At 44.8% G+C, this 57,671-nt stretch carries 53 protein-coding genes (2 of these 53 only partly in view); 22 read left to right on the forward strand and 31 right to left on the reverse strand.

Annotation, left to right across the window (positions count from 1 at the left end; all coding sequences use genetic code 11):
- A protein-coding gene (locus tag MJ612_RS06940) for an MATE family efflux transporter (protein ID WP_187032714.1) crosses the window boundary here: on the reverse strand, nucleotides 1-639 show its start. The gene continues 786 nt to the left of window position 1, outside the view; only the first 639 of its 1,425 coding nucleotides appear in the window; its start codon is at nucleotides 637-639; its stop codon lies off the left edge, out of view.
- A gap of 254 nt (nucleotides 640-893) precedes the next feature.
- On the opposite strand from MJ612_RS06940, the gene MJ612_RS06945 reads away from it, so the two are divergent.
- Complete coding sequence (locus MJ612_RS06945) at nucleotides 894-1,127, forward strand: DUF3820 family protein (protein WP_187032716.1); 234 nt, start codon at nucleotides 894-896, stop codon at nucleotides 1,125-1,127.
- Nucleotides 1,128-1,166: 39 nt separating this feature from the next.
- Here MJ612_RS06945 and MJ612_RS06950 read toward each other — a convergent pair whose 3' ends face one another.
- Entirely contained in the window at nucleotides 1,167-1,595 is a 429-nt protein-coding gene (locus tag MJ612_RS06950) for a winged helix-turn-helix transcriptional regulator (protein WP_187032718.1), read from the reverse strand.
- 115 nt (nucleotides 1,596-1,710) lie between these two features.
- Between MJ612_RS06950 and MJ612_RS06955 the strand changes: the two genes are divergently transcribed.
- Both MJ612_RS06955 and MJ612_RS06960 read left to right on the forward strand, forming a co-directional pair.
- On the forward strand, nucleotides 1,711-2,343 hold the full coding sequence (locus MJ612_RS06955) for a nitroreductase family protein (protein WP_187032720.1): 633 nt from the start codon (nucleotides 1,711-1,713) through the stop codon (nucleotides 2,341-2,343).
- Nucleotides 2,344-2,396: 53 nt separating this feature from the next.
- Nucleotides 2,397-3,098, forward strand: coding sequence for a DsbA family oxidoreductase (locus tag MJ612_RS06960; RefSeq protein ID WP_187032722.1), 702 nt, complete (start codon nucleotides 2,397-2,399; stop codon nucleotides 3,096-3,098).
- Nucleotides 3,099-3,199: 101 nt separating this feature from the next.
- Here the strand turns inward: MJ612_RS06960 and MJ612_RS06965 are convergent, their stop codons facing one another.
- From MJ612_RS06965 to MJ612_RS06985, 5 genes are all read right to left on the reverse strand, one after another.
- Nucleotides 3,200-4,216, reverse strand: a complete 1,017-nt coding sequence (locus tag MJ612_RS06965) for an NADP-dependent oxidoreductase (protein ID WP_187032725.1) — start codon at nucleotides 4,214-4,216, stop codon at nucleotides 3,200-3,202.
- A gap of 86 nt (nucleotides 4,217-4,302) precedes the next feature.
- Nucleotides 4,303-4,983: an ABC transporter ATP-binding protein gene (locus MJ612_RS06970; RefSeq protein WP_187032727.1), complete on the reverse strand. Its 681-nt coding sequence runs from the start codon at nucleotides 4,981-4,983 to the stop codon at nucleotides 4,303-4,305.
- Nucleotide 4,984: 1 nt separating this feature from the next.
- The gene (locus MJ612_RS06975; RefSeq protein WP_187032728.1) at nucleotides 4,985-6,244 is read right to left on the reverse strand and encodes an ABC transporter permease; all 1,260 of its coding nucleotides are present in this window, start codon (nucleotides 6,242-6,244) and stop codon (nucleotides 4,985-4,987) included.
- Nucleotides 6,241-7,323, reverse strand: coding sequence for an efflux RND transporter periplasmic adaptor subunit (locus tag MJ612_RS06980; protein WP_187032731.1), 1,083 nt, complete (start codon nucleotides 7,321-7,323; stop codon nucleotides 6,241-6,243). Before MJ612_RS06980 ends, MJ612_RS06975 begins: the two co-directional genes overlap by 4 nt.
- 78 nt (nucleotides 7,324-7,401) lie before the next feature.
- Nucleotides 7,402-7,962 carry a DUF1543 domain-containing protein gene (locus MJ612_RS06985; protein WP_187032733.1) on the reverse strand — a complete coding sequence of 187 codons (561 nt, stop codon included), beginning with the start codon at nucleotides 7,960-7,962 and terminating at the stop codon, nucleotides 7,402-7,404.
- Nucleotides 7,963-8,493: 531 nt separating this feature from the next.
- Here MJ612_RS06985 and MJ612_RS18400 point away from each other — a divergent pair.
- Both MJ612_RS18400 and MJ612_RS06995 read left to right on the forward strand, forming a co-directional pair.
- Complete coding sequence (locus MJ612_RS18400) at nucleotides 8,494-10,416, forward strand: PA14 domain-containing protein (protein ID WP_187032735.1); 1,923 nt, start codon at nucleotides 8,494-8,496, stop codon at nucleotides 10,414-10,416.
- A gap of 130 nt (nucleotides 10,417-10,546) precedes the next feature.
- Nucleotides 10,547-11,038 (forward strand): VOC family protein, encoded by a 492-nt coding sequence (locus MJ612_RS06995; protein WP_187032737.1) that lies wholly within the window; start codon nucleotides 10,547-10,549, stop codon nucleotides 11,036-11,038.
- A 104-nt stretch (nucleotides 11,039-11,142) separates the two neighbouring features.
- Here the strand turns inward: MJ612_RS06995 and MJ612_RS07000 are convergent, their stop codons facing one another.
- Complete coding sequence (locus MJ612_RS07000) at nucleotides 11,143-12,414, reverse strand: M48 family metalloprotease (protein WP_187032739.1); 1,272 nt, start codon at nucleotides 12,412-12,414, stop codon at nucleotides 11,143-11,145.
- A 247-nt stretch (nucleotides 12,415-12,661) separates the two neighbouring features.
- Here MJ612_RS07000 and MJ612_RS07005 point away from each other — a divergent pair, with 247 nt between their 5' ends.
- Together MJ612_RS07005 and MJ612_RS07010 are read left to right on the forward strand one after the other, a co-directional pair.
- Complete coding sequence (locus tag MJ612_RS07005; RefSeq protein WP_187032741.1) at nucleotides 12,662-14,143, forward strand: N-acyl-D-amino-acid deacylase family protein; 1,482 nt, start codon at nucleotides 12,662-12,664, stop codon at nucleotides 14,141-14,143.
- Between the two features lie 33 nt (nucleotides 14,144-14,176).
- Entirely contained in the window at nucleotides 14,177-14,779 is a 603-nt protein-coding gene (locus tag MJ612_RS07010; RefSeq protein WP_187032743.1) for a pseudouridine synthase, read from the forward strand.
- A gap of 385 nt (nucleotides 14,780-15,164) precedes the next feature.
- On the opposite strand, the gene MJ612_RS07015 is transcribed toward MJ612_RS07010, so the two are convergent.
- The gene (locus tag MJ612_RS07015; protein WP_187032745.1) at nucleotides 15,165-16,067 is read right to left on the reverse strand and encodes a magnesium transporter CorA family protein; all 903 of its coding nucleotides are present in this window, start codon (nucleotides 16,065-16,067) and stop codon (nucleotides 15,165-15,167) included.
- Between the two features lie 180 nt (nucleotides 16,068-16,247).
- Entirely contained in the window at nucleotides 16,248-17,900 is a 1,653-nt protein-coding gene (locus MJ612_RS07020) for a peptide MFS transporter (protein WP_187032747.1), read from the reverse strand.
- A 501-nt stretch (nucleotides 17,901-18,401) separates the two neighbouring features.
- Here MJ612_RS07020 and MJ612_RS07025 point away from each other — a divergent pair.
- The 6 genes from MJ612_RS07025 (at nucleotide 18,402) to hrpB (ending at nucleotide 27,991) form a co-directional block, all read left to right on the forward strand.
- A complete protein-coding gene (locus MJ612_RS07025; RefSeq protein ID WP_187032749.1) occupies nucleotides 18,402-20,339 on the forward strand; it encodes a KUP/HAK/KT family potassium transporter in 1,938 nt (645 codons plus the stop codon).
- Nucleotides 20,340-20,348: 9 nt separating this feature from the next.
- Complete coding sequence (locus MJ612_RS07030) at nucleotides 20,349-21,443, forward strand: lysylphosphatidylglycerol synthase transmembrane domain-containing protein (protein WP_187032751.1); 1,095 nt, start codon at nucleotides 20,349-20,351, stop codon at nucleotides 21,441-21,443.
- Nucleotides 21,444-21,458: 15 nt separating this feature from the next.
- Nucleotides 21,459-23,195, forward strand: a complete 1,737-nt coding sequence (locus tag MJ612_RS07035; RefSeq protein WP_187032753.1) for an amino acid permease — start codon at nucleotides 21,459-21,461, stop codon at nucleotides 23,193-23,195.
- Between the two features lie 22 nt (nucleotides 23,196-23,217).
- Entirely contained in the window at nucleotides 23,218-23,577 is a 360-nt protein-coding gene (locus tag MJ612_RS07040) for a hypothetical protein (RefSeq protein ID WP_187032755.1), read from the forward strand.
- Between the two features lie 116 nt (nucleotides 23,578-23,693).
- Nucleotides 23,694-25,187 (forward strand): amino acid permease, encoded by a 1,494-nt coding sequence (locus tag MJ612_RS07045; RefSeq protein ID WP_187032757.1) that lies wholly within the window; start codon nucleotides 23,694-23,696, stop codon nucleotides 25,185-25,187.
- 257 nt (nucleotides 25,188-25,444) lie between these two features.
- Nucleotides 25,445-27,991 carry an ATP-dependent helicase HrpB gene (gene hrpB, locus MJ612_RS07050; RefSeq protein ID WP_187033508.1) on the forward strand — a complete coding sequence of 849 codons (2,547 nt, stop codon included), beginning with the start codon at nucleotides 25,445-25,447 and terminating at the stop codon, nucleotides 27,989-27,991.
- A 112-nt stretch (nucleotides 27,992-28,103) separates the two neighbouring features.
- Here hrpB and rnk read toward each other — a convergent pair whose 3' ends face one another.
- From rnk to ric, 10 genes are all read right to left on the reverse strand, one after another.
- Nucleotides 28,104-28,478: a nucleoside diphosphate kinase regulator gene (gene rnk / locus MJ612_RS07055; protein ID WP_187032759.1), complete on the reverse strand. Its 375-nt coding sequence runs from the start codon at nucleotides 28,476-28,478 to the stop codon at nucleotides 28,104-28,106.
- A gap of 6 nt (nucleotides 28,479-28,484) precedes the next feature.
- On the reverse strand, nucleotides 28,485-30,047 hold the full coding sequence (locus MJ612_RS07060) for an FMN-binding glutamate synthase family protein (RefSeq protein WP_187032760.1): 1,563 nt from the start codon (nucleotides 30,045-30,047) through the stop codon (nucleotides 28,485-28,487).
- 367 nt (nucleotides 30,048-30,414) lie between these two features.
- Nucleotides 30,415-31,968 (reverse strand): L-aspartate oxidase, encoded by a 1,554-nt coding sequence (gene nadB, locus MJ612_RS07065; protein ID WP_187032762.1) that lies wholly within the window; start codon nucleotides 31,966-31,968, stop codon nucleotides 30,415-30,417.
- The gene (gene nadA / locus MJ612_RS07070) at nucleotides 31,969-33,015 is read right to left on the reverse strand and encodes a quinolinate synthase NadA (protein ID WP_187032764.1); all 1,047 of its coding nucleotides are present in this window, start codon (nucleotides 33,013-33,015) and stop codon (nucleotides 31,969-31,971) included.
- 58 nt (nucleotides 33,016-33,073) lie between these two features.
- Entirely contained in the window at nucleotides 33,074-33,556 is a 483-nt protein-coding gene (locus MJ612_RS07075) for an RrF2 family transcriptional regulator (RefSeq protein WP_187032766.1), read from the reverse strand.
- 44 nt (nucleotides 33,557-33,600) lie between these two features.
- Nucleotides 33,601-33,918: a metal-sulfur cluster assembly factor gene (locus MJ612_RS07080; RefSeq protein ID WP_187032768.1), complete on the reverse strand. Its 318-nt coding sequence runs from the start codon at nucleotides 33,916-33,918 to the stop codon at nucleotides 33,601-33,603.
- Nucleotides 33,899-35,206: a hypothetical protein gene (locus MJ612_RS07085; protein WP_187032770.1), complete on the reverse strand. Its 1,308-nt coding sequence runs from the start codon at nucleotides 35,204-35,206 to the stop codon at nucleotides 33,899-33,901. The genes MJ612_RS07080 and MJ612_RS07085 overlap by 20 nt, the downstream gene beginning before the upstream one ends.
- An 8-nt stretch (nucleotides 35,207-35,214) precedes the next feature.
- Nucleotides 35,215-36,051, reverse strand: a complete 837-nt coding sequence (locus tag MJ612_RS07090) for a DUF2249 domain-containing protein (protein WP_187032772.1) — start codon at nucleotides 36,049-36,051, stop codon at nucleotides 35,215-35,217.
- A gap of 2 nt (nucleotides 36,052-36,053) precedes the next feature.
- Nucleotides 36,054-36,557 (reverse strand): hemerythrin domain-containing protein, encoded by a 504-nt coding sequence (locus tag MJ612_RS07095; RefSeq protein ID WP_187032774.1) that lies wholly within the window; start codon nucleotides 36,555-36,557, stop codon nucleotides 36,054-36,056.
- A 135-nt stretch (nucleotides 36,558-36,692) separates the two neighbouring features.
- Nucleotides 36,693-37,655 (reverse strand): iron-sulfur cluster repair di-iron protein, encoded by a 963-nt coding sequence (gene ric / locus MJ612_RS07100; RefSeq protein WP_187032776.1) that lies wholly within the window; start codon nucleotides 37,653-37,655, stop codon nucleotides 36,693-36,695.
- 489 nt (nucleotides 37,656-38,144) lie between these two features.
- On the opposite strand from ric, the gene MJ612_RS07105 reads away from it, so the two are divergent.
- The gene (locus MJ612_RS07105) at nucleotides 38,145-41,438 is read left to right on the forward strand and encodes a vitamin B12-dependent ribonucleotide reductase (protein ID WP_187032778.1); all 3,294 of its coding nucleotides are present in this window, start codon (nucleotides 38,145-38,147) and stop codon (nucleotides 41,436-41,438) included.
- A 98-nt stretch (nucleotides 41,439-41,536) separates the two neighbouring features.
- Entirely contained in the window at nucleotides 41,537-41,932 is a 396-nt protein-coding gene (locus tag MJ612_RS07110; RefSeq protein WP_187032780.1) for a group III truncated hemoglobin, read from the forward strand.
- 48 nt (nucleotides 41,933-41,980) lie between these two features.
- Here the strand turns inward: MJ612_RS07110 and MJ612_RS07115 are convergent, their stop codons facing one another.
- Nucleotides 41,981-43,273 (reverse strand): hypothetical protein, encoded by a 1,293-nt coding sequence (locus MJ612_RS07115; RefSeq protein WP_187032782.1) that lies wholly within the window; start codon nucleotides 43,271-43,273, stop codon nucleotides 41,981-41,983.
- A gap of 33 nt (nucleotides 43,274-43,306) precedes the next feature.
- A complete protein-coding gene (locus MJ612_RS07120; RefSeq protein ID WP_187032784.1) occupies nucleotides 43,307-43,936 on the reverse strand; it encodes a thioredoxin family protein in 630 nt (209 codons plus the stop codon).
- Nucleotides 43,937-44,151: 215 nt separating this feature from the next.
- Between MJ612_RS07120 and MJ612_RS07125 the strand changes: the two genes are divergently transcribed.
- The 4 genes from MJ612_RS07125 to MJ612_RS07140 all read left to right on the forward strand — a co-directional run bounded on the left by MJ612_RS07125 (nucleotide 44,152) and on the right by MJ612_RS07140 (nucleotide 47,537).
- Nucleotides 44,152-44,604, forward strand: coding sequence for a c-type cytochrome (locus tag MJ612_RS07125; RefSeq protein ID WP_187032786.1), 453 nt, complete (start codon nucleotides 44,152-44,154; stop codon nucleotides 44,602-44,604).
- Between the two features lie 8 nt (nucleotides 44,605-44,612).
- Complete coding sequence (locus MJ612_RS07130) at nucleotides 44,613-45,980, forward strand: cbb3-type cytochrome c oxidase subunit I (protein WP_187032788.1); 1,368 nt, start codon at nucleotides 44,613-44,615, stop codon at nucleotides 45,978-45,980.
- A 2-nt stretch (nucleotides 45,981-45,982) separates the two neighbouring features.
- On the forward strand, nucleotides 45,983-47,179 hold the full coding sequence (locus MJ612_RS07135) for a proline dehydrogenase family protein (protein ID WP_187032791.1): 1,197 nt from the start codon (nucleotides 45,983-45,985) through the stop codon (nucleotides 47,177-47,179).
- A 145-nt stretch (nucleotides 47,180-47,324) separates the two neighbouring features.
- Nucleotides 47,325-47,537: a hypothetical protein gene (locus MJ612_RS07140; RefSeq protein ID WP_187032793.1), complete on the forward strand. Its 213-nt coding sequence runs from the start codon at nucleotides 47,325-47,327 to the stop codon at nucleotides 47,535-47,537.
- A 107-nt stretch (nucleotides 47,538-47,644) separates the two neighbouring features.
- On the opposite strand, the gene MJ612_RS07145 is transcribed toward MJ612_RS07140, so the two are convergent.
- The 7 genes from MJ612_RS07145 to MJ612_RS07175 form a co-directional block, all read right to left on the reverse strand.
- Nucleotides 47,645-48,412: an ABC transporter permease subunit gene (locus tag MJ612_RS07145; protein WP_187032795.1), complete on the reverse strand. Its 768-nt coding sequence runs from the start codon at nucleotides 48,410-48,412 to the stop codon at nucleotides 47,645-47,647.
- 3 nt (nucleotides 48,413-48,415) lie between these two features.
- Nucleotides 48,416-49,123: an ABC transporter ATP-binding protein gene (locus MJ612_RS07150; RefSeq protein WP_187032797.1), complete on the reverse strand. Its 708-nt coding sequence runs from the start codon at nucleotides 49,121-49,123 to the stop codon at nucleotides 48,416-48,418.
- Complete coding sequence (locus MJ612_RS07155; protein WP_187032799.1) at nucleotides 49,086-50,384, reverse strand: nitrous oxide reductase family maturation protein NosD; 1,299 nt, start codon at nucleotides 50,382-50,384, stop codon at nucleotides 49,086-49,088. The genes MJ612_RS07150 and MJ612_RS07155 overlap by 38 nt, the downstream gene beginning before the upstream one ends.
- On the reverse strand, nucleotides 50,368-50,829 hold the full coding sequence (locus MJ612_RS07160) for a nitrous oxide reductase accessory protein NosL (RefSeq protein WP_187032801.1): 462 nt from the start codon (nucleotides 50,827-50,829) through the stop codon (nucleotides 50,368-50,370). Before MJ612_RS07160 ends, MJ612_RS07155 begins: the two co-directional genes overlap by 17 nt.
- Entirely contained in the window at nucleotides 50,826-51,437 is a 612-nt protein-coding gene (locus MJ612_RS07165) for a hypothetical protein (protein WP_187032803.1), read from the reverse strand. Before MJ612_RS07165 ends, MJ612_RS07160 begins: the two co-directional genes overlap by 4 nt.
- A gap of 83 nt (nucleotides 51,438-51,520) precedes the next feature.
- Entirely contained in the window at nucleotides 51,521-53,563 is a 2,043-nt protein-coding gene (gene nosZ / locus MJ612_RS07170) for a Sec-dependent nitrous-oxide reductase (RefSeq protein ID WP_187032805.1), read from the reverse strand.
- A 40-nt stretch (nucleotides 53,564-53,603) separates the two neighbouring features.
- Nucleotides 53,604-54,152: a c-type cytochrome gene (locus MJ612_RS07175; RefSeq protein WP_250419085.1), complete on the reverse strand. Its 549-nt coding sequence runs from the start codon at nucleotides 54,150-54,152 to the stop codon at nucleotides 53,604-53,606.
- 298 nt (nucleotides 54,153-54,450) lie between these two features.
- Between MJ612_RS07175 and MJ612_RS07180 the strand changes: the two genes are divergently transcribed.
- Nucleotides 54,451-54,738: a hypothetical protein gene (locus MJ612_RS07180; protein WP_187032807.1), complete on the forward strand. Its 288-nt coding sequence runs from the start codon at nucleotides 54,451-54,453 to the stop codon at nucleotides 54,736-54,738.
- A 90-nt stretch (nucleotides 54,739-54,828) separates the two neighbouring features.
- Here the strand turns inward: MJ612_RS07180 and MJ612_RS07185 are convergent, their stop codons facing one another.
- Entirely contained in the window at nucleotides 54,829-55,533 is a 705-nt protein-coding gene (locus MJ612_RS07185; protein WP_187032809.1) for a hypothetical protein, read from the reverse strand.
- 333 nt (nucleotides 55,534-55,866) lie between these two features.
- Nucleotides 55,867-56,331, reverse strand: a complete 465-nt coding sequence (locus tag MJ612_RS07190) for an Hsp20/alpha crystallin family protein (RefSeq protein WP_187032811.1) — start codon at nucleotides 56,329-56,331, stop codon at nucleotides 55,867-55,869.
- Nucleotides 56,332-56,716: 385 nt separating this feature from the next.
- On the opposite strand from MJ612_RS07190, the gene MJ612_RS07195 reads away from it, so the two are divergent.
- Nucleotides 56,717-57,175: a YbhB/YbcL family Raf kinase inhibitor-like protein gene (locus tag MJ612_RS07195; RefSeq protein WP_187032813.1), complete on the forward strand. Its 459-nt coding sequence runs from the start codon at nucleotides 56,717-56,719 to the stop codon at nucleotides 57,173-57,175.
- A 170-nt stretch (nucleotides 57,176-57,345) separates the two neighbouring features.
- On the forward strand, nucleotides 57,346-57,671 hold the 5' portion of the coding sequence (locus MJ612_RS07200) for a hypothetical protein (protein WP_187032815.1). Its footprint extends 109 nt past the window's final position; the window shows 326 of its 435 coding nt (coding positions 1-326); the start codon lies at nucleotides 57,346-57,348; its stop codon lies off the right edge, out of view.

Below are 57,671 nucleotides of genomic sequence, written 5' to 3' on the forward strand. Positions count from 1 at the left end.
AGGTCCGAAACCATTTATAAACACCGGGCAAAGTATAATATTAATGATGTTAGCTACCCACAGGCTCTTCATGGCAATGGCTGCGTTTCCAGCTCCCCGGAAAATACCGTTCAGCAGAAACAGCAGCATGATAAACACACTGCTTCCCATCATGATCTGCATAAACGGTGTACCCTGCGTGGCTACTTCCTGCGATGCTCCCATCCATAACAGTATATCACTGGCTAAAATAAAACCGGCTATACTTAGTAAGGTGTTGATGAAAACTGCAATAAGCACGGCCTGCACACCGGCTTTTGACGCAGCAGCAGGATCTTTTTCGCCGATGCGCCTTGCTACTACAGCTGTTGCCGCCATACTTATACCTATAGCCAGCGAATAAACGATTGCCAGTACCGATTCTGTGAGTCCTACTGTTTGTATGGCGTAGCTGCTGTTATGCAGATGACCTACAAAGTATAGATCGACCAAAGCAAACACCGACTCCATGATCATCTCCAGCATCATCGGGATGGCCAGTAGGATAACCGAGCTCCTGATACTGCCTACAGTAAAATCGATTTCTTCGCCGCGCAAAGACCTTTTCAGGATTGCGTAGAAATCAGAAAGCCTGCTAAAGAATAACCCTGACCGAAGCATACATTGTAGAAATTGAAACTAAGTTAGGCAAACAACAAGGTATAAACCTGAGCAAAAGTGAACACCATAGCCCTGATGACGCACATACCAGCTACTAATTTATACTTTTAACGCTTCAGTTTATACTTTACTTAAAAGCTACCTGGTAAATGTTATCTCCTGGAGCTATTCTCTTACCTTTGGTTATCGGGTTACCTGTATCAGATTCGGAGCAGGTATACCCTTAAACCCTGAAAGTATAAGCGCAGAAATTTATGGAGAATTTTGGGTCTGACCCACAGATACTAGTTGACCTTGTAAAGATGAGAATGCCTTTTGGCAAGTATAAAGGCACTTTTATCAGTGATTTGCCGGTATCTTATCTGGAATGGTTTCAGCGGGAAGGTTTTCCTCCGGCCAAGCTGGGTATGCTGCTGGCTACTATGTATGAGATTAAGCTAAACGGGCTGGAATACCTGTTAACTCCCATCAAAAAACTGAGGAAATAAGCTTTTGCTTATACTTCAGTGGCAAGTATAAACTACAGATCAATGGCTTTTTTTGCCGGCATATACTTCCCGTGCTTCTATAATCTGGTGGATATTCAGTTTTGCCCAGTCAGCCAGTTCCAGTAGCTTTAACAGCAGGCTGTGGCCCAGTGCTGTAAGTTCATACTCCACGCGCGGTGGAATCTCCGGGTATATAGTTCGTTTTACCAGTCCGTCTTCTTCCAGCGAGCGCAGGGTTACCGTTAGCATCCGTTGTGAAATGCCGGATATCAACGTCTTTAGCTCGTTAAAACGTAACGTTTCTTTCCGCCCCAGCATCAGGATGGTATAAATAGACCACTTGTCCCCAAACCGGCCCAGAATATCTTTCACCGGACAGCAATTCTCATTACTGGCTTTGTCCAGCAATATTTTATCTATTTTTTCCCGGACCTTAAGCTGCTGATTATCAGTTTTAGTTACGCCCATGATACTTAGTATTACGATGATGCCTACTTGACTTACCCAAATATACGCAATAATTTTGAGTTACTAAAAGTAACCTAGTATTGAATTTATACTTACACGTTATTGTTGTACCTACATGAACAATATATTAGAATCACTGGAATGGCGCTATGCGTCTAAGCGAATGAACGGCGAGAAAGTGCCGGCTGAAAAAGTAAATAATATTCTGGAAGCTATACGTCTTGCCCCATCTTCTATGGGTTTGCAACCTTACACTGTCCTGGTAATAAAAGACGAAGAATTGAAGAAGCAGATAAGACCTATTGCGTATAACCAGCCACAAATAGAAGAGAGTTCTCACCTGCTGGTGTTTGCTGCCTGGGATGACATTACCCCAGCACATATTGATGAGTTTATCAGCCATACCGCAGCGGTGCGCAACATGCCGGAAGAAGCACTGACCGACTTTAAAAACACCTTGTTAGGCATCGCTGAAAAGAACACAAAAGAAGAAAACTTTGTATGGGCTGCCAAGCAGGCTTATATTGCTTTCGGAACAGCTCTGGTTGCAGCTGCCACTGAGAAAGTAGATGCAACGCCAATGGAAGGATTTGACAGTGCTGCACTGGATAAGCTTTTAAACCTGGAAGAGAAAGGCCTGAAAAGTGTTACCTTGCTGCCTTTAGGTTACCGCGATGCAGAAAACGACTGGCTGGCAAAACTGCCAAAAGTTAGACGCCAGAAAGAAAAGCTGTTTATACTTCAGTAAGCATCAGCGCTTATAGTTAAAGTATAACTTACAACTAATTTAAAACTTTGAAAATGAACAAACAGAAGATTAAAATAGATATAGTATCTGATATTAACTGCCCCTGGTGTTATGTTGGGGAGCAGCGCCTGAATAAAGCTCTTACCGAAACAGGTGGAAAGTATGAGTTTGAAGTAAGCTTTAAGCCTTTTGAACTGAATGCAGCCATTGCCCCGGAAGGTATGGAGAAGCAGGAGTACTTTAAAAACAACTATGGTCCTCAGATCCTGTCTCAGTTGGATGCCATGAACCAGCGTTTAGCAGCTGTAGGTAAAGAAGCCGGTATCACTTTTAACTTCGACAGGTCTACAAAAGTGAACAATACCTTTAATGGTCACCGACTTATCTGGCTGGCTGGCGAATGTGGTGTACAGGAGAAAGTAGCAGAAGCGCTTTTTTATAGTTACTTCACGGAAGGCAATGACATGAACGATACAGCTTTGCTAACGCAAATAGGTATTGCCAATGGTATTCCAGCCGAAAAGCTGGAAGGTTTCTTTGAAAGCGAAGCAGGTAAAAACGAGGTTCGTGAGATGGAACAGTGGGCGCAGGCTTCCGGAATTACCGGTGTTCCAGCCTTCATCATCAACGACCAGTATTTAATAAGCGGCGCACAACCCAAAGAGGTTTTTCACCAGGTGTTTGCACAGGTAGCGCCTACACTACAGGAAATTAAAACTGAAGGTGAAAGCTGTGGTATAGATGGCTGCTGCTAATTAAACTGTAAAGCATAAACAAAAAGCACCTGATATCGGGTGCTTTTTATTTTATTAACCTATCTCTAAAATTCGGGTATAAAATTGATTAAATCTATACTTTAACTACCACTATATTCTGCTACCTTCACGAGCTGCTTGCCTATGTTTTCGCCTTTAAACAAGCCCAAAAATGCATGCGGCAACTGGTCAAAACCTTCCACAATAGTTTCTTCATACTGTAATTTACCTTCCTGTAACCAGCCTGCCAGTTCTGCGGCGGCTTCTCCGAATCGGTCAGCATAATCACTTACTATAAAGCCCTTCATCAGCGACTTCGTTTTAAGTAAAATCGGTTCTACGCGAGGCCCCATAGGCGGTGACGTGGCATTGTATAAAGAGATCTGCCCACACACGGCGATCCGGGCAAAATTGTTGAGCAAACTATAAACGGCGTCTGATATCTCCCCACCTACATTGTCAAAGTATACATCCACCCCATTCGGGCAGGCAGCAGCAAGCGCGTTTTGTATATTGGGTGTTGATTTATAGTTGATGGCTTCATCAAAACCCAGCTCCTCTTTCAGGTAATTTATCTTGTCATCAGATCCTGCAATCCCAATCACACGACATCCTTTCAGCTTTGCTATCTGACCCACAACCGTACCCACTGCACCTGCCGCTCCGGATACCACTACTGTCTCGCCCGGCTTAGGAACGCAGATAATAAGCAGCCCACAATAAGCCGTAAGGCCGGGCATACCAAGTATACCCAAATGATAGCTCAGCGGTGCCAGATCCGGGTTAATTGACATCAGGCCCTTGCCATCAGAAATGCTATAGGTTTGCCAGGGCAGGTTACCCAAAACCACAGTACCTTGCGGCAGTTGTGCATTATGGCTTTCAATTACTTCGGCTACCACACCACCCATTATCGGTTCGTGCAGCTTGTATGGCGGCACATACGATTTCGCATCGCTCATGCGCCCCCGCATATAGGGGTCAACAGAAATGTAAAGCGATTTCAGAAGCACCTGGCCTTCCTGCAGTCCGGGTAACTCCTCTTCTTTAAATTTAAAGGTATTGTCGGTGGGCAAGCCCTGCGGGCGCTCGTTCAGTAATATACTTCTTGTTTTCATAGTTTATCGGAATCAGGTATAAACTAATAACACGCAGAAGCTTATAATGGAGTTATACTTTGAGATTTAGGAAAGTAGCTTTTAGATTAATGCCTGATAATCCGGCCATCTTCCATCTCAATGATCCTCCCGCTGCTTTCGGCAAAGCTCTGGTCGTGGGTAACTATAAGCAGGGTTTGATTATGTACTGCGGCAAGCTCTTTAAAGATCTCAAATACATGCTCGCTGTTTTTTGTATCGAGGTTGCCAGTTGGCTCATCGCCCATAATAATATGCGGGTCGTTTATAAGCGCTCGGGCAATGGCAACACGCTGCTTTTCACCACCTGAAATTCTGTAGGCTTCTTTTGTAGCCAGATGTCCGATGCCCAGCATGTTAAGCCGCTCCATAGCCCTGTGCTCTATTTCCTGTTCACTAAACCTGTTCAGTTTCAAGCCGGGCAGCATCACGTTTCGCAGCACCGAAAACTCGTTGAGCAGGTAATGAAACTGGAACACAAACCCGATCTTCTCATTCCGGATCCTGGCAAGTTCTTTATCGCTCCGGCCTGTCATCAGTTCTTTGTCTATCAGCAGTTCACCTTCATAGTCGGTATCCATGGTAGAGAGTATGTACAGCAGCGTAGATTTACCGCAACCAGATTTCCCGATCACAGATACAAACTCTCCTTTGTTTACAGAAAAGGTAATATCATGTAGCACCTGCACCGTTACCGGGTCATGAAACTCTTTATTGATGTGCCTTGCCTCAAGTATAATATCCTGCATATTATTTACCCCTTATTATTTCTACAGGGTCTACTTTGCTGGCTTTACGCGCCGGAAAGAAACCTGCAAAGTAGGTGGTGATAAGGGAAAAAGAACCGCCAATAAAATAAAAGATCGGGCTATAGTTAACCGGGTAAGTTTTTACAGTTGGCAACGCAGCCGTAACAAAAGGAATATTATCGATGATAACGGAAAATATGAAACCAAAGACAAGACCAACCATGCCACCAAAGAACCCAATGCTGAGCGCGATCAGGAGAAAGATCCGGTTAACGTCGCCCCCTGAAAAACCTGTAGCTTTAAGTATAGCAATGGAATCCATTTTTTCGTAGATCATCATGTTAAGGATATTGAAAATGCCAAAGCCTGCCACGATCAACAGTACTACGCCAACTGAATAAGATATAAGCGACCGGATGTTACTGCCTGTTTCGAATTGGGCATTTGCGGTCTGAATATCTTCGGCATCAATGTCAAACAACTGAGCATACTCTTTGGCTACGGCAGGTGCCATTTCCAGGTCGTGTAGTTTCACCTGAATATCTGTAATGTAATTGGCTGGTTTGCCCATCAGCTTTTGTGTGGTGCCAATGGAAGCATAACTCTGTACCTTATCTATCTCCTGTATCCCGGACTGGAAGTATCCGACTACTTTCAGAGAGAAGCGCTCGCCCTGCGCAGTAGTAACCTGCACCACATCCCCGATATCAGCTACCAGAATGTCTGCGAGGCCTTTACCAAGTATAATACTGTTGGCTATGTTTTTGGCATCTATGGCATTACCAGAAGTTACGTAATCCTGGAAATTGAACAGCCTGCTCTCCTCTTCCACATCAATACCATTGATAACACCAGTGATTTCGATGGTGCCTTCGTTGTAAAAGACCTGGGTTGTAAGTTTTGGAGCAGCACCCTGCACGCGTGCATCCCGTTTTACGGCCTGCATAATGGGGCCACTGTTATAGATTTCCTGCCGCGTTATACCTGATTTTACTGATTGGATGAAGTTATAGGAGTTCTTAAATTCAGGAGAAACATTAACCGGCTGGTTATCGCTTGGCTTGATCTGGTTATAAAGCCGCACGTGCGGTGTACGGTTCAGGATAAGCCCATCCAGCAGGTCGTTCAGGCCGTTCATAAAACTGAGCAGCGTAATAAACATAGCAATACTAAACGTTACACCAATGGCAGCAACCAGCGTTTGTCGCCAGCGGGCCAGCAGCAACGATTTTGCTATGCCAAATATTAGCTTGCTGTTCATTGTACCGGTTTCAGTAGCACATCATCTTTCGTCAAGCCATCGAGTATTTCCACCTTCTGGTAATCTTTCAGACCAGTTGTAACAGGCACTTTTTCTTTATGCTCTGTCAGCACATAACTTCCATCCAGCAGGTATTCACGGGGTATGGTAAGCGCATTTTTTTTAGCCTGTATAATAATATTGGCCTCAGTGGTAAGGTTTGGGTATAGAGCCGGCGGTGCCGATACAAAGCTTGCCTCAACAGTAAAAGAACGTGTTCGCTCATTCATGGCTGGGTTTATTTTATACACTTTGCCTTCAAATACCTGCCCTTTATAGCTATCGAGGTTCAGAAGCACCCGCTGGCCTGGCTTTACGCGCGCTATATCATACTCATCTACCTGCAGTTCCAGTATAAATTCATTGGCATCCCCTATAACTGCCACCGGCACCTGTGGGCTTACCATCTCCCCCTGCTCCTTCAGTACGCTGTATACTTTGCCATTGGTCTCACTTTTCACAGTGTAATCACCTGTCATCGTCTGGCTTATCTGCAGGTTCTTCTGCGACTGCCTGGCTGCAAAATTCAGTTGCTTTTTCAGATCGCTATACCGGAGAACGGCTGAGCGATAGGCGGTAACCGAATTTTTATAGTTTAATTCCCTTTGCTCCAACTCTACCTGCGTACCTATTTGCTTCGCCCACAGGTTTCTTTGCCTCACCAGCAATAGCGAGTCGTTCTGTTTTCTGCTTCGCGCCAGGTCTATAGTTTCCAGTAATTCGTTGAGTTTTTCCCTGTTGGCACTCACACTGGAATATTCGGCAGCGATCCGTGCATTTTCGGTGCTAAGACGGGCAGCTTCGTTATCCACTTTTATTAGCGGGTCACCTTTCTTCACTACATCCCCTTCCGTTACCAATATCTGCTGTATAATGCCACTTACTGTAGGAAATACTTGGTATTGGTTCTTACTTTTTACGACACCTGATGCATATACAGATTCAGAGATATCTTCTACTGTTGGCTGTGTTTTCTCCTGCTTGCCTTGGCAGGAAAAAAGCAGCAACATCAGCATAAAAAGCAGGTAGAATAGTTTCATAAGGGTTATTCTTTGTTAGATAACGCAGCAACTATAAATTCCGCGATCCTTGCATCAAAAGCGGTACAAAGCATTGTTCTATAGTTTATTAAACGGAAAATATCCCAGGTGCAGTTTGTCTTCCGTTATAGTTCCGCCCTGCTCTATCTGAATACTGAACCTAGCTTTAAGCTCCTCAGAAAGTATGTCCTTCACCTCATGCAGATCATCTACATCTACTCCGAATTTATCATCTATATGCGATGGAGCTCCTTTAAAACCGGTATGCTTGTAAAATGTTGTTGTCTTAGCCTGTTGTATGGCTTCATTTTTAGTTTTTGCTACTACCAGCAGTTTATAATGAAACTCATCAAACTCCCCGGCTCTATAGCCACCCAGGTTCAGAAAGTATAATGTATAAGCTTCTTCTCCTGCCTTTTTTTCTTGCCTAGGCACCACCTGTATCTGATAACCACCTACATTGGTAACTTCACGCCACGCATCAACATGAATAGCGCCGGCTCCCGGCCAGAATTTCCTGATCTGCGGGACAAGTTCCTTCACTGATTCAGCGATTCCGAAAAATACGTCGTGCTGCTCTGTGTTCCTGCCGGGTGGCCTGCACCCAAGCAATGTCATAAAAAGTTTAGGTTCTGCCATGATCTAAAAACGCTACAATAATTTTATAGTTATTGATCATCCACACCGGATATACCTTATCTATATAATATCCTATTTATTTAATATTAAAAAATTTTTGAATCTTTTTCATAGGCAAAACAGTGCAATTTATACTTCATTCAACCTACTTCAGAAATTATACTTTAAAAGACTTAAAGCATGATTATATCCTCATTTCACAGTATATCAATACATTATAGTTATTTATTATCATATGTTATGAAGTCCAATATCTGTAGCCTGCAGAATTGGACTTTTACAAACTTTTTGCTCTAAAATTTGGATTTAAGTTATTTTAAATGATAGATTTGCCGCAGTTAAACATATCTATAGCCATTAAAAACATTAGTATAATTATATATTTTTCAACTTTACACTTCCATTATGGTGATAAGAAATGTATACTCCAAGAAAGTTTTAAATTTCATTTTTCACATCCTACCGGTTACAATACTGGTCTTAATTCTTACTCCACTTTATTCAATTGCCCAGACTTACAGTGGTCCTTTTGTGATCACCAAAGGGGGTACTTATACCGGTAACTGGGAGTCGAGAGACTCTGAAGTACCAGCGGTAGAAATCAAAACCTCAGAGCCAGTCACTATTGTCAACTCCAACATCCGTTCTGCCGGTTACCTGATCAAAAGCTGGGGCTACTCTGTCAATGTAACTGTCAAACACACCAACGGCTATGGCCTGGAACCTACAGTTTTCTACCATTACAAGAAGCCGCGCCGCTTTTTAACAGCTGATGTGTTCAAGAATGTGGTAGTAGAACATTGCTACCTCGAAAATACTGCTGGTATAGCCATCGCTACAACCTATGAGGGGAACAATACTACATCAGAGACCATTAAAATTCGTTACAACAAAGTAAAAAATATTGATGGGCGAATTTATAATGGCAAAGAGTTAGTAAACTTTGTTTCATTTAATTACAGAGGTGAAGTTCCTCATGTGGAGATTGCATGGAATGAAATAATTAACGAACCAAACAATTCCCTGGTAGAGGAAAACATTAACCTCTCTAACTCAAGAGGCAGAACCGACTCGCCTATCCGCATCCACAACAATTATATTCAAGGTGCTTATCCGTATCCGGCAACTAACTCTCACTACGCAGGCGGGGGCATTATTACTGACTCCTGGTATGAAGAAGGGATGGGAGATCCGGCATCCGTAGCAACAGCACATGTAAAAATTTATGAAAACCAAACAGTAAACCTAGGTAATCACAATTACGCAATAGCTGGCGGGAATAACATCGAGATTTTCAATAACAGGGCTATTAACTCTGCCCAGTTTACCGATGGCACATTTTTTCCTTTCAGAACAGAGCCTATGTATGGCTACGATTATTATAAAACGGGGGTAACCTTTAATAATTCAGTTCATAACAATGTTATTGGGGTAACCGGCTATGGTGGAGGTTGGAATAATGAGAAACTATACTTCCCTGATGGAAACGTGAATCAACACAGCAATAATTTTTTATCAGGTACAATCACGCAACAGCACGAGCGCGATGAATTTAATCGTTGGAAACAGAAGCTATCCAGCAATGGCATAACTGTTGGTCCTGCCAGTACAGCGCCAATAATTTCCTCTGAACCTATTCCGGTTACCGCTCCTGAACCAGTAGAAAAAGAAGAAAACACTACAGATACGGCATCAGGTACAGGTAAAATAATAAGTGAAGTATGGGCAAACGTTGCGTCAGAAGATATTACTCAGATACCTCTTACCATAGCCCCTACTAACACAAAAGAGTTAACTTTGTTTGAAAGTCCGAATAATATAGCAGACAACTATGGCCAGCGCATACGAGGTTATATAACCACGCCGGCAACTGGTCAATATATTTTCTGGATTGCAGGAGACAATAATGCCGAGCTATACTTAAGCACATCTGAAGATCCAACTAAAAAAGTAAAAATTGCTTATGTAAACGGTTGGACAGCCCCAAGAGGATGGAATGAACAAGTATCGCAGAAATCTGAGCAAATCCAGTTGGAAGCAGGCAAGCGATATTATATTGAAGTGTTACATGTGGAAGGCGCTGGTGGCGACCATGTGACTGTAGGCTGGCAGCTGCCTGATGGTAAACTGGAACGCCCTATAGAAGGTAACAGACTGTCTCCTTTCGATCCGGCGAACACTATTATTGAAGAAGTAAATACTGAACCCTCTGTTTATCCAAACCCATTCACAAATATTATAGTACTGGATTTGGGCGATCAAAAAGTAGACTTACGCAAGGTAGTAATTATGACACTTGATGGAACACTAAAGTATACTGTACCGAACCTACAGCCCGTTGATAACAAACTGGAAATAGACCTATCAAAAGCCAGATTACTAGCCGGCACTTATTTTCTAAAGTATACAGACAGTACCGGAAACAGCAAAACCATCAGGATTGTGAAAGAATAAGTCCCATAACATCACAAATAAAAAGGCACCTGCTTGTGTAGGTGCCTTTTTATTTGTGATATCGATCTAAATAATCTTTAACTTTTAACCAAAGTATAAGTTGTATTAAGTAAACAAGTATAAACCTGCAATGGAAGACAACTATAAAGTACCGGCACAAACAAGCATCGGGCATGTGCATTTAAAAATAACCGACCTGGAGAGGGCACTGGCATTTTATACTGGTATACTTGGCTTTGAGCTAATGCAGATGTACGGTAAAGACGCAGCTTTTATCTCGGCGGGCGGTTACCACCATCACATCGGGTTAAATACCTGGTACAGTAAGGGCGCAAGCCCTGCCCCTGTCCGGAGTGCGGGACTGTTTCATGCAGCTATACTTTACCCAACCCGCAAAGATCTGGCTGTTATCTTCAAACGCTTAATAGATGCCAATTACCCGATCACTGGCGCTTCTGATCATGGAGTGTCTGAAGCCATTTACCTGAACGACCCTGACCATAACGGCCTGGAACTATACTGGGACAGACCAAAATCTCAATGGCCAACTCATGCCGATGGCTCGCTTTACATGTACACCCGCCACCTGGACCTGGAAGATCTTTTAAAGGAACTCGAGTAAATAACTATCTCTGAGTAAAGTATATAACTATAAAAGCCGCTTCAGGTGCAGAAGCGGCTTTTATAGTTAGCTTAAAATGTAGTTATAGTTGTTTTGGCTTATACTTACAGGTTTTCAATACTACTTTGATCTAATGCACCACTAGCAATAGCTGTAAGCTCTTCTTCATAGCCAAGTATTTTGGTATACATGTTTTTCAAGTCTGCACTTTTCAGGCTGGCATACACATCAGTACTCTCAATAGTATTTGCAAGAATATCATTGAAAGCAGCATTAAATAAGGCATGCACTTCATCGGCAGTTAAAATATGCCCTACCGGGTAAGTTACTTTGGCTATAACCCAACCCAAACGAGCTGCAGCCATACGTTGATTAGGAGTTCCATGGTGTCCTTCTGAGGTAAAAGAACAGTCGCCGATGTTATAAAATAACTGAAGGAATTGAGCTGCATCTTTCCAGTTATAGGTTGCACCTCTCTTATGAGTCAGATAGTATCCTGTAAGTACATCAGCTTCCAGTTCCATTAACCTTGTTCCTTCAGCAGTATATGGATATTTATTAAACTCTACCCCAAACCAGCTTTTGAAATTCTTGAACTGTACCTGGTGCCCCCACTCGTGTGCCAGCACACCTGCAAAAGCAACTTTACTGTCTGTGCCTGCATCATTTAATACCTTAATAATCCCATCCCCTATTACTATGCGTTTACCTGTAGTGGCAAATCCATCTAACGACAGAAGTGGCGTTGTCTGGAAAACTTGACTTGGCTTCATCCCCAGCTCTATATCTTCATCAGCCCACTTATAAGCAGTTGCAGAAGGTGCGCCTACAAATGCCATATAAATTTGTGCAATTGCATCCCGGTTCAGGAGCGTGCTATTGTGCTGTCCTATTAAAGCTACCTGATTTGCCATACTCCAAAACGACTCTAAATTACGTTTATGTTTAGCTGCAAAATCAGTTAATTCTCCTGCTGCGCCAAAATGTTGAGAGGAGTTATCTAAATAACCAGCATAAAGTTGATTAAGAAGCGCCAAATAACTATACCATTCCCATTCGTGTTCTCCAAACTGCAGTACATATGGTCTGATAGCTGCATTCAAAGCGGTTGGAGCACATTCAGTCGGAGAAACTGCTCTACCAGCAAGTACTTCAAGCCATTGCTGGGTTACAGCATCCGAAGTACTTTCACCTGATTCGCTGGTTAATGCCGCTGCTTTCTCTGTTAATACTACCTGCCGACTCTCGGCTTCTGTTGAAACTTCCCTACTGGAAGACGCTTCCAGTTCGTTGAGTGTGTCCTCCTTGTCGCAGGAAAAAGTAATGAAGCTGACTGCGCAGCACAGGAGTGCCGCCTTAATGGATGTGGTTTTCATATGGGTAAAAGCTTGTTTCAGAACTCTTACCATAAAAAAGAACTTTTTGTTGCATTTTACATCTATTATTTATGACTTTATTAATACAGATTTACTATATAACACAATTATATATTAAAATTATTCTAATAAAATAATCTTATAAAGTATGTATAGCCTGTGTTATATTTGTATAATTCTATAAATAATTGCTGCCGCTAGAGTTAATTATGTATGTTCGTATAAGCAAATAAACTATAGGCTACTCATGAACTACGATCTGCTGATAACAGGTGCAACTATACACGATGGAACAGGAAAAGCTCCTTACGTTGCCGATGTGTGGGTAAAAGATGATGAGATCATACTGATCGGGAAACACAATGCAACTTCTTATACCGCAAAAAATATTATCAACGGCAGCGGACTTATACTTACTCCAGGTTTTATTGATGCCCATGCCCATGGTGAGCCTTTTAAAACTCCTGCGTTCGATAATTTTCTGTCGATGGGTGTAACTACTATTTGCCTTGGTCAGGATGGCTTCAGCCCCGACCTGAGCGAAGACAGCTATACTTCCGGTGAAGCCTTAGGCAATTGGATGAACCGCGTGGATGAACTACAGCCGGGCGTGAACATTGTGATGTTTGTGGGCCATAACACGATCCGGATGCAATCGGGGACAAAGTATAAACCTGAGCCTACCGAGGAAGATCTTACCGAAATGGAGCAACTGCTGCACGAAGGTATGGATCTGGGCTGTTTTGGGATGACGACCGGGCTGGAATATAACCCCGGCTTTAACTGCCAGACACCGGAACTCGACAGGCTGGCGAAGATTGTTGGCGAACGAGGCGGTATGATCATGAGCCACATGCGTTCGGAGAACGACGCAACTATAATTCCTGCCATAGAGGAGCTACTATCTCAGGGCCAGTACTGCCCAGTTCAGATATCGCACATAAAAGTGGTTTATGGCAAAGGCACCAGCCGCGCCGAAGAAATATGTAAGTTGTTGGATAATGCCCGCGACAACGGCATCAAAGCATCAGCAGATTTCTACCCTTATACTGCCAGTTATACTTCCATCGAGATCCTTTTCCCCGATTGGGCCAAATTGCCTTATGATTATGAAGAAGTAAAAGCGAGTCGTGGCGAAGAGTTAAAACAATTTCTGAAAAGTAAGATCGAACAGCGCAATGGCCCTGAAGCTACCTTACTGGGAACAGGTCCATTTAAAGGCAAAACGTTGGGACAAATTGCTATTGAGCTGGATAAACCTTTTGAAGAAGTGTTGCGCGATAACATTGGCCCTTATGGTGCTTTCGGCGCTTATTTTATAATGGATGAAGCCCTTCAGGATACTCTATTGCAATATCCTTACACTATGCTTTGCACCGATGGCAGCCCTTTTATGAACCATCCGCGTAGCTTTGGTTCTTTTGCTAAAATGATAGAGACCTTTGTGCTAAAAAAGCAGCTTTTCTCATTGGAAGAAGGCATACGTAAAATGACCGGCCTCACCGCCGAAACTATAGGCATACCAGATCGTGGCTTTATAAAACCAGGCTACAAAGCAGACCTGTTACTCTTCGACCCTACTGAAATAAAAGCGAACGCTACTTTCGAAAACCCGATGCAGCTTTCAACAGGTTTCAGGTATGTGATTGTTAATGGCAAAGTGGTGAAGGAACAGGAAAGCTTTACCGGGGAACGAAACGGCCGTGTGCTGCGAAAGCCTCAACTATAAATTGCGTAACTTGCGCTTTTATAGTACCCTCTTATGACACACCGCCATTTTATAGTACATAAGCCCTATGGCTACCTGAGTCAGTTTGTTTGCGAGCATAAAAACAAAAAAATGCTTGGCGAGCTACACGATTTTCCGGAAGGCACAATGGCTATAGGCAGACTGGATGAAGACAGTGAAGGCTTATTATTGCTCACCACTAATGGCAAAGTAAGCGAGCAGGTACGTAGCAAACATATCGAAAAAGAATACTATGCCCAGGTAGATGGCCTGATAACTGACGAAGCGATAAAACTATTGCAGGAAGGTGTAGAGATTGGCATTGGTGGTGACAAGTATAAAACGCTGCCTTGCGCCGCCTTCAGGCTGGAACAGGACCCCGGGTTTCCGCAACGCAGCCGTAAAATTCGCGACGACCGCCATGGGCCTACCAGCTGGGTTTCCATTACTTTAACTGAGGGCAAAAACCGACAGGTTCGTAAAATGACTGCTGCTGCCGGCTTTCCGACGCTACGTTTGGTTAGAGTCAGGATAGGTGGCATTCAGTTAGGTGAGTTGCAGTCCGGGAAAGTAGTGGAAGCTGGAGATTTTTCGATGATAAATGGGCCGGCTTATAGTTTAGAGTTAAGCAATTAATAATTTGCATTAGATGAAGAAGAAACTACTTTTAATTCTGATATGGATAGTAACTATTGCTTTAATTGAATTTGGATTGTGTTTAGCAGTAATGGACTCTGCATTTAGAAATATTGAATCAGTCCAACTATTAATTTTAATGCTTATTATTACTCTTCCTTTCTTAATTCTTGGCACTTATAGTTCAATTCCAAAATTTTCAATTTCTGTAAGTTTGTTAGCTTCGACTCTTTGCCTAATTTACTTTATAACTTATTATCAGTTAGATTTAATCAATACGTGGTTGGTCAGCTTTCCTTTAGGATATATACTTATTCTAATCATGCAGAGACGAATTTATAACTGGGGAAAATATTAACTTTCTTTCGTCAAATATTGGTAACAATCATAGCCAGCCTTTGCGCTTGAACCAGAAATATATCACCATTGTGATTAATAACATTGATACAATGACCATTGGGTAGCCATACTTTGTTTCCAGTTCCGGCATAAACTCGAAGTTCATCCCATAAATACCAACTATAAAGGTAAGCGGCATAAAGAATACCGAAAAAATAGTAAGTACCCGCATCACTTCGTTGGTTTTCTGCGACGATAGGGAAATATAAGTATTAACCAGGTTGTTGGTACTATCATTCAGTTCTTCGTACAACGTTACCATGTGCACATAAAGGTCGTGCAGGTCCTGCATTTCAGTAGACGGAAGATGTTGCAGGCGCAGATTATATAGAATAACCTCAGAAAGCTGTAACACCCTCTTTGACACCGAAACCTTACGTTTAAGATGGTATAAGCCTTTTGTAAGAGAGTTCGGCTTTACCTGCAGAAAAGTCTTTGTTTCATAATAATCCAGGTCGTTCGCCAGTTTTAAAGCTGGTTCCTCAAAGGTGCGGAATGCGGCCCGAACAATTCTTGTCAATAAAGCTTTCGGGAACTTTATACTTCCTGTATCTATATACTTCTCCTTAATTTCCGGAATAAAGTCCAGTGGATGACGGTGAATGGTAATGATGAATTTATCATGAAAGAAGACAGCCAGTTTATTTGTAAGCTCCTGAATTGTATCTGCTTCCAGGTGTGCTTTATGATCATAAACCCGACTGATAATAAATATGATATCATTCGCGATCTCGAATTTAGGCAGGTGCTCTGGCTGTAAACAATCCCGAACCGAAGATGGGTGCAGGCCATACTTCTGTGCCAGTTCCTGCAGTTCATCAGCAGAAGGATTCTCGACATCAATCCATTCCCAACTATTATCCTGAGAAGAGTAAAAGGTTTGTTGCACGGGTGCTTTAATTTATAGATATAAACTCAAGTTGCTGTACGCACGGCACAAGTTAGTGTTAGTTACTGCGTCTGCAAAAAGTAAGTATTAAAATTAAATCCTGTATATACTACATAATAAAAGATCCGCCCGGTATGCCCGGGCGGATCTTTAAGTATAAATATAAATACAAATATAATCTTAGTTCTTACCGGTATGGGCCAGTACAATCTGGCGAAGCCACTTCAGCATCAGGAAAATCGCAAATGCGGCTAATAAAGAACCAATACAGTTCACCAGGAAGAAGAATGCTTTGTGATCATATTTATCCCACATACTTGCCAGCACACCGGATAGCTTGTTACCTATAGAGGTTGCCAGGAACCAGCCACCCATCATCAGGGCTGTAAGGCGCGGTGGGCTCAGCTTCGAAACCAGTGACAATCCCATTGGGCTCAGGAACAACTCTCCTATGGTAATAACTGCATAAGAACCAACCAGCCACATCGCAGAACTTTTCTCGGCACCGTTCATACCAGCAAACACAGCTCCTACCATTACCAGCGTGCTCATGGCTGTAATTACAAGTCCCCACATAATTTTAGCAGGTGTAGATGGCTCTTTGCCACGCTTGCGCAGGAATGCGAAGAACCAAACCACCAACGGTGTAAGCAGTATCACGAAGAACGGGTTAATAGACTGGAAAAGCTCTGTTGATATCAGGGACAATGGCTTACCCTCTACCGGCCAGTTCTGTTCCGGCAGGTTGTTCAGGTAAGGCGCGACACCTTCTTTCGTGATTACTTTACCTTCGGCATCGGTACGTGCTCTGAAATTCTGGTCGTAATCCGGAACAGTAGCCACACTCTGATCAACTTCCTGTACCATGCCAATTGCACCGGCTGGTCCACGCAGCCCGTCCGCCATTTCACGGTCAGTGTAATATTCGGCCCAGGTGGTAAGGGCAGTACCATTTTGCTTAAATATTGCCCAGAACACAATAACTACAGCAAAAATAGAAAGCAGTGCTGCAATCGGTTTTTTGTCCTCAGAAGAAGCACGCGTCCATAGAGAACCATAGAACACCATAATCGGAATAGCTCCGAAAATAAAAGCATCTGTAGAATCTGACCCGAAAACGTTACTAGGAATTAATACCCAGCCCAGCACACCGGCAATTACAGCAGGCAAAATAACAATGCTGAAAATGCGCGTCAGCGACATATCGTTCGCATTGGCAGGCTTCAGTACATCGGCCTCTTTATAATGTTTGTTACCTAGCCAGAAGATAATAACACCCAGCAACATACCTACGCCGGCAGCAGCAAATGCATAGCCCCAGCCATAGTTATTACGCAGGTAAGACGCCACAAAAGGCGCAATAAAAGCCCCCACGTTTATACCCATATAAAAGATGTTGTAGCCGGTATCTTTCTGATCCTGGTATTCAGGGGCCGAGTATAAGCCACCTAATAAAGTGGAAATGTTTGGCTTAAAAAAACCGTTACCGATAATGATTAGTCCGAGCGACACGATCATAGCCAGGTCGCCTGGCAGGGCAAGCCCCACATAGCCAATAGCCATCAGAATACCTCCAATCGAGATAGAAAGCCTGTAACCTAATACACGGTCGGCAAGCAAACCACCCACAAAAGGTGTTAAGTATACAAACGCGATAAAAGTACCGAAGATATCTGAAGCACTTTCTTTAGATATCCCGAGGCCACCGTTCTGCGCATCGATCATGTACAGGAAAAAAATGGCCAGCATCAGGTAGAAGCCAAAACGCTCCCACATCTCTGAAAAGAACAGGTAATACAGTCCTTTAGGGTGTTTAGATTTAGTTGTAGACATGAAGGTGTTAGATAATTGATGCATGAAAATAAGCAGACTTTGCCAACCCACAAAATAAAACAGGGATTACAGCTCATACTCCGGCGCAATTTTTATACCTGAAAAGGAAAAATTTGAACATCTTTTTAGCAAAGACAATAAAATCTTTCGCAGAGATATTGTTTTCGAAGCAACAACTCTATTCCTTTGCGTGCCTGAAAAACAACAGGTGTTGCTATGTTATAAAGAAACCGTATGTACCAGGATAGTAACCTCTTCTATCCTTCTCTGGAAGCCGGGTCTGGCTCTAAGTATAATCTTAACTTTTAGAATTGATTTTAAGCTGCTTATTCAGTTGTTTTTACAAAGCCTTCTGTTTTGAAAACTAATCAGGTTTAAACGGCCTCTGAACTACATTTAATCAAACAACCTCAACACCGGAAATATTTATGTACCCATTAAACTTTAGTGGCTGTTGCTGGTGTTGTAGCTTAGCTTTTTATACGTCTTACACGTTCATTAATGAGTAACCATTCTAAAACCAATGCCGTTTCTACGGCCGGTGTTTTAATTTCACTTGGTATAATTTACGGCGATATTGGTACATCGCCGCTGTATGTGATGAAGGCCATCCTGGGTGAGGCCCCAATCTCACAGGCATTAGTATACGGTGGCATTTCCTGCGTATTCTGGACACTAACGCTGCAAACCACTTTAAAGTATGTGCTGCTTACCCTGCAAGCCGACAATAACGGCGAAGGTGGTATCTTCTCACTTTATACTCTGATCCGGCGCCGGGCCCCCTGGTTAATTGTGCCTGCCATGATCGGGGGTGCCGCTTTGCTGGCAGATGGTATCATTACACCTCCTATCTCTGTTTCATCAGCAATAGAAGGTCTGCGCATCCTGAACCCTGATATACCAACAGTTCCGATCGTTATTACCATACTTACCATCATATTTCTGATGCAGAGTTTTGGTACTGAGATCGTGGGTAAGGCTTTTGGTCCGATCATGTTCTTATGGTTTACCATGCTTGGCGCATTAGGTGTCGTATCTCTTGCCGAACACCCTGAGATCATAAATGCGCTTAACCCATACTATGCTTACAACCTGCTGGTAAATTACCCGGAAGGTTTCTGGGTATTGGGAGCTGTTTTTCTTTGTACCACAGGTGCCGAAGCACTTTATTCCGACCTGGGCCATTGCGGAAGACCAAACATTCGCCTGAGCTGGGGATTTGTAAAGATTTGTTTGCTGTTGAACTACCTGGGCCAGGGTGCCTGGTTAATGACAAAAGAAGGCAGTGTACTTAGAGAAAATCCCTTTTATGGTATTATGCCTTCATGGTTCCTGCTGATCGGTATTGCTATTGCAACTATAGCCGCAATTATTGCTAGCCAGGCTTTAATATCCGGTTCATTTACACTCATTTCAGAAGCTATTCGCCTTAACCTTTGGCCACGTGTAAAATTGGTTTATCCAACTAACTTAAAAGGTCAGCTTTTTGTACCAAGTATAAACTGGCTGTTATGGATTGGCTGTGTAGGCGTGGTTTTATACTTCCGTGAATCTGAGCATATGGAAGCTGCCTATGGCCTGGCTATTACGATGGCGATGCTTTCTACTACCATCCTAATGAGCTACTACCTGTATACAAAATGCAAGTCTTGGGTACTGGTTAGCCTTTTCCTGTTGGTGTACATATCTATTGAGTCCGCTTTTATGGTGGCTAATTTAAGCAAATTCCCGCATGGTGGCTGGGTGTCGCTAATGATCGGAGGCTTACTGCTCGCAGTGATGTACATCTGGATCAAGGCATTCTACATTAAGCGCAGCCTGACGGAATATGTGCGCCTGAAAGATTACCTGCCGGCTCTGAAAGAATTGAGTGCTGACGATACCATACCGAAGTATACCACGCACCTGGTGTTTATGACAAGTGCACCGAAACCGAAGGATGTGGAATCGAAAGTGATTTACTCCATCTTCCAGAAAAGGCCGAAACGCGCTGATATTTACTGGTTTGTGCACGTAGAAACGACAGATGAACCGTACACTACAGAATATAAAGTAAAGAAACTGGATGCCGGTGATGTTATTCGTATCGACTTTAAACTTGGCTTTAGGGTAGAGCAACGTATTAACCTGTTTTTCAGGAAAGTGGTGGAAGAACTGGTAGAGAACGGTGAAGTGGATATTACCAGCCGTTACGACTCCCTTAGCAAACAAAACCTGATCGGTGACTTCCGGTTTGTTGTACTCGAGAAATTTCTCTCTTACGAAAACGACCTGCCCTTTGTGAAGCGCCTGATCATGGAATGGTATTTTAACATCAAGAAGTATACAAGCTCTGAAAGTAAGTGGTTCGGCCTGGATACCAGCTCTGTAAAAGTTGAGAAGGTTCCGTTGGTTATCCGGCCGGTACAGCTACCACAACTAAAACGCATTACAGCTTAACATAACTACATGGCATTAACCAAAGAAGAGTTGCAAAAGAAATTTTCAGCCCGTCGGATTATACTTCCGATGCTGCTGGGCCTGGGCGTAATAAGCTACATGCTGTACCGTAACTATGACCCAAGCCAGCTGGAAACGCTGAAACAGGCAAATCTTTTCTGGGCTGCTATGGCGCTATTCGTGCTTTTTGTCCGCGACTTCGGTTACATCTATCGTATCCGGTATATCACAGAAAAAGCACTAAGCTGGAAACAGAGCTTTAATGTGATCATGCTCTGGGAATTCGCTTCGTGTGTGCTTCCTTCGGTTGTAGGTGGCTCTACGGTAGCGGCCTTTATACTCTTTAAAGAGAAGATCTCACTCGGAAAATCGATAGCACAGGTAATGGTGACAGCCATGCTCGATAACTTATACTTTGTGCTGGCTGTTCCTGCAGTATTGTTGCTTGCGCAGGATCAGCTGCTTCCAGAAATCAAGGGCATTAATCCAGCCTTACGCAGCAGCATTGGCATCGCTTTCTTTGTTTCTTATCTGCTGATCGCGATCTATGCCTTTGTAATGTTCTATGCGCTGTTCATAAACCCGAAAGGTGTAAAGAGGCTGATGATACGTGTTGGGCAGCTCAGGCCTTTTAAACGCTGGAGAATTGCGTTGTTCCAGCACGCAAACGAGCTCCTGATTGCATCCAAACATCTTAAAACTAAAACGCTGTCTTACTGGCTGCACGCCTGTGGCTCCACATTTTTTGTCTGGACGGCGCGTTACATTATAATTGGTTGCCTGATAGCAGCTTTTGCTGATCTTAGCTTAAGCGACCATATACTTATTTTTTCACGCAACCTGATCTATAAAATCGTTCTGTTTGTGTCTGTTACGCCTGGAGGGGCGGGTTTTGCAGAGCTGGCTTTTCCGGCTTTTTTTGGTGTTTTCATTGGGAGCTTCACAACAATTATTATCTTGCTCTATCGCTTGCTTACTTACTACCTGTATTTGCTTATCGGCGCTATTGTTTTCCCGCGCTGGGCAGCACGTATTTTCAGTAAAGAGGCATCCGACAACAACACTGACACCATAAAACAACCTGTCCAACAACGGATGGCTTAACAACACCTGTACTACATGCGTCAATTCTTACAGAACATTACCCGTCGTAAGAGCGGTACGGCTTTACTTGCCGATTACGAATTAGATGATAACATACAAGGCACTAACCTGGTGCGAACGCTTCGCCTGAAGGACCTAGTCTCTTTTGGCATCGCTGCCATCATCGGGGCTGGTATTTTCAGTACGATCGGTAACGCAAGCGCCGCCGGCGGACCAGGCGTGTCTCTCCTGTTCATATTCACGGCTATTGCCTGCGGTTTTTCAGCACTTTGCTATGCCCAGTTTGCTTCCTCTATACCTGTTTCCGGTAGCGCCTATACCTATGCGTATGCTTCTTTTGGCGAATTAGTAGCCTGGATCATTGGCTGGGACTTACTGATGGAATATGCTATCGGTAACATTGCTGTAGCTATTTCCTGGTCAGATTACTTTACAGCTGTGCTGCTGGGAGTTGGCATGGGGATGCCGGAATACCTGACAATGGACTTCCTGAGCGCTTCCCGCGGATTTGACGAAGCTACTAAACTATTGGCTCAGGGTCAGGCGCTAAGTGATCTTCCTTCCGGTATTCAGCAGGCTTACCTGGCATGGCAGAATGCGCCTGCTATTGGTAGCATTAAGCTAGTTGCCGATATTCCGGCCCTGGCTATTACCGTACTTATCACTTACCTGGTTTATATTGGCATTAAAGAATCAAAGCGTACTGCCAACCTGCTGGTACTGCTAAAGCTTATAGTTATACTTCTGGTTATTACAGTAGGTGCATTTTATGTGAATACTGATAACTGGTCTCCGTTTGCACCAAACGGCATTTCTGGTATCTTGAAAGGTGTATCAGCGGTATTCTTCGCTTACATTGGATTTGATGCCATTTCTACTACAGCCGAAGAGTGTGAGAACCCGCAACGCGACCTGCCACGCGCCATGATCCTGGCTTTAGTGATCTGCACCACACTTTACGTAATCCTGGCATTGGTATTAACGGGTATGGTGCCTTTCAATGAACTGGCTGTCGGCGACCCATTAGCATATGTTTTCTCAAGAGTTAACCTGGATGCAATGGCTGGCATAGTAGCTGTAAGTGCTATTGTGGCTATGGCCAGTGTACTTCTTGTATTTCAGTATGGCCAGCCACGTATCTGGATGAGTATGAGTCGCGACGGACTTCTGCCAAAGATCTTCTCAAGCATTCACCCGAAACATAAAACTCCCTGGTTTGCAACTATAGTTACTGGTTTTGTAGTAGCTGTTCCAGCCCTGTTTATGAACCTTACGGAGGTAACCGATCTTACAAGTATAGGTACCTTGTTTGCGTTTGTGCTGGTGTGCGGTGGTATACTGGTTATGGAAGAAAAACAGAAGCAGGTAGAGACACTTCATAAAGGTTTCAGAGTACCTTATATCAATGCAAAGTATACATTGCCATTACTGATGATCGGACTACTGGCATTGCTGTACATTTATAACGGAGAGGCTATGAGTGGCTTCCTGAGCACTGAAGGCGGATGGGAAGAATTCCAGCACAAACTGCCTTTATTGGGCTTTGTTGTGATAGCCGCTATTATGACTGTGCTTTCTTTTACGCGTAACCTGTCGCTGATCCCGGTACTTGGTTTATTGACCAACTTATACCTGATGACTGAGCTAGGCATTACCAACTGGAGCCGTTTCCTGGGTTGGCTGGCATTAGGCTTGGTTCTATACTTTGCATACGGTTACCGCAACAGTAAGCTTAAAAAGCACGAGTTATAGTCAGTCTTAAAGCTTTTATACCTTGAATAGGAAGCAAAACATAGCTACTCCCCTGCTCCTGCTGCTGTGGGCCGCTATGTTTTGCTTTTCTGTTACATATACGCTGCAAAAGCACGCAGCTAAGCAGGTTTCTTCTCATACTTCTTCTGTTCAGAACAAGGAGAAGCTTACTCCCGAAAACCAGGGAACACCAGTAGCCTGGACAGAACCATCACCTCTACAATATTCTTCAGGCACTACAGAGTCGTTTTTCACTGTTTATACTTTTCCTTCCTGGTCATTTCGGCTCTCAGCATTTTTTTCTTCCCTCAAACCAGATGCCGTTGTAGTAGCTTGTGTATCAGCTATTATCCGTTTCCAGATATTCCCTAATGGGCCTTAGTTTAGTTTATGTTTATGTTTTTGTAGATTTTTCTGCTGCTGCAAAATAATTTGTATAATAGCAGCTATTTTACTTGACTAACTTTAACAAAACCAACCTACTAACTTATCTTCTCAATGTCAAAAAACATTTTTGCGACAAAATCTGTCGAAAAACTGATTCGCGAATCAGAGAGCGGAGAGCACGGCCTTAAACGTACGCTCACTGCCACTAACCTGACCATGCTGGGTATAGGCGCCATTATTGGAGCGGGTATCTTCGTTTTAACGGGTACTGCTGCTGCCAACGCTGCCGGTCCAGCTATTGTTATCTCCTTTATTATAGCTGGCCTTGGCTGTTTGTTTGCCGGCCTTTGCTATGCCGAATTTGCTTCCATGATTCCGATTGCGGGTAGTGCTTATACGTATGGGTACGCTACACTTGGTGAGTTTATCGCTTGGATCATTGGCTGGGACCTTATCCTGGAATACCTGTTCGGTGCAGCAACTGTAGCAGTAGGCTGGAGCGGTAACTTTGTAAGCTTACTTAAATCTATAGGTATTACGATACCGGAAGTTGTAGCAGCTGCCCCACTTTCGTATGTTGGCGGTAACTTTGAAACAACCGGCGCTATCATTAACCTGCCTGCCATTATACTTATACTTGTGATGACCGCCCTGCTTGTAATTGGTATTCAGGAGTCTGCCAAGTTCAACAACGTTATTGTAGTTGTTAAAGTAGCAATCGTATTACTGGTTATCGGTTTTGGTTTCCAATATGTAAACTCTGCTAACTGGGAGCCATTTATCCCGGCAAAAGAAGTGTTAGCTGAAGGCGGTACGCGTTATGGCTGGCAGGGTGTGGTAGCCGGTGCCGCTATCGTATTCTTCTCTTACATTGGTTTTGATGCAGTAAGTACTGCTGCTCAGGAAGCTAAAAACCCACAGCGCGATATGCCGATTGGTATGCTTGCTTCACTTGGTATCTGTACGTTATTGTATGTGTTGATGTCGCTTGTACTTACAGGTCTTGTTCCTTACCAGACTCTTAACGTTCCGGATCCGGTTCTTGTAGCTCTTGAGGCTGCTGGTCCTTCATTGCAGTGGTTATACTTCTTTACAGGTATTGGTGCTGTGGCTGGGCTTGCTTCTGTGGTTCTGGTAATGTTAATGGGTCAGCCTCGTATTTTCTTTGCTATGAGTCGCGATGGTTTGTTACCTGCAGTTTTCGGTAAAGTACACCCTAAATATAACACGCCTTACGTCACTACTATCGTTACAGGTTTAGTTGCTGCTGTTATAGCTGGTATCTTCCCAATCGGTTTGCTTGGTGAGCTGGTAAGTATTGGTACGTTGCTAGCATTCGTGATTGTGTGTGCTGGTATCATTATCCTGCGCCGTACAAGCCCAGACCTGAAGCGTCCGTTCAGAACACCGTTTGTACCTCTGGTTCCTATTCTGGGTATCCTGATCTGCGGTTATATGATGGTCAACCTTGGTTTTGACACCTGGTTACGTCTTATCATCTGGATGGCTATTGGTATAGCTATTTACTTCCTGTATGGCCGTAAGCACAGCAAGCTGCGCAAGCAGAACGAGGCTGACGAAGCTGCAAAGGTACCTGTAATTTAATTTTAGCCAGGTGACCTTATGGGAATGTTAGAACTGTTTATTTTCCTGATAGCTCTTTCCTTATTAGCCTTTTATTTCAGGAAAACAGCTAAAAAAAAGAAAGAGTAACTATACCTCTCTAAGGTAATCACAAAGATGTAATTACTTAAAAGCGCCCGGATAACTTCGGGCGCTTTTAGTTTTAATACTGCCTAATGAATGTATACTTGTATGGTAGCGTGTAACATTCTCATACATAATTCAGAACTTTGCAGGAAATGTTATCAACTGCTATACTTCAGAATTTACCCGACCTGCCTGTAAAGGAAGCGCTGCCGCGCCTTCTCTCTGCCCTGGAAATAAACCCAAGGGTTGTACTGGAAGCGCCCCCTGGTGCCGGTAAAACCACACTTGTTCCGCTGGCTCTGCTCGAAGCCAACTGGCGAAACGATGGGAAGATACTGGTATTGGAGCCACGCAGGTTGGCTACACGCGGAGCCGCACAACGCATGTCGGACCTGCTAAACGAGCCGCTTGGCCAGACAGTAGGCTATTGGGTACGCATGGAGCATGTGGTTTCGAACAACACAAAAGTTGAAGTGGTAACTGAAGGTATACTTACCCGGCTAATTCAGGATGACCCAGCGCTGGAAGGTATAGCAGCTATAATATTCGATGAATTTCATGAGCGTAACCTGCAGGCTGATCTGGGTTTGGCTCTAGCTTTAGATGCACAAGCTGTTTTGAGACCCGACCTTCGGATATTAGTGATGAGTGCCACGCTGGATGCCGTAACTATAGGTAACTGGCTAGATGCACCTGTTATCACGAGCGAAGGCCGGCAGTATCCTGTTGAAACGCATTATCTACCAACTTCAGAAGTCGCCGCTGCCGGCAACCGACCTGCAGAACGGCTCATCAACCTGGTACCTAAAGCCATCCGGAAAGCCTTGACAGATGAAGTAGATGGGGATATACTGGTATTCCTGCCCGGCATAGGCGAAATGCGAAGAGTAGCTGCACAACTGGAAGGCAAACTGGCACCAACTATAGACTTACATATTCTGCATGGCGACCTGCAGCTTTCCAAACAAATGGCTGCCATACAACCTGCTCCTAAAGGAAGACGCAAAATAGTTTTAGCCACCAGCATTGCCGAAACCAGCTTAACCATAGAAGGCGTAAAAGTTGTGATAGATGGCGGTTACTCGCGTGTTCCTAAATTCGTGCCCCGCACGGGGCTTACAACCCTAGCAACTATACCTGTTTCAAAAGCTGCTGCCGATCAGCGCCGAGGGCGTGCCGGTCGCTTGGGTCCCGGTGTTTGTTACAGGCTCTGGTCCACTGCCGATCAGTTACAGCTCGCAGACCGCCAAAACCCGGAAATATGCGAGGCTGATCTGACTGGCCTGGCACTAGAGTTGGCGATGTGGGGTGTAAAAGATGCTGCTGCTTTAAACTGGCTTGATACTCCACCTGCCGCTGCCATGGCTCTCTCCCGCGAATTGCTGCTCCGCCTCGAAGCCATAGATGCTTCTGGTAATGCCACTCCACATGGCAAAGCCCTGGCATCGCTTGGCCTTTCTCCAAGATTAGGTCATCTGGTTATTCGTGGCCGTGAGTTTGGCTTTGGTGCTACAGCCTGTGCATTGGCCGCATTGTTATCTGAAAAAGACATCCTTAAGCAACTGGAAACTGGCCGTGGAAATGTGTTGCCCGACCTGTCTCTGCGATTAGAAATATTAACCGGTAAACGTCCGCCCGTACCTGGTTTTGTGCTGGATGAAAATGCTCTTCGACGAGTTCGCGAACAGGCCCAGCACCTGATGCAACGAACACGAACCACGAACCAAAGTATTAACCCTGATGCTGCCGGTATTTTAACAGCACTTGCCTACCCCGACCGCTTGGCCCAGCGTGAGTCATCAGGTTGGGTAAGACTGGTAACCGGGCAGCGGGCAGCTTTGCCAACAGAGCTTTTCAGTGAAGCTGATTTTTATAGTATAGCTCACCTTGAAATCGGAAACCAGCCCCGCGTATTGCTGGCAGCACCAATCAACAAAGCCGAACTGCTGGAGCATTTTATAGCGCAACTGGAAGAGCTGGATGAAATTCGTTTTGATGAGGCTACCGGCAGGGTTATAGCACGAAAAATCACGAAACTTGGCGCACTTATACTTCAGGAAACAAACCAGTCTAACCCCGATGCGGAACTTGTTGCAACTATACTTCTACAGATGCTGCGTGAGAATGGTATTGAAAGATTACCATGGTCTGACCAAGCGATGAAAACCCGACAACGACTGGCGTTTTTGCAACAGCTGTCGCCGGACCTTTGGCCTGATGTATCCGATGAAGCACTGAAAGAAACGATGGAGGATTGGCTGCTGCCGCACCTTATAGGTTTACGGAGTATAGAACAGGTAGCACGCCTCGATTTTAATGAGCTTATACTTTCTGACCTGAGCTGGGAACAACGCCAGGAAATGGACCGACTGGCACCCTCGCACCTGGAAGTACCGAGCGGTTCCCGTATCGCGTTAGATTATGCTGACCCAAGTACACCTATACTTGCCGTGCGCTTGCAGGAAGTTTTCGGAATGCTGGACACGCCCAGAATTGGTGGTGGCAAAGTACCTTTACTCATCCATCTACTCTCCCCAGCTTCGCGGCCTGTGCAGGTTACCCGCGACCTCCGCAGCTTCTGGACGACCGGCTATTTTGATGTTAGAAAAGATCTACGTGGCCGCTACCCTAAACACCATTGGCCCGATGATCCGTTGGCAGCTGTTCCGACGCGGGGCACCAAGAAAAGACCGCAGTAACTGCAACTACAAAACTGGAAAGCCACCAATACTGGTGGCTTTTACATTCACATCAAGTATTATCTTTCAGTTAGATTGCAACTTATAAATAGAAATCTCCGGCAGCTTCCGGTTAGTATAGTATCTCTTCTACTTTATAAGAAACCATCCCTTGTGGTGCGGGCCACTCCACTTCGTCGCCTACTTTGCAGCCAAGTATAGCTGTGGCAAGCGGAGCAAGTATAGACACTTTCCGTGCGCTCAGATCGGCATCTTTAGGGTATACCACCGTTATCTCCATTACATTTCCGGTCTTCAGATCTTTAAGCCGCACAAACGAATTCATGGTAACCACATCTACGGGTACTTCTTCCGAGGCTATCACTTTCGCACGTTTCAGTTCTTTGCATAAACCCTCTACGGCAGAAGCACCACCGTTCTGGCGTTGTACCTGCACCAAACTATGCAGGCGCTCGTAATCTTTCTCAGTCAGATAAATCGGATTCATAAACGTTCAGTTAAGTATAAATTGATGTTCCTGGGTTAGTATAGAGCCTGCATCTGTTTGAGCAAAGTATATATCTTTAAAGCTCAGCGTTTTGCCAGACTCCACTCTTCTGAATATCTTATCCGGAGTTATACTATCCAGGCTACCGAACCCACAGGCTTCCATTACTTCTATAGTTGACTTTATGGTATTTGTATGAAAGTTCGCCACGCGCACACGCTTATCTGAAACATCCAAGCCACTGTATAAGCTCTTATCCTGTGTCGCAATACCTACCGGGCAACGGCCTGAATCGCATTGTAATGCCTGTATGCACCCTAACGCGAACATCATACCACGGGCACTGTAGCACATATCTGCACCCAGTGAAATTGCTTTAATGATATCTACACCCGTTATGATTTTACCTGCTGCAATTACCCGTATCTCTTTTCTGAGTTTATATTTCACAAGCATCGCCTGCACAAAGGAAAGTGCATCGTAAAGCGGCATGCCCAGGCTATCGGTAAACTCCAGCGGCGCGGCACCTGTACCACCTTCTGCCCCATCTATCGTGATAAAGTCCGGGAAGATCTGGTTGTGCATCATTTCCTGGCAAAGGCGCTCAAATTCCTGCTTGTTACCAATGCAAAGCTTTATACCAACCGGCTTACCCTTCGACAGAATACGAAGCTTTTCGATGAACAGCAGCATGGTAAACTGATCATTGAAAGCGGAGTGTGCCGGTGGCGAAGCAACTGTGGTAAAAGGCTCAACTTTACGGATAGCAGCGATCTCAGGCGTATTTTTGGCAGCCGGAAGTATACCACCATGTCCAGGTTTTGCTCCCTGCGATAGCTTGATCTCCACCATTTTGATATGCGGATGTGCTACCTGCTCCTCGAAAAGTGTTTCTGAAAAATTTCCCTTGCTGTCGCGGCAACCAAAATAGCCGGTACCAATCTGCCAGATCAGATCGCCACCACCTTCTATATGGAACGGGCTTACACCACCTTCGCCGGTGTTATGCGCAAAACCACCTAATTTGGCCCCGCCGCTCAGCGCCATAACAGCTGTTTTACTCAACGAACCATAGCTCATAGCAGAGATATTGTAAATACTGGCACTATATGGCTGCTGACAACGACTACTGCCTACCGTTACACGTAAATCTTCTTCTTTTACATGTACCGGAAACATGGTATGCGCGATCCACTCAAAACCATTTTCCTGGCTATCGGCTTGCATGCCGAACGGTACCGTCTGGCGCACGTTTTTGGCGCGCTGGTAAACTATAGAGCGTTGCCGGCGGCTGAATGGCTTTCCATCCAGGTCAGACTCGAAGAAATACTGGCGCAGCTCCGGGCGAATACTCTCGAAAAAGTAGCGCAGATAGCCCAGCAATGGGTAATTGCGCAGTATAGAATGTTTTCCTTGCCGAATATTCCGGTGGTAGATAACGTGTAATGGCACAACTAAAACAAGCAGCCATAAAAAGGAAATATCCTGGTAACCCAGGTATAAAGTGAGCGCATAACTGGCAGCAAAAACAACTGCAAGCAATTGTCTTACGCTAAGTTTAGTTAACATATCTGTAAACAAAAATGAAATAAAATAGGAAAAACAGGTAGCGCAAACAGCTGCAGACAACTATAGGCTGCAAACATAATTTACACTAAAAGCACGTGTGGTCGGGGCCGGAGAGGTTTTCCGGCTTACTTGTTAAAGTCCTTAGGAACTGAGAAAAAGTTAAGGCAGTATCCGTTAAGCACATCGCTTAGGGAGAGGTGATGCGAAGCTGCGACAAAGCCAGTGAGTGGCATTGATAAAATAGCTATGTATTTATGGTGTGGCAGCACGGTCAGTTAATTATGATTCAAAGTAAGCGGTTATAAAATTGGAAAACAACTTTGCCTTGTATACGCTGCTTTACCTATATATTGTTTCAGCTAATTATTCAGCTTAGTTCAGGTACCTGATGCTCAGGTAGTATAGATGTTACTTCTATGTAATGTCCGCCTATACTTTCTGTTCTTTGGTGGCAGGCTTCTATAATTAGTTCAGCTGTAGTAAGCAGGTTTATAAGTTCGTAATACAAAAGAGAGAACACCCTGATCTGTTCTGCTTCAAGCTTAATTTCTGAAAGCTTACGCCTGGCAGCTTCCAATCCTCTTCGGGTACGTACAATGCCAGTGTGTTCCCACACCATTGCCTGCAACTCAGCCTTTAATCGCAGCAGTTCCGCAGCATTATCGTAGCCCGGTAAACTATAGGTCAGGCTCTTAAAGGATGTAAAGTAATGTAACGCAGAAGAGGAAGTTACATGAACGGCAGCCGCTTTGCCAAATACCACACCTTCCAGCAGTGAGTTACTGGCCAGCCTGTTTGCACCGTGCACGCCGGTGCAGGCCACCTCTCCTACAGCATATAAGCCGGATATTGATGTTTGCCCGTGCAGGTCTGTTGCTATGCCACCACACTGGTAGTGTGCCGCCGGAACTACAGGTATAAACTCCACAGCAGCATCGATGCCTATACTTTTACATTTGGTGTAGATGAAAGGAAAATTCTTCTGTAACCTGCCTTCGGGTAAACGGGTGGCATCTAAGTATAAACAGGGCGAATGATGCAGGTGTATTTGTTCGTACACAGCTCGGGCAACTATATCGCGCGGCGCCAGTGAGCCCAACGGATGGTATTGTTGCATGAAGGCAGTACCATCCGGCAAAACCAGTTCTGCACCAGCGCCGCGCAATGCCTCACTTATCAGGAATGTATCTTTAGAATCAGGATCGTAAAGAGCTGTCGGGTGAAACTGGAAAAACTCCATATTCCGGATTGTGGCCCCTGCCCTGTATGCCATGGCCAGTCCGTCGCCGGTAGCTATAGTTGGATTGGTGGTGTATTGGTATACCTGACCCGAACCACCTGTTGCTAAAACTATAGCTTTGGCAAGTATGGCTTTATAATTTCCGCTCACCAGGTCCAGCGCCTGCACCCCGTAACAAACCTTCTCCTGATTTATACTTTGCGTAAGCAGGTCAATACCCAGGTGATATTCTGCAATGGTGATATTGGGATGCTGAAAAGCTGCTTTGCTTAGCGCCTGTTGTATACTTAAACCGGTGTGGTCTTTTACGTGCGCGATGCGGTGCTGGCAATGGCCGCCTTCCAAACCCAGAGCTATAGTTTCATCGGGAGCAGTATCGAACTGCACACTTTGCAGCTGTAGCCATTTTATACTTTCAGGAGCCCGCTCAACCATAAACCGAACTGCAGTTTCGTCGCACAAGCCGGCGCCGGCAGTAAGCGTATCCTGCACGTGCTGCTCAAAAGAATCTATATTGCTTAAAACCGCAGCTATACCGCCCTGTGCATAGGCAGTGTTGGTTTCCGTTATTGCAGCTTTACAGAGCACCAACACCTTACCATGTGCAGCAGCTTCCAGGGCAAATGTCAAACCTGCAATGCCGCTGCCCAATACTACAAAATCATAGTTCAGCGTTTCCATTTATGCAAAGGCCAACATTCGCTCTATAGGTGCAAGTGCACGCTTCAGGATGTCTTCCGGCAGGGTTACTTCAAACAAGAATTCCTTTGCTGTTCCAATGGATTTCAAAGATTCAAGGGTTCGCTGCATGGTTATCTGTTTCATGTGCGGACACTTGATGCACGGAACTATAAATTCTTTTTCAGGATACATGCCGCGCAGTGTTGCCCCCAGGTCGCATTCAGAACCAAGTATAAACTGACGGCTCTCGCTCTCGCCTACAAAACGGATAATGTCGGATGTGCTGCCAACTATACCTCCTGCACCTTTCAAGGCATCGGTTACAGTATCGTCCGGAACTTCCCAATGCACCAGCACCTGCGCTTCAGGGTACATCATTTTCAGGCCGTTTATGCGCTGTGGCGTAAATTGCTCATGCACTTCACATTTACCTTCCCAAAGTATAAGTTCTTTACCTGTTTCGGCTTTTATTTTGGTCTGCAGGTTGCGGCCCATGTAGAGGTCTGGCAAAAAGATAAGCTTGTCGCCGCCCAGCGAGCGGGCAATATCCATGGCGTTGCGCGAGGTGCAGCAGATGTCGGCTTCTGCTTTGGTTTCGGCGTAGGTATTGATATAAGCTACTACCGGTACGCCCGGCCATAGTTTCTTCAGCAGTCGCACATCTTCGCCGGTAATACTTTCAGCGAGCGAGCAGCCGGCATCAAAACTAGGAAGTAACACTTGTTTGGCTGGGTTCAGGATCTTGGCCGTCTCCGCCATAAACTTCACCCCGCAGAAAATAATGTAATCCGCTTCCACAGTTTTGGCCGCCACGCTCAGCCCCAGCGAGTCGCCTACAAAATCGGCAATACCGCCATCTTCGTGTTTTACCTGCAGCTCGGCCGGCATATAAAAATGCGACAGCACTACTGCATTATGCTTTTTCTTCAGTTCGCGAATTTCTTCTACAGCATCCAGTAAAGCGGCTTCTTCTTGTGCGGGCAGGGCAACAGGTTCCATGGCTCTGAGTTTTTCAGAGAAGGCGCCCCGGGTTTGGGTAGAAAGCATGTGTGTTGTGTGTTTGTGTTAGACTAAGATTCTACTATTGTTTTGTCAGAACTATAGATTATTCCTTTGATCCGGGTTCGGATATACTTTCTTTTGGCAGCTCTTCGTGCAGGTTGGTAATATAATACTCCCCTGAGTTAATCCCATCTACCAGCGTTTGTATTGTTTTCGTATCAAATACCCGTAGCAATTGGTTGCGGTAAGCTTTTATCTCGTCGTGCAACGGGCAGGGATGTGTATCGGAGCACTGCTTCATGCCCATGCCGCACTTCCGGAAAGCTTCCAGTCCGTCTATTGTTTTTACTACCTCCAGCAGGCTGATTTCGCTGGCCTGGCGATGCAGGAAAAACCCGCCACCCGGTCCTTTTACAGATGCGATCACTCCTTTACGAACCAGGTCCTGCAGGATCTTGCCCATAAAATGCGCGGGCAGTTCCAACTCCTTCGCTATTTCCTTGATGCCTACTTTAAGCCCCTGTGCATCGTTCAGAGCGATGTATACAATGGCGCGCAGGGCATATTCCGTTGTTTTCGATAACATGAGAAACTGTTTATACTTCTAACACTAACACGGCTGCAAAGGTACTATTTCCCTTCCAACTGCCGCATCCCTTCTTCTGTGATCATTTCCGTAGACCACGGCGGCGACCATACCAGGTTTACCTTTACATCCAGGTTCGGAAAACGTTTTAACAGGATCTGCTCTGTTGCATTTACGATGGTGCCGCTCATGGGGCAGCCGGGTGTTGTCAGGGTCAGCTCTATTTCAAGCAGTTCGCCATCCAGGCTCACACTATAGATCAGGCCCAGGTCAACTATATTAATACCCACTTCAGGGTCGATGATGTATTTTAAGGTTTCGTAAACTTCATTTCCGAAGTCTTCAGACACTTGCGTTTCCATAGGAAAAAGGTTTTAGTTCCTGAACTTTATGCATGAGCAGTTGAAACACATTGGCCGTGTATAGCAACGATGTGATGGTAAAGCCGATAGCACCGGCAAGTATAAGTTGTTGGTTGCGCAGCAGTATACCCGTTATCAGAAGTATAAACCCGAGGAGGTAACTGATGTTCTGCCAGCGCTGAATAGTATGGTTGTAAAGGTCTTTTGGAAGCGGCGTTTTAAAGCGACCCACATAGGCTTCGTAAGCGTGCATCCAAACTATAAATGGCAAAGTTTTAAAGGTCTGACCAAGTATAATGGCCGAGATAAATCCCAGAAAAACGGAAATGCCATATACCAGATAAACCGACGATAAAAGCTGTTGCGGCAATGCTACCTTACTGCTAACTATAAACACCAGCACAATAGGCAATACCAGTAAGCCAAGGGCTACAAACGTCTGTTTCATACCCAGATCCACGTCGTGGCGCTGGCGTGTTTTGCTAGTTTCGTAAATGAATAGCATAAACAGCAGCACGCCCCCAACTACCAGCCCCGCATAAACCGGTAATAGAGCCGTATGAAAGAACAGATGATCGAAAATGAAAAACACTAGCCCGGCATTGATCAGGTTATAGCTCCAGTTTAGTTTTTTAAAGCTCTCGGCATGTGCCAGTAAGAACATCGGGATCAGCTTCGCTCCTACTCCGATTATCAGCAGCAAAAACCAGCCGGCCATACCAATGTGTGCGTGCAATTTCAGGTAATGCGTGTGCTCTACCGGCAGAAAAGCCATTGTAAAGTTCAGCACCATAACCAGACCCACTATACCTGTAACCAGCAGCCAGATAGCCGAAGTAACTATAAAATCAGATTCTATGGTCCATTTGGGGGCGAGTCGGGCGGTTTGGATGACGTTGATATTGAAAAGTATAAAAGAGATGACCAGGCTACAGGCAGCCACGTGCATGACATGGCCCAATTCAAAATTCCAGAAGCACCAGGCCAGAAGTATAGTTCCGGCACCCAAAAATCCGAAGGCTATAGTTGCCAGTTTCTCAGAGTATAGTTTGCACTCCAGCACCACCGGCAGCAGTTGGTAAAGCGCCCCGAAAATAAGCATCGTTGCCCAGCCCAGTGCGGCCACATGTGTTAAAGTCAGCAGTTTCGGGTGGAAATAGTGACCACTGAAGGCATCGGTAGAGAAGAGCAGTAGAATGCTGAGCGCTACAAAAGCCAGGGCAGCAAACACGTAATGCGGCAGCACAACCCATTTGCCCGGCGAATTAGATGTAGTGGCAGTGCTCATCGTTTTGGTTATTTATAGATCAGTAAGTCAACCTGGTTAGGGCCAACCTCTTGTATAGTTATGTTAAAGCCTCGCTCCTCCAGTTGAGGCAATAGGAACTGCGGTACCCGTTTGTGCACCACATACAGGGCTTCATCGGCAGGCAACACTTCCAGTTCACCAAGTATAGTTACCATAGGCTGCGGCATTTCCATAGCACGCACATCAATGCGTTTTACCTTACCGGCAAAGCGGGACATCATATCTTCAAAGCTGTTTTTCGCAGGTTTTATAGTTTCCGTCTGTGGAGCTTCGTCAGTTTCCTGTTCAAGCCAGAAGTAAGTATAAACCAGGTTCTCGTTCTTCACATCCGTCCAGAAACTATAGCCCTTCTTTTTCAGGATGGCGATAAGTGGTGTTGGCTCGAAGGTGTTGATGATCAGCAAGGCATTGTTCCCTCCTATCTCCTCCACTGCGTTCATTATCTTTAGGAACGGATCGTTACCGGTGGCTATATCTTCGCAAACATCCAGGGTAAGTATATTTTGCTCCGGTAGTTGTGCCAGATAAGCCGGCTGTGTGCCAGTGGTGGTTTCAGGTGTTTGCATCGTATTTTGTTTTAAAGTATCTGTGTTTGCGGTGTTGCCAACTATAAAGCCAAGTGGCTCCAGCTTCTGATAAAACATTTCTATATCGCAACCTCCGATCCGGGCCGCATCAGCTATAGTTACCCGTGATGCCAGTATCTTGCGCAAAACCGGGTTTCGAAGCTTCTCAAAGTGCTTGTTTATACTTGCAATAGCATATATGGCGGCAGGGTTTTCTTTTATCAGTGCCGATATTTTGGTGTTGGCTGCAATGTTCATGGCTATTCGGCTTGCGCTTTTTTTGTCCAGAACTCAGGTGTAAAAGTGTCCATGCGCGGATCATGTTTATGGCTTAGCAGTTGCCCAACCAGCTCCAGTTCATCAGAGTGCGCTACGGCCTGCAGGTACGGGAACAGCTCGCGTTCCTCCCAACGGATGTGGTCTGTCAGGTCCTGCTCCAGCACTTTAAACAGCTCTTTGTTCATCGGGCTTCCGTCTTCAATCAGCTCAACCAGCGAGTGCAGCAACCTGTGCTCTTCTTCCAGTCTGCCCCGAACTGTATCATCTGTTTTCAGCAGCCTTTTAAGCACCCATTCTTCTTCTTCGCAGTGCTCTTTTAAAATAGTATCCCAGAAATAGCGCACGTACGCACGGATCAAATTCAGGTCGGTCCCATTCTTCAGCCCCTGGCGGAGCTTCCAACAGAACAGCAGGCCAAAGTGGTGCTCACGTGACAGTGGAACTAAACTTTTATCTCTTTTTTGGGGAGTTATTGCCTTTTTCATGGCAGTGGTGGGCAGCGCCCGTTATGCAATTTCTAAACTCAGTTTTACAGGACATCAGGATCAGCAGGATCTTTTAATCGCAGGAAAAGTATAGTTGGTAATCCTGCCAATCCATCAAGCCCATAAACTGTAGTTTTATTTAACTACTTCTTTTTCCATCTCCAGTGCTTTCGGGAACAGGATATTGTTCTCTAAGTGGATGTGGCGGAAGAGATCATCTTCAAACTCTTTCAATTTCTTGAAAGCAACAGTGTAGGTAGCGCAGGCATCCGCCGGCAAAGTATAGCCGTTTGTAAGCTCACGGATTTTCTCCAGTTCAGTACCGGCATGCTCGTGCTCCATCTCCATCATATTTATCGGGTTCTGGATAGATCCGAAGGCAGCAGGTTCCATCTTCACGCCACTTTTCTTCGCTTCGTCCAGCTGCTTAATGTAAGGGAATAGCACGCGCTCTTCTTTTGGCATATGCGATTCCAGCTCGTTTGCTACGTTAGTGAAGTGCTTTACAACTTCTATTAGCTCCGGGTGGCGCTGACCGTGTACGCGGGCAATTTTAGTAGTATATTCATACAGGGCAGGTATGGCTTCGCGCACATATTTATGGTGCATGTTCACAATATAGTCTGCCAGGAACGATGGCTCCCATTTATCGTATTCTGCTTCGCGCGCTTTTTTGGCTTCATCCATCGCTAACAGCTCCTGCTCCAGCTCATCCTGGCTAATGCCTTTTTCTTTGCAAACCTGTGCCACCGATTTTTTACCGCCGCAGCAGAAATCGATGCCATACTTTTTAAATACCTGTGCTTTGCGGTAATCTTTGGCTACCAGCTCGCCTACAGTTTCGCCTTCTTCGGGGGTAAGTTTACCGATACGCACTTCCCATACTTCCGGGCCCTGCTCCAGGTACTCCCATTTAAATGTATTGCCACGCTCACCCAACAGTTGGTAATAAAGTGGTTTCGGATCGTGGTCGTTGTGTATGATAAAAGCTTCGCCACCTTTCAGGTTATCGAACCATTCGAAAATGGTCGGGTGCTTCATGCGTGGCTCCAGAACGGTTACGTCCAGTGTTTTTTCTATGCTTTGTGTGGTTTCCATAATGGTTAAATTTTGTTGTTGTAATCAATCACCGGCGTAAAGGTATATGACGTATTTTTAAAATAAAAGATAAAAAGGTATTTTATTATTTTATTTCATCTCTTACCTTTACAACAGGTTCATCAACAGTTTATTTAAGATTTAAGAACTTACTGGCTCACGTCTTTACAAATAACTATAAAACTGATTTTCAAAGACTTAAATCCGCTTTACAAGTATACTATTATAGTAAAAAAACGAAAATGACCGAAGTCATTTATAAGAGTGACCTTGCTCATCCTGATTCAGATTTATAGTTGATAGCTTGGTGAACTCAAAATATAGTGAACTGCTATATAGGTCTGTTGCCGGTTGTTTTCCGGTCTGCTTTAGAAGTCAGGAATGACTGAACTATAACGCACGTTGTGCTGACCAAATAATACAACCCTGCTGCCCAAAAGGCGCAACACCTGTTACCGAAACCCTTATAAAATTTATAGAGCTACCCCTATGAAGAAAAGTAAACGTCCAGCTGGCCTGTCCTTCGCCCGGCACTTTACCACCGCAGCGCAAAATGCCTACGACATGTTCCGTTACGAGCTCCGCTCCTCCACTATCCGCAACCCGACCGGCGATGTGGTGGCAGAGTTGAACGATGTAGAAGTACCAACACAATGGTCGCAGATCGCGACAGATATACTTGCTCAAAAATACCTGCGTAAAGCAGGTGTACCACAGGCCGATGGTAGAACCGGCGCTGAGAAATCTGCTAAACAAGTGGTGCACCGCCTGGTAAAATGCTGGCAGGACTGGGGCAGTAAGTATGGCTATTTCGCTTCGGAGCAGGATGCACAGGTGTTTTATGATGAACTGGTGTATATGCTGCTGGGCCAGTACGCAGCACCTAACTCGCCTCAGTGGTTCAATACCGGGCTTTATAATTCCTATAGCATCACGGGTAAATCTCAAGGACACTACTATGTAGACCCGGACACAGGCGAAATGAAGGAATCAGGTTCTGCTTTTGAGCGCCCGCAGCCACATGCCTGTTTTATACTTTCGGTGCAGGACGACCTGGGCCAGAAAGGCGGTATAATGGACCTGCTGGTGCAGGAAGCACGTGTGTTTAAGTATGGCTCTGGGGTTGGCACTAACTTTTCAAGTATAAGAGGTAAGGATGAAGCACTTTCGGGTGGCGGTACTTCGTCGGGACTAATGTCGTTTTTAAGGGTGAGCGACCGCGCAGCCGGGGCTATAAAATCGGGTGGCACTACTCGACGGGCCGCTAAAATGGTGTGCCTGGACCTGGATCACCCGGAGATTCAGGAATTTATAAACTGGAAAAAGGACGAAGAGAAAAAAGTAGCTGCCCTTATTGCTGCCGGCTATTCCGGCGATTTTGAAGGCGAAGCATACAATACGGTTTCCGGCCAGAACTCCAACAACTCAGTACGGATACCAAATACCTTCTTTAAAACGCTGCACCAGAACGGAGACTGGCACCTGACTGCCCGAACCGACGGTAAGGTTCTGAAATCTATACCTGCGCGTAATTTGTGGAAGCAGATAGCAGAAGCAGCATGGGCCTGCGCCGACCCGGGCGTGCAATTCGATACAACTATAAACGAGTGGCACACCTCTCCGGCTGAAGGCAGAATTAATGCCTCAAACCCGTGCTCGGAATACATGTTCCTGGATGATACGGCCTGCAACCTGGCATCGCTTAACCTGCTGCGCTTTTTTGATGAAGAGAAACAAGCTTTTGATGTAGCCGCTTTTGAACATGCCTGCAGACTGTGGACAGTAGTTTTGGAGATATCGGTGCTGATGGCGCAGTTTCCTTCTGAAGTGGTAGCGCAACGCTCTTACGATTACAGAACCATAGGTTTGGGTTATGCCAACTTAGGCGCACTGCTTATGGTGCAGGGCCTGCCTTACGATAGCGACGAAGCGCGCGCTTTATCAGCAGGTATCACATCACTAATGACAGGTTCCGCTTACCGAACTTCCGCTGAAATGGCTGCTAGCTTAGGGGCTTTCGCTAAATACGACATCAACAGCGAAGCCATGCTGCGCGTGATGCGCAACCACCGCTTTGCTACTTATAACCAACCGGAGAACTATGAAAAGCTAAGTATAAAACCACACGGCCTGGACCAACAGCTTTGCCCGGATTACCTGTTAAAAGCCGCGCAACACGCCTGGGACGAAGCACTGCAACAAGGCAAAAAATACGGCTACCGAAATGCACAGGCTACCGTTATCGCCCCAACCGGAACCATAGGGTTACTGATGGATTGCGACACGACAGGTGTTGAGCCGGATTATGCGCTGGTGAAGTATAAAAAACTATCGGGTGGTGGTTATTTCAAGATCATCAACCAATCTATACCAGGCGCGCTTAACAAATTAGGTTATAGTTCTGAAGAAATAGAGGCTATAGTTAATTATGCCAAAGGCCATAGTACACTTACCGACTCACCGCACATCAACCCGGAATCTTTGCTACAAAAAGGTTTAACAGAAGAGGAGATTACCAACCTGGAAGCAGTATTACCAAAAGCATATGATCTGTCGTCGCTCTTTAATGTTTATACTTTAGGCGAAGCCTGTTTACAGCGTTTAGGTTATACTTCAGCTGAGTACCAAAACCCAGGGTTTAATTTGCTGCATGCCTTAGGCTATACTTCCAAACAGATAGAAGAAGCGAACGACTACGTTTGCGGAACAATGACCGTAGAAGGCGCGCCATACCTGAAGCCTGAACATTACGCTGTCTTTGATTGCGCCAACCGCTGCGGCAGCAAAGGCAAACGCTTTATACACGCCGAAGGGCACATTAAAATGATGGCCGCGGTGCAACCGTTCATTTCCGGGGCGATCTCTAAAACCATAAACCTACCCAACGAAACCACTGTGGAAGAAGTAGCCCGCTGCTACGAACTGTCTTGGGAACTGGGTCTGAAAGCCTGCTCTATTTACCGCGATGGCAGCAAACTTTCTCAACCTCTCACATCAAAAAGCAGCAGCTCTGTAAGCGAAGAAAAACCTGCTGCCGAGACAAGTATAGCCAACGAAAAATATAATGCAGAGCAAGTGTTGCAGGCAGCCAAAGCTATACTTTCAGATGCATCTAACGCAGGCTTCCGAGAGCAGCTGACTCGCATGGTGGAGCGCCGCAAACTACCGGATAAACGCAACGGATTTACCCAAAAGGCAAAAATAGATGGACATACGGTTTATATCAGAACAGGTGAGTATGCCGATGGATCTTTAGGTGAGTTGTTCATTGATATGTACAAGGAAGGTGCATCTTTCCGGTCTATACTTAACTGCTTTGCTATTTCAGTATCGCTGGGTTTGCAGTATGGCGTGCCGCTGGAAGAGTTTGTGAACCGCTTTACCTTTACCCGTTTCGAACCAGCCGGCCGTGTGGAGCACCCGAATATAAAGTCGGCTACCTCGGTGTTCGACTACATTTTCAGGATGCTGGGGTATGAGTACCTCAACAGAAAAGACCTGGTGCACGTGCAGCCCGAAGAACCGGAAATTATAGATGAAACACCAACTGTAAATCTACCAGAGCAGGCAACAACTATAGTTACAGAAACATCCACCAAGACCAATGGAAAGAGCTACTCAGTTGTTACCCAAAGTAGAACGGTGCTGATGGAGCAAACGCAACAGGTACTGGCCAGCATGATGGGCGATGCCCCCATTTGCAACGTGTGTGGCCATATCACTATCCGCTCCGGCACCTGTTACAAGTGTTTGAACTGCGGCAATAGTTTAGGCTGTAGTTAAAATGATCAATTTGTCATTTCGAATGGTAGTGAGAAATCTGAATCAGATCTCTCCTATCGTCGAGATGACAATTATACTGTTTTAAAGTAAATTGCAACATGACAGAAAAGAAAGATATACTGCGTTTAGAGGATGTAAAATTGCTGGTAGATACCTTTTACACAAGAGTGCGGGCTGATGAATTGCTGGGACCAATATTTGACGAGCGCATTCAGGACAGATGGGCGCGCCACCTGGATATTATGTACCGTTTCTGGCAAACCGTATTGCTCGATGAGCTGACTTACCAGGGCGCTCCCGGCTCAAAACACATTACCCTGCCTGTTGATGCAGCACATTTTGAACGCTGGATACTGCTGTTTTATACAACTATAGACGAATTGTTTACCGGCGAGAAAGCAGAAGAAGCAAAATGGCGTGCCCAGAAAATGGCCGATATGTTCGCCAGCAAAATAGAATACTATAAACAGAACAAGGGAAGGACAATTCTGTAAAAAGCAAAAACGCTCTCCGATCTTGTAAACACTGCAAGCACCTGCTATTTATACTCTCTTCAATTTAAATTCAGGCTCTTGTAGTTCGCCCAGATTTATACTTCGATTAACACGAAACTGCGAGATGAAGAACAGGATCAGACCGAACGGCAAAAGTATACTTACTCCAAATAGCAACTCGTTATAGTGTGGCATTGCTCCGAGTCCTGCCCAGTAAAAAATACCTTGCAAGAATAACAAGGCTTCGCTGCTAAAAAAGCCTAGTATAAACAGGCCTATCCCCCACCGGCTTAGGGCTGTTTTAAAACTTAGCCAACCCTGCTGCACAAAAAAAGCAAGTATAAAAAAGCTGACGAACCCGATAAGCACCAGGTGCAGGTAACCGATTATGAAGTTGCGCAATTGATAAGCTAGATTTGCCATGTATGGGAATGTGGTAGTGAACTGCATCAGGGTTTTAAGTATAAAAGCGGTAGCTGCAAGTATAAGTATGGCCCGAGCCCAGTTGCCAAATAAACCCAGCAATTGCTTACGAATCGGCCAAAGTATAAACACCAGAATAGCCAAAGAAATTACCTGGGTCAGCGCTGCGACTCCACCTAAAAAGTAAACGATAGCATCCGGTTTTATCCAGAGCACAGACAGCAGGTAAGCAGGCAAACAGGCCCAGAACATCAGCCTGAAAAACAGCAAACTATACTTTACATTAAAGCTGATCTTATACTTCTCCAGTAACCAGAATAATAAGCCTAAGACTGCAAATGTGAGCCAGCCGTTGTACAGAAAATGCAGGTAAAAATAGATGGCATTATAGTATAGTTCGGTAAAGCTGTTACCTGTCGCCATGACCGGCCCCATACTCCAGGGCCCCAGCGACGAAAGCGCCAGGAAAAACAAGGCAGCCTTCACAAACCGGAACGACAAACTATAGGTACCAACACTTACTTTTGCAGTTTTGGCATCTTTCAGGAAGCGGTAAATAAACCAGTAGGTAAAGAGAATATGCACCGTAGAAAAAGTTATGGAAACTGCCCCATACCCCTGCACCGGAAAACTCAGTAACATGCCCAGCACCGCCCCCTGCGCCAGCCAGAATTGCCAGGTATACGTTTTCTTGCTCTGTAAATCTGCTGGCAAGTACGCATGCAAAAGTGCAATAAAAAGTGCCGGGTAAAGCCACCCAAGCAGCGCCACATGCGAGTGCGCGTGTAGCAGGAATTTATAGTTCAGCACAGTAACAGGTACTACAAATGTCCAGCGCAGCAACAGGCCCAACATGGCAATAAGCACCAGGTTGAGTAGTGCAGCTAAAAGCCAGTTTCTTTTTAAGTGCAGGTTCAAGTATGCTGTTTTTCAGTTTTACGCAGCTGCAAATTAAGCTATCGAAACTTGTTTTAAAACCTCAGAAATCAGCAAGTATAAATCCTGCTGCAACGCCTGGCTGCGGTCTTTGGCATACCACAATTGAATTTGCTGCACCAGTTCGTCGTGGCTGACTTCCGGGTTTAGTGTCTTAAACTGTTTTACCTGTTCCTGAATAGCAGTCGGGCGTGGTCCCCAGGTAAATATACGCTCGCCGGTTTCCGCATCTATACAAATTAATTTAGGTATAGACCGGCTGTTGTTTGTCAGGCAGGTATTCATCAGTTCGGGGTTCTCATCGCGGAGCAGCACAGTCAGAGTTATACCTGGTGTTTGCTCCGCTATGGCAGCAATGGCGGGTAACAGTTGAGCCCCGTCGCCGCACCAGCTTTCTACAAGTATAAGCCAGTTCCAGTTCACATTGTTTTGTGCCAACAGTTCATTAAGTTCTGGCTGTATTACAAATTGCTTTTCCACGCGCTTCATGCGCTGCTGGTTCAGTTTTGTAAAGTTTATTTTCTGCTCCGTCTGTTCATCGCCGGTTGTTTTGTTCAGGGCAATCAGTTCTTCGGTCAAGGCTTTAAATTGCTGGTACGTCATCGGGTTTACCAGCTCGGTATAGTATGTTTCTGAAGGTATCATAATTTGAGCATTTTAATGATGCAAGTATAGCATAAGCTGTTGATCCATAAAGTGATCCAAGTCACTTATGATAAGTATTTTATCTTCTTTTTACAGGGACTTCGGAATGATGATAATTAAATGATGCATGTCACTTTTGTGACTGACGATACTCATTTCAGGTAGTGACTAGTATAGGTAGCTTGCAGGATGTTACCATATTAAAGTTCCTGCCTATGTTAGATCGTATCCTTGGTACAGCAATTGGAATCAAATGCATTTATGGTTGCCTTTTTATCTGCTTCCTGTTTTTTACTGCCTTTGTTTATACTGCCGAAGTACCGGATACTGCGCCTCTACCGCAACAGGAACTAGCCCTGCAGGGCAAACACATCTGGCAGAAACATAACTGCTCTGCGTGCCACCAGTTTTATGGGTTGGGTGGTTACATTGGCCCCGATGTTACAAATGTGATGTCTGCCAAGGGTAAGGGCGAAAGTTACGTGCGAGCTGTATTACAAAACGGTACAGCAACCATGCCTGATTTTAACTTAAGTGTAAAGGATGTGGATGCACTTGTAGCTTTTCTGATAGAAGCCGACAAAACAGGGAAATCGGGAAGAGAGCATTTCCTGGCCGATAACTTTGGTCAGATTCATCCTAAGAGGAAAAAGTCCCCACGCAACTAACCTAACACATGAACAGATCCATCGGGTTCTTGAGTATTGCCACTGGCCTTTGTTTCCTGGTAGCAGGCATTTTATTTGGCAGTCTAGGAGGTATCTTCTACCTGTTTCCGCAGGAACTCCGCGACCTCTTACCTTTTACCAAACTTCGCCCCCTGCACGTCTCGTCTGTTATTTTCTGGATACTATTTACAGCCATCGGTGGCTTATACTTATACCTGCCAAAGCATAAAACCAGGTTGGCAAACAAGCTGGGACTGGGGCAGTATCTGTTATTGTTAACGGCAGCTGTAGCTATACCTGGCTGCTACATAGCCGGCATTTTTGGTGGCCGCGAGTATTGGGAATACCCGCCCATACTTGGATTACTTATCGCAGCTTCTTTTATACTTCTAGGCATCAACTTTTATAAGAGCATCCGGCATAAACCTGCAAAAGAGCCCTGGCCTGTTTACCGCTGGATGTGGCTTTCCGGTATAGTGTTCTTTATACTTTCGTTTGCCGAATCTTACCTGTGGCTGTTGCCTTACTTTAAACAGAACCTGGTGCGTGACATGGCTGTGCAGTGGAAATCCTACGGTTCGCTGGTTGGTTCCTGGAACATGCTGATAAACGGAAGCGCTCTGTTTGTGATGGAAAAAATCAGCGGTGATAAAACGACAGCCCGAAAACCCCTCACTTTTTTTATGTTCTTCCTGGGCTTGTTTAACCTCATGTTTAACTGGGGGCACCACATTTACAACCTGCCTGTCAGCAATATTATCCGGTATACGGCTTACCTCGTGAGCATGACCGAGCTGCTTATACTTGCCAAAATTATCTGGAACTGGCGCAGCAGCCTGAGCCAGGCACAAAAGTATAAACACATCCTATCTTACCGCTTCTTCACCGCTGCCGATATCTGGATCTTGTTAAACCTGGTCATGGCTATCCTGATGTCGGTGCCGGCAATAAATCTTTACTCGCATGGCACGCACATTACCGTGGCTCACGCAATGGGTACCACCATAGGCATTAATACCATGTTGTTGCTGGCATCGGTTTGTTATGCCTGCAGCCGCTTTTTTGGTGATTTCAGTCAGCCTAAACTGAAACTATTGAACAGGGGTTTATACCTGAGCAATGCTTCACTACTTATTTTCTGGGTAGCCCTGATAGGTGCAGGTATAGGGAAAGCCATACTTCAGACTGATAACCCGGATCTTCCGCATGCCATCCTCATGCAGCAACTTATACCTTGGTTCATCGGCTTTGCAATGTCTGGTTTAGGGGTGGCAACAGGTATTGTACTTATGGTATGGCCACTTCTTACTACTATCCTGAAACTCAAAAAACTACCCCATCCCGAACAACCTCAACGGCATTTACAGCCTTTATAACCATGGATAATACGATAGTACAACAACCAATCCGCCACTTCGACCCTGAAAACCTGCAAGTGGCTTTCTGTACCAAAACTAATGAAGAGTTAATACTGGCCAACTTCCTATTTACCATGATGGGCAAACCGGCACTGGTAAAACTGGGTGGTGTAGCAACCAACTGGGGGCTAAAACTGGGCCTGCCAATTAAGGGGCTGATACGGAAAACAATTTACAGGCATTTTTGCGGTGGCGAGACCGTGCAGGAAGCTCAGGCCGTAGTTGCCAGGCTGGCTGCAGCCCGTGTACATACTGTGCTTGATTATGCCGCCGAAGCGCAGGAAAATGAAGCGGGTTTTGATGCCGTGCGCGACGAGATACTGCGCAACATTGTCCTTGCCGATAAACTCAAATCCTTCTCTTACCTGAGTATAAAGCTGACAGGTATAGGCCACAAGGATATCTTCGAGAAATTACAGGAAAACAAATCGCTTACACAGGCAGAACAGCATGCTTATGCCAGAACGGAACAGCGCCTGGATGCTGTTTGCAGCGCCGTTGCCAAAGCCGACCTTACCCTGTACATTGATGCCGAAGAAAGCTGGATGCAGGACCCAATGGATAAGCTGGCTGAACAGATGATGTACAAGTATAACCAGGCTCGTGCCGTTATCTTTAACACCCTCCAAATGTACCGCACCGACCGTATTGCTTACCTGCAGGCCTGCCTGAAACGTTGCGCTGCTGCCGGTGTAATAGCAGGTATAAAAATAGTGCGCGGCGCCTACCTGGAGAAAGAGCAGGAACGTTCCCGGAAGTATAACTACCCTTGCCCGGTGTTTACGGTGAAAGCTGACACAGACCAGAGCTTTAACCAGGCTATAGACATTACCCTGAACCACCTGCACCAGGCAGAACTGTGTGCCGCTACGCACAACGAGTACAGCACGACTTACCTGACCAAGCGAATCCGGAAAGATAACATTGAGAACCAGCAGAAACGTATTCATTTTTCGCAACTGTACGGCATGAGCGACAACCTGACCTTTAACCTGGCTGATGCTGGTTTTAATGCATCCAAGTATGTGCCTTATGGCGATGTGGCCACAGCTGTTCCTTACCTGATTAGGAGAGCGGAAGAGAATACGTCCATAGCCGGACAAATGGGTCGTGAGTTAAACATGTTACAGCAAGAACTGCGCCGGCGTAAACTATAAAATCAATATGAATCATACTTTTGGACCTGATAGTAATCAGCTACTATTAGGTCCATTTGCTTTGTTTTAAATCTAATGCCTTGGCTTTTTATGTAACTCACACACCTACAGCACGTTTTTATAGCTTAACCAAAAAATTTAAACTATGAAAAAGCTATTAATCATATCATTAGGACTGTTTATTTTTGGCTGCAACTCAAATACAGGCAACGATGACGAACATGCTACAAGCGAAGAAAACATTGAAGTAGGATCTGGGGAAGAAGTATCACCTCAACTGGAAACTACCCGCGACTCTGCCAGTATGGAGGTAGATACGGTTTCATCTTCAACCGAAATAGACCAGCAACAACAATAAGCAGTATCTCAGTTTTTCAAAAAACAAGAGCGCAGAACATAGATTCTGCGCTCTAAAAAATCACCAAAACACCTACTATTCTTAAATGCTATAACTGGTGGTTTATACTACAGATCCCGTCTTGAGAAGATCCTCCTGGAACTCATAAAAGGAACGATCACCCACACCAGCAACAAACCAAAGGCCAGCCCTATACCCCACAAATTACCCAGCAAACTCTTATAAAGGGCACCGGTGTAACCCATCAGTGCCGATACATCCAGGTTCAGCAATACAATTATTCTGCCCAGATCTATCGGGTTCAGGGCTGTTAAAGCTAGTGTTGCATTCTCGAGTGGGTAATCGCTGAAGGAATAAAGTATAAACAGTACAATGCCATCATATATCAGGGCAAAGTAAAACCACAGCAGCAGTGCTATACCTATACCTTTGGCTTTATCACGGGTAATAACAGATGCCAGGAACGCCATCGCCACAAAAATGAACGTTATGAACACGCCTGTAAGCACCAGGTATAAACCGGTTATACTTGCTCCAAAAAGCAGCATCGGCACGCCCACGCCAAGTATAAAAGCCCCCGAAAGCGAACAAGCCACGCCCAGGTACTCGCTCATAAATATCTTTTTACGGTTGATAGGCTGCGCTACCAGCAGTTCCATAAACTCATAGGAGTTGTAAAAGTGCGTAGTGGCAAAAACGATACTGATCAGCGGCACGGTAAGCAGTACAATGTTCAGCAGGCTAAGTATAGCTTTATCCGGGTTGCCGCCCAGGTTAAATAACCCGATAGTAAGCAACAACAGGAACAAAGTATAAGCCACTATAATCTTGTTCCGGATGATGTCGTAGAAAACGTATTTGATGATCTTGTTCATGGCTTAGTCCTCCTCGTTCAGAATTTTGGCAATGGCGCGGCTCAGGCGTTCTTCGTTTGTCTGAGCTTTAATATCGGCGATGGTATCATGGAATTTCACCTGCCCGTCTACCATACACATCACTTCATCGGCTACCTCCTCTACTTCACTCATAATATGTGATGTGATCAGGATCAGCTTCCCTTTCTTCTTCTCTTTCAGAATTTTACTTTTCAGTATTTCTGCTGAGATCGGGTCCAGGCCGGCAGTAGGTTCATCGAGGATCAGGATCTTCGGATCGAACATAAAGGCAAGGGCGGCGCTTACTTTTTGCTTCGTCCCCCCAGATAAAGCCCCCATCCGTTTTTCATACATATCCTTTAAACCATAAAGCCCGATCAGTTCTTCATCTACCTGCTTCACATCTTTGCGTATGTCTCGTATCATGTCGATCACTTGGCGGATCTTCATGTTTTCGGGGTAACGGCCTATCTGCGGCATATACCCTATCTGACTGCGGTAGGCGTGTTCTTTAAGTATACTTTTACCACTAATTTTAATATCACCCCCATCAGGTAGCACCATACCAAGCATACACTTTATCATGGTGGTTTTACCGGAGCCATTAGGCCCAATGACCGACACTACTTTTCCGGGATCGAAGCTGACACTAACGCCACCCAGCACCTGCAGCTTACCGTACGACTTGCGTAAGTTTTCTATTGTTATCATAATTTATCTTCTTCATCATTGGCTGCTCGTCGAGCAGACTCTCAGGTATAAAGCTTGGCATCACCTTCTCAATATTGTCCATCAGGTCAACCATAAAACTGCGCATAAACATTACAGAAGGCGGCACTTTCTCTACCAACATCGAGTATAAGCTAACCGGACGGTACGACACATCTCCTACTCTGTCTTTGTTCAGGTCGTAGCCGCTATACTTGTCCCAGTAGTTGTTCTCGAACAGGTTCATAGTTGGGGTACCGTTCGTACTCACATCAAAAGAATTGCCTGTAAAGTTGTTCAGCTTAAAGGTATCCTCAATGCAGCTGCTCAGGAGCCTGATCGCCCAGCCGTTTTTATCAAATTCGTTTCTCTGTATATCCAGCCGGCTGGAGCTTTCCATGTAAATGCCAGTGGTGTTTCTGCGGAATGTGTTGTGGTAAATTACGCTGTTTGTGATCTCTTTCAGCAGCAGACCATACGCGGCAGCGCCCCAGTTACCCTCAAAAGTGTTGTGCTCCATCCGGATGTTACGTGTATACATTACAGCCACTCCCGCCCCATTTTTACGGAAAGTGTTGTGCGTGTACACGTTGCCGTCCGAAAACATAAAGTGCAGCCCGTAACGCAGGTTGTTCTGGCTCAGGTTATTCTTCACTTCGCTGTCCTTTACAAACTCCAGGTAAATACCATCGCGGTGGCCATTTACTTTGTTATTGCTGATAACCGCATTGTTGCAGTACCACAGATGGATAGCATTACCCAAAGCCGATTCATTTAACCCGGTTACATCTTTACCCGACACTATATTCCCTTTGATTACACAGTTTTCTGAGTTTTGCAGGTAGATGCCGAAGTACGTATTAAGTATAGTATTATTAAGTATGCGGATATTGTTACGTTCCACCACGCGTATAGCAGCATCATCCTGACGGTAGCTGGTGGCAATGTTTTTTATGGTAAGGCCCTCTATAGTTACATTGTCGGCTACAACTGTAAATACCTGGCCTTTATAGTTTCCATCAATTACCGGCTTGTTCTGGCCTAGTATTGTGATTGGCTTATCGATTACAATTCCATGCTCCTTGTACACTCCCTTCTGGATCAGTACGGTATCGCCTGGTTTAGCTTTTTTTACCGCCTGTTTTACCGAAGTATAGGTACAGGTTTTACACACTTTAAGCGTACTGCCGAAGGCAACATTAGCCCACAGCAGCAACACCGAAGTGCTTACTATAAGAAAAATATTTTTACTCAGGTTTTTCATTGTTCTTCACGGCTGTTACCGCTTCGTTCCAGGTCAGCAGGCGACCGCCGTGCTCCTGATGCATTTTAGTTGCTGCAGTTTTATCGGCTACGGCTGTTAAGTATAAGCCCATCGGGCTTGGCAGATTTTTGCTCTGCAGGTAATGTGCTTTTCGTGCATCAATCAGCTCGCCGGGTTTTGTAAAATCGCTTACAAGTATAAAAGATGCTTTTTCAGCTAATTCAGTTTGCTCATTCACATACGCCATCAAACATTCCGACGAATCGAAAAAGAAGGCTTTGCCTTTATCATTTACCAGTTCTGCTCCATAGCGGTTATCGGCTACGGTCATGTTGCAGTGCGCACAGTTAGCGGCTCCGTATGGTATTGGTTTCTGCTCTGGCTTGCAGCTAACTATAGCACTAAGTATAAACAGCAACCCAACTATTTTCAAGACTGGTTTCATGCGGCTGAGTGAACAGGTTTATTAATTAATTCTTTTTTGGCTGATTTGTAGCTCAGGTAAAAGGCAAGAATACTGAACACAATGGCCAGTAAAATGCCTGCACTGCCTAAAGCCGGTAACGACAATGCCTCAAAGTTGAGCAATGTTTTGTTGCCCAGCAGCGGCGGAATATAGGTCATGCCCGGTACTTTTATAGGTGCTTCGGGGCTTAAGTTGGTACCGAACTTAACAAGCCATAGATAAAAATCAAGTATACCGGCGGCTCCGGCTCCCATCAGTAAACCGGCCCATGCACCAGCCAGGTTTCGTTTGCCTATCAATGCTATCAGTACTCCGGTTACCATAAAACCAATTACGATGTAGGGCATGAATTTAAGCTCGGCAAATGACTCAGCGTGGATCGGTTCCATACCGATGTAGTGATTGAGGATATTGAAGTTCTGAAGAACACTTTCGGAACTGCCTGATATCTTATTTACCCAAATGTGCATTTCCAATCCTTCAGGATATTGCGGGGCTTTGAGGTATATCTTCCACATCGGAAACATAAACAACAAGCCAAGAGATAATGCTGCCACAATCATCAGCACTCTATGTATCGCTTTCATCCTTTTATAGTTTAAGGTGAAAAGTTTAAAAAAATCAGCGGAGGCTACCGGGGCAACCTCCGCTGATTTGCCCAGTTAAAGCACTATTTTGCTGATGCTACTCCTGGAATATTTTGTTTCTTTTTACCTGTCGAGAATTTGATAGGTACGTTAGATCCTTTTGGAGAAACCCTCACATATCCCTGCATCTCCTGGTGCAGCGCAGAGCAGAAGTCGGTACAATACATTGGGTATACCCCTGCTTTTTTAGGTACCCATCTCAGGGTTTGAGTAGCACCCGGCATGATCAGCGTTTCGGCAGTATTTGCGCCCATCACTGCAAATCCGTGCGGTACATCCCAGTCTTGTTCCAGGTTAGTTACGTGGAAGAGCACAGTATCCCCAACCTGCACACCTTCAATATTATCCGGTGTAAAGTGGCTTCGGATAGAAGTCATTTTCACGATAACTTTATTGCCTTTGCGGGTCACATTCGCTTCGCTTTCCTTCTTAGCGGCCTGCGGGTGCTTGTTCTCATCCAGTTTGTGGAATTTAACACTATTAGGCGCAACCTTGCTGGCAACTATAGCCTGTGCGTAGTGCGGCTCGGCCACGGTCGGGAAGTCAAGCAGCATCTTCATTTTCTCACCAGAGATGTCAATCAGCTGTGCAGAGTGCGCCAGTTCAGGGCCTGTTGGCAGGTAACGGTCTTTGGTGATCTTGTTCATCGCCACCAGGTATTTGCCATGCGGCTCTTTTGTATCGCCACCAGGTATCATTAAGTGACCAACTGAGTAGTACACCGGAATTCTGTCTACAACTTTTAGGTCTTTCAGCTTCCACTTCACAACTTCAGAAGACACGAACATGGAAGTATAGGCATTTCCTTTACCGTCGAACTCAGTGTGCAATGGTCCTAAGCCCGGCTCTTTTACTTCACCTTTCAGTACCGATTCATACTTCAGCACTGGTATACCGTTCTTCTCGCCATCAAACTGCTTGTTCTTGATAGCATCCTGCATTTTAGCGAAAGAGAATACAGGTATAGCTGAGGCCAGTTTACCACTAACTACCATGAACTCACCGCTTGGATCCACATCGATACCGTGTGGTGATTTAGGTGCAGGCAGCAGGTACATCATACCTGGGCACTCTTCTGGAAGCAGGTAACGCACTTTTTTCTTCACAGTAGATTTAGCAGTGTGCGTGTTTTTGTCCAGCTTGTTATGGTAGTAGTTAGCAGGCATTTCATGCAGCTTACCTTCTTTGGCATACTTGGCCGCAAGTTTCCAGTTTATAGCAGCCAGGTAATCTTTATCGTTTTGAGAAGCACCGATCTCTTTAAGAGTACCAGATTTTTCAGAGTTATAAGTTGTAAAGAATACCCAGTCTTCAGACGGGCCTTTGCCACCATTAGCTAAGTCATAGTCAAAACCAGGCACCAGGATCTGGAAATCCAGCTCCATGTCGCCTTCTTTCGGATCTACTTTAATAAAGGAGATTGAGCCACGGAATTCTTCTTCATACTTATCAAGTGCTACGTCGCCTGTACTGCCTTTCATATCCAGCGGAACAGAGAAGCGGGTACCTGCAATTACATACTCGTTGTTGTTGGTTGGATAAGGAGAGCAGTGGTTACCAGCTGAGTTCGGGATCTCCATGATCTCCACAGTCTCGAAGGTTTTAAGGTCCACACGGGCTACACGTGGCGTGTTGTTACCATTCACAAACAACCAGCGGCCATCGGTTTGTCCGTCTGTACGTGACAGTTTCGGGTGGTGCAGGTCATCCCAAGGCACAAAACCGTGAGAGGTTTGTAGCATAGCCTTGGTCTCTTCGTTGTAACCATAACCATTCTCCGCGTGCTGCGAGAACACCGGGATGATCTTTAACAATCTGCCTGAAGGCAAACCGTAAACAGATACCTGCCCGTTAAAACCACCTGACAGGAAAGAATAAAGCTCATCGTGCTTGCCCGGCGCTACATACACCGCTGAAGCAGCATCTGAAGATAAAGCATCTGCAGTTGCACCGCCATTACCACCATCAGATTTAGTGCAGCTCTGTAATACCGCGCCGGTCGCCAGGGCCATCAGCAGGGCAGCTTTAGGAGCCGCTGTTTTTAATTTATTGATCAGTGTTTCCATGATATGGATTGTTTAGCTATTGTTTCTTTTTTAAGTAAGCTTAGCTGGCTTTGTCGTTCTTTCTCAGGAACTCAAGTATAGCTCTTGCATCCTGCTCGTTCACGTTCTGGTTGGTCATCTGGGTAAGGTGCTCAGCCAGTAATTTTTTAGCCTCAGGGTCTTTCTTTGTCATCTCCTCAGGGTTGATGATCATGTTCATGATCCATTCTGGTTTGCGGCGCTCAGTTACACCAGCAAGGCCAGGACCTACAACTTTCTGGTCAGATAACTGGTGGCAGGCAGAACATTTGCCCTCAAAAAGAGACTGACCTGTAGTAGCAAGTGCATCATCTATCTCTGCTCCTACCTCTACTGTAGTTACCGGGCCAATACCTTTTCCGTTATCGGCAGCTGGCGCTTCTTCAGCCGGAGCTTCCTCCTGCCCTGCTATTCCAGTCTCTTCCTGAGCTTCAGTGCTGTTACTTTCATTATCACCTGATGAGCAGCCAAAAAGTATAGTGCCACAAAGAAGGGCCATTATTCCTAGTTGTACAGGTTTAAGTAAAGTAGCTGTTAGTGTAGTCCGAACTTGTTTAATCTGAGTTTTCATGATCTTAAAGTTTTATTGTAAGTGTTTGAACATATGGTGGTGATTGTTTACATAACAAAAGTATGGCTCAACCTGCACCCATTAAAAGACCTTTATCTCTTTTATTAATGACATTCGTCATCTTTCTGATTTTTCAGCATGAAAAAGAGTAACTAAAAAATACGACTGGTCTTTTTTAGATGTTATCGAAGGGGGTAAATAACTATGTGAGCGCTATTTTGAAAAGATTTGTAAACTTTAAAGGAGGTTATCCGTTTTTTTAAAGCAATGTATTTTAACTATAAACCAGAATATAACTATGGAAGCACAAGAATTGAAAAACAAGGCTGACAACTTTAACCCAAATAAAGAAGAAGGACCAGTAGCAGCCGCAATTGAAGAGTATACTGCCAGAATACCTTCTGACATTTATTTATGGGCTGCTTTAGGCTCAATGGCTGTTTCTGCTACACTTAAAGTTTTGAGAAAAGACGAAGAAGCTTTGTTCGTTGGACAATGGGCACCTTCATTCCTTCTGCTTGGCGTTTATAATAAATTAGTGAAGCAACTAGGCAAGGATAAAACAGATAGAGGCGGACGTCGTTAAGATAAACCCGACCTTAAACTTAAATGCAATTAAAACAAAAGCCCCGGCCAAGTATGGCCGGGGCTTTTGTTTTAAACATCCCAGTTATAATTAGTCTACTGTAGTTGGCTGCTCATAAAAACGAAGAGAAAGCACTTTCAGGCCATTGTTGTCATAGTTCCAGTAGTAGTCTTCCAGTCTGTCATCAAACAGTGGATAACGCTCATCTGTGCCATCGCCGTCAAGGTCAGCATAAATGTAAAGCAGGTCTCTCGATACGTTGGTATAAGTTGATTTGCCTTTGCTTCTCACAGAAACTAAGTTGTCTGTGCTGCAAACCAGCGACTCATCTTCAGGCGTGGTAGGGTCGTCTGTTATAGTTGGGTCAGTGGCGCAGGTTGTCATAACAGAGCTGCCACCCGGTGTACCTAATGATCTGGCCCAAACAGAATAAACGGTTGTACCATCGTTGTCCGGATCAGGGTTTGGCAACTGGAACTTAGCACCATCGCCGTCTGTACCATTGGCATCCAGCACTTTAAACTCTTCACCTTCTGCTAAAAGGATTTTAGAGTTACCATCCAGTGCCACGAATATTCTGTGGCCGCTGTTTCCGTCCATCGTAGCTGTCTTGCCTTTTGGAACGCCAATGATATTTAATCCATAATGGGCACCACTTGGTGCACCATTACCTGTTGCCAGCGCTGCTTTGCTTGCGCTCAGGTCTGCTGATGGTGCGATGTCCTGGTCTTCAGAACATCCTACTGTGAAAAGTGCCGGGATAGCCAGCAATGCGAAAAGTTGTGCTTTTCTCATAATAAATAGAGGGTTTTAAAAGTGAAAATTATATTAACTTTCCGCTTATACTTTGCTATTTTTTAAGATGTTTCAACTTCAAATTCACATTTTTATTAAATTTGTCTTATTTAAAATTACCATTTTAATGTTTTTTTTGTGTTAAGTAATTCTTAGCTATAAAAAAATTGCATAAGCTTAGAGTAAATTTTTTTTGAAAAAATTTATACTTTGCTCATAACACCGCCTTAACTATCGGTGTACAGTTGCCTGTAATGTGCCTTTGTTGCAATACAAAATAAAAAGCCGGAACCACTTATGTGGTTCCGGCTTTCACACTCAAAACAAACTTTATTAATCTACATTTATACGTTTCTTACGTTGGTTTGCCTGTTCAGCTTTTGGTACTGCAATATGCAGCACGCCATTTTCGTAGTGCGCCTTAATGTTGTCGGCCTTCACTGCTTCCGGTAATCTGAACGAACGACTGAAAGAACTATAGTTATATTCACGTCTTCTGTAGTTCTCTTTTTCTTCGTTTATGTTCTCTTCCTTCTCACTGCTAACGGTTAGCATGTTCTCATCATATTCGATATTGAAGTCGTCACGTTTCATGCCAGGTACTGCCATCTCAATACTATATTCTTTATCAGTTTCACGAATATTAGCGGCAGGCAAGTTACCATTACCAAGTCTGCTCAAGTGCATCGGCATCAGAAACATGTCGTCATCAAACATGCGGTCTATGTCGCTGAAAAAGTTAGAGAACATACTGCGGGTTGCTGGTTTCTGTTCTTCTCTTCTAGCTAATGATCTCATTTTACCTCCTTGTTTTAAATTACTTAGCAATAAAATCTATTAAAATTCTACGATTAAATTCCCTTTTAGTTAGTTGCGATTCCTGCGTTATACTTATATGCCAAGCTTATTCACTAAATACAGTGTGCCACATTTCAGTTCGTTTTAGTACTATCTCCCCCATCTGGTACCTGTTTACTTACCAGATTAGCCATCTAGAGAAATTACTTATAAAAACAGGATTAACTTACTTGCCAGAACGTATACCTATTAACCATTTTACTCTCTGAGGCTGGCACCATTCTTCAGAGCCCTCTGCCTTCACCTGCAATTTACCTTAGCACTTTTAGCTAAGCTATACTTTAGATATCTGTCTGTTTTTAAATCTGATTTCCTTTTATCTGTAATGGAGCCTATTACATTAACTAAATTACAACTCGAAAGCCCTGCCTTCAATGCTGGCGAAAAAATACCATCTGAGTACACCTGTGATGGTGAAAACATCAATCCCGAACTTGAACTTGACAATATACCGTCACCTACAGTAAGCCTGGCTTTACTGATGGAAGACCCTGATGCACCAGCCGGTACCTGGACCCACTGGCTACTATGGGATATTCCGATAACCAATAAAATTGAAGAGAACTCTGCTGTTGGAGTGCCAGGTATAAATGACTTTGGTAATTCTAAATACCAGGGTCCCTGCCCTCCTATAGGTACACACCGCTACTTTTTCAGAGTATATGCCTTAGACACTACACTTGGATTGCCAATGGGTAGTAAGAAAGAAGAGTTACTGAAAGCCATGGAATATCATGTGATAGGTTCAGGTGAACTTATGGGTACCTATGGCCAGTCGAGCTGATGCTTTGTAAGGAGCAGTCAGAACTACTACTGAAGAGAGGATAATTTGCTAAATTAATTGAAATATTAGTACATTTAAAGCAGGTATGATCTGCCTTGCCCTACTACTTCATTAACGTAAGTATGTAGCAGTCAGATCCTTCCCTTTTCAGCGCTTAGTGTATTTCATTAATGGAGAATACTACAGATTTTTTAGAGATAAAGGTTGATACCGAAAAGAAGCTGCTGTATGGAAAGTGGCTCCGCAATGTAGATAACAGGGAGTATAAAGCAGGGCTTCGGCAGTTGTACCAGCTTATAATTAACCACAGCATAAGTTTGTGGCTGCAAAACAGCGAGCACCTGCAACCTCGCAACGCAGAAGATCAGAAGTGGGCAGCGGAAGAGTTTGCACTGTTGCTTTCACAAAGCTCTATGAAACAATTGGCAGTAGTTTCTCCTAAGGCAACACCTCACTATGCTATACTTTGTTCTATGCGCGAAAAAGCTTATCGCAT

The sequence above is a fragment of the Pontibacter deserti genome (assembly GCF_023630255.1).
GTDB classification, from domain to species: domain Bacteria; phylum Bacteroidota; class Bacteroidia; order Cytophagales; family Hymenobacteraceae; genus Pontibacter; species Pontibacter deserti.

Bases quoted from the DNA above. Each gene is read 5' to 3' on its own strand.
- ric (WP_187032776.1), bottom strand. From the start codon at position 37,655: ATGGAAACCACACAAAGCATAGAAAAAACACTGGACGTAACCGTTCTG.
- MJ612_RS07110 (WP_187032780.1), top strand. From the start codon at position 41,537: ATGACAGAAAAGAAAGATATACTGCGTTTAGAGGATGTAAAATTGCTG.
- nosZ (WP_187032805.1), bottom strand. From the start codon at position 53,563: ATGGAAACACTGATCAATAAATTAAAAACAGCGGCTCCTAAAGCTGCC.
- rnk (WP_187032759.1), bottom strand. From the start codon at position 28,478: ATGAATCCGATTTATCTGACTGAGAAAGATTACGAGCGCCTGCATAGT.
- MJ612_RS07045 (WP_187032757.1), top strand. From the start codon at position 23,694: ATGTCAAAAAACATTTTTGCGACAAAATCTGTCGAAAAACTGATTCGC.
- MJ612_RS07175 (WP_250419085.1), bottom strand. From the start codon at position 54,152: ATGAAAACTCAGATTAAACAAGTTCGGACTACACTAACAGCTACTTTA.
- MJ612_RS07140 (WP_187032793.1), top strand. From the start codon at position 47,325: ATGAAAAAGCTATTAATCATATCATTAGGACTGTTTATTTTTGGCTGC.
- MJ612_RS07035 (WP_187032753.1), top strand. From the start codon at position 21,459: ATGCGTCAATTCTTACAGAACATTACCCGTCGTAAGAGCGGTACGGCT.
- MJ612_RS07005 (WP_187032741.1), top strand. From the start codon at position 12,662: ATGAACTACGATCTGCTGATAACAGGTGCAACTATACACGATGGAACA.
- MJ612_RS07095 (WP_187032774.1), bottom strand. From the start codon at position 36,557: ATGAAAAAGGCAATAACTCCCCAAAAAAGAGATAAAAGTTTAGTTCCA.
- MJ612_RS06995 (WP_187032737.1), top strand. From the start codon at position 10,547: ATGGAAGACAACTATAAAGTACCGGCACAAACAAGCATCGGGCATGTG.
- MJ612_RS07190 (WP_187032811.1), bottom strand. From the start codon at position 56,331: ATGAGATCATTAGCTAGAAGAGAAGAACAGAAACCAGCAACCCGCAGT.
- MJ612_RS07150 (WP_187032797.1), bottom strand. From the start codon at position 49,123: ATGATAACAATAGAAAACTTACGCAAGTCGTACGGTAAGCTGCAGGTG.
- MJ612_RS07025 (WP_187032749.1), top strand. From the start codon at position 18,402: ATGAGTAACCATTCTAAAACCAATGCCGTTTCTACGGCCGGTGTTTTA.
- MJ612_RS06975 (WP_187032728.1), bottom strand. From the start codon at position 6,244: ATGAACAGCAAGCTAATATTTGGCATAGCAAAATCGTTGCTGCTGGCC.
- MJ612_RS06960 (WP_187032722.1), top strand. From the start codon at position 2,397: ATGAACAAACAGAAGATTAAAATAGATATAGTATCTGATATTAACTGC.
- MJ612_RS07155 (WP_187032799.1), bottom strand. From the start codon at position 50,384: ATGAAAAACCTGAGTAAAAATATTTTTCTTATAGTAAGCACTTCGGTG.
- MJ612_RS07125 (WP_187032786.1), top strand. From the start codon at position 44,152: ATGTTAGATCGTATCCTTGGTACAGCAATTGGAATCAAATGCATTTAT.
- MJ612_RS07020 (WP_187032747.1), bottom strand. From the start codon at position 17,900: ATGTCTACAACTAAATCTAAACACCCTAAAGGACTGTATTACCTGTTC.
- MJ612_RS07090 (WP_187032772.1), bottom strand. From the start codon at position 36,051: ATGAACATTGCAGCCAACACCAAAATATCGGCACTGATAAAAGAAAAC.
- MJ612_RS07075 (WP_187032766.1), bottom strand. From the start codon at position 33,556: ATGTTATCGAAAACAACGGAATATGCCCTGCGCGCCATTGTATACATC.
- MJ612_RS07080 (WP_187032768.1), bottom strand. From the start codon at position 33,918: ATGGAAACGCAAGTGTCTGAAGACTTCGGAAATGAAGTTTACGAAACC.
- nadB (WP_187032762.1), bottom strand. From the start codon at position 31,968: ATGGAAACGCTGAACTATGATTTTGTAGTATTGGGCAGCGGCATTGCA.
- MJ612_RS06985 (WP_187032733.1), bottom strand. From the start codon at position 7,962: ATGGCAGAACCTAAACTTTTTATGACATTGCTTGGGTGCAGGCCACCC.
- MJ612_RS07165 (WP_187032803.1), bottom strand. From the start codon at position 51,437: ATGAAAGCGATACATAGAGTGCTGATGATTGTGGCAGCATTATCTCTT.
- MJ612_RS07145 (WP_187032795.1), bottom strand. From the start codon at position 48,412: ATGAACAAGATCATCAAATACGTTTTCTACGACATCATCCGGAACAAG.
- MJ612_RS07085 (WP_187032770.1), bottom strand. From the start codon at position 35,206: ATGAGCACTGCCACTACATCTAATTCGCCGGGCAAATGGGTTGTGCTG.
- MJ612_RS07130 (WP_187032788.1), top strand. From the start codon at position 44,613: ATGAACAGATCCATCGGGTTCTTGAGTATTGCCACTGGCCTTTGTTTC.
- MJ612_RS07030 (WP_187032751.1), top strand. From the start codon at position 20,349: ATGGCATTAACCAAAGAAGAGTTGCAAAAGAAATTTTCAGCCCGTCGG.
- MJ612_RS06980 (WP_187032731.1), bottom strand. From the start codon at position 7,323: ATGAAACTATTCTACCTGCTTTTTATGCTGATGTTGCTGCTTTTTTCC.
- MJ612_RS07120 (WP_187032784.1), bottom strand. From the start codon at position 43,936: ATGATACCTTCAGAAACATACTATACCGAGCTGGTAAACCCGATGACG.
- MJ612_RS07060 (WP_187032760.1), bottom strand. From the start codon at position 30,047: ATGTTAACTAAACTTAGCGTAAGACAATTGCTTGCAGTTGTTTTTGCT.
- MJ612_RS07185 (WP_187032809.1), bottom strand. From the start codon at position 55,533: ATGAGAAAAGCACAACTTTTCGCATTGCTGGCTATCCCGGCACTTTTC.
- MJ612_RS07010 (WP_187032743.1), top strand. From the start codon at position 14,177: ATGACACACCGCCATTTTATAGTACATAAGCCCTATGGCTACCTGAGT.
- MJ612_RS06945 (WP_187032716.1), top strand. From the start codon at position 894: ATGGAGAATTTTGGGTCTGACCCACAGATACTAGTTGACCTTGTAAAG.
- MJ612_RS07160 (WP_187032801.1), bottom strand. From the start codon at position 50,829: ATGAAACCAGTCTTGAAAATAGTTGGGTTGCTGTTTATACTTAGTGCT.
- MJ612_RS06955 (WP_187032720.1), top strand. From the start codon at position 1,711: ATGAACAATATATTAGAATCACTGGAATGGCGCTATGCGTCTAAGCGA.
- MJ612_RS07180 (WP_187032807.1), top strand. From the start codon at position 54,451: ATGGAAGCACAAGAATTGAAAAACAAGGCTGACAACTTTAACCCAAAT.
- MJ612_RS06965 (WP_187032725.1), bottom strand. From the start codon at position 4,216: ATGAAAACAAGAAGTATATTACTGAACGAGCGCCCGCAGGGCTTGCCC.
- MJ612_RS07000 (WP_187032739.1), bottom strand. From the start codon at position 12,414: ATGAAAACCACATCCATTAAGGCGGCACTCCTGTGCTGCGCAGTCAGC.
- hrpB (WP_187033508.1), top strand. From the start codon at position 25,445: ATGTTATCAACTGCTATACTTCAGAATTTACCCGACCTGCCTGTAAAG.
- MJ612_RS07135 (WP_187032791.1), top strand. From the start codon at position 45,983: ATGGATAATACGATAGTACAACAACCAATCCGCCACTTCGACCCTGAA.
- MJ612_RS07105 (WP_187032778.1), top strand. From the start codon at position 38,145: ATGAAGAAAAGTAAACGTCCAGCTGGCCTGTCCTTCGCCCGGCACTTT.
- MJ612_RS06950 (WP_187032718.1), bottom strand. From the start codon at position 1,595: ATGGGCGTAACTAAAACTGATAATCAGCAGCTTAAGGTCCGGGAAAAA.
- MJ612_RS06970 (WP_187032727.1), bottom strand. From the start codon at position 4,983: ATGCAGGATATTATACTTGAGGCAAGGCACATCAATAAAGAGTTTCAT.
- MJ612_RS07195 (WP_187032813.1), top strand. From the start codon at position 56,717: ATGGAGCCTATTACATTAACTAAATTACAACTCGAAAGCCCTGCCTTC.
- nadA (WP_187032764.1), bottom strand. From the start codon at position 33,015: ATGCTTTCTACCCAAACCCGGGGCGCCTTCTCTGAAAAACTCAGAGCC.